Origin of the sequence: Bifidobacterium cuniculi, from assembly GCF_000741575.1 — a bacterium.
Lineage (GTDB): Bacteria > Actinomycetota > Actinomycetes > Actinomycetales > Bifidobacteriaceae > Bifidobacterium > Bifidobacterium cuniculi.
This window is the reverse complement of record NZ_JGYV01000010.1, coordinates 56189-113859: the sequence shown is the minus strand read 5'-3', so window position 1 is coordinate 113859 and position 57671 is coordinate 56189. Positions and strand designations below refer to the sequence as shown.

The following is a 57671-nucleotide window of genomic DNA, read 5'->3' as shown; positions in this document are numbered from 1 at the left end:
CGAGGACGGGCGCCTGCATGAGCGTATGATGCATGCGCGCGTGTTGGACACGGAGTCGGAGGCGCCCGACTGGCAGTCGTTGTATGCGTTGTTCGACCCGGCCGATGGACGCTTGCTGCGTGGCACGATCTGTTACTACATGGGTGTGGACGGGTCCGCGATCCCCGTGGAGGTGCGCATCAGCCAGGATCTGATCTGAATTGTGACGCATCACCGGTGGGCATGAGATTGTTCAACAAACATGATGATGGGGTTGTTACAGCCCACGAACCCGCCTCCACCACCACACCAACTGTGGAACCGGCACATGTAGAGGAACCGGCCGGTATGCCGGTGGAGGCGCATGCGCCGCGCATGGTGTGCATGGCGTTGCGTGAGGACACCGTCACCGGGGACATGATGGCGGCCGAATGGGTGCGGGTGCTGCACGCGCCCGATTTGGCGCCCAACCCGTGGACCATAGGGGTGTTGGACACCGCGTTCTCCGATCCCGCGTTCGTGTACGCCGCCGCGGTGAGCGTCACCCAACCACAGGTGGGCATGGCTGGCATGCTGGACATGGTGCATGGCGCGGGTGACGGATTCGCGTGTTTCACTCCCGGTTGGCGGCCCGGTGTGGATCTGGCCATGTTGGACGGGCAGCTCGCCCGGTTCGACCGGTCCGCGGGCGCCTGGTCGTTGCGCATGTTCCTCGCATGGCTCATGGGGGACATGATGCGTGTGCGCATGTGCCGCATGGTCGTGGACTCCATGCATGGCGGCAATGATCTGACTGGGTTGGTGGACGCGTACTCCGAGCAACACTTGGGGCCGGCCGGCACCCGCCTGCCCATGGAGTAGGGGGAGTGAAACGTTGATGCGGACGCATGATACGCTGGCGCGCCCTATACGTGGGGTGCGTGCCATGAGGCGTATGGGAAAGGAGCGGGCGTCATGGATCGTGTGATGGATGTGAGCGGCTTGTCGGACGCGCAGTTGCGGGCCGCCATCGGTGTGGCCAAGGCGTACAAGGAACGGTGGGACATGGTGGAGCGGGCCTGCAAGGCCGCGCAGGAGGACCGTCTCACCGCCGGCCAGCCCGAGGACATCATGGTAAATGGCCAACGCATAGGGCGCGTGTCGTTGAGCCGTGGCGGCCAACATGGCCGTTACAGTGTGTCGGACACCGTGGCGTTGGGTGAATGGTTGCAGGAGCATGGGCATGTGGATATGACGTTGACGCTGCCGGTGGCCGACCCTGAGCTGGTCACGGACGGCTGGTTGCGTGTGCTGGTGGAAACACAGTTGCATGGCGTGCTGCCGCCGGGCGTGAAATACACCCCGCCACGCAAAGCGCAGGTTGCGGCCAGTTTGGATGAGGACGCGGTTGATGAACTGTTCACCTCCCATGGCGCCATCGGGTTCGCCCAACACCTGTTGGGCATCACCGACACCGACACCTCTGGCGAACCGGGGGAGGAGGGGAGCACACCGGTGCAAGTGGTGGACGCCACCCCAACGGCACCCACACCACCCCCAACGGATCCGGCGGACGCGTTCGCATCAATGGGATGGTGACCTGGTTGGCGGCATCACCACCGGTGCCGCCACACTGTCGGCCGCCACCGGTAAGGGGCGCATTGGTGTGGATTGGGTCAATGGCGGCCAGTAATCCACCGTCCACCGTCCCTCGCTTTGCCCCGTGGGAGGCACCCCGGGCGCGGGTGGTTTGGGCAACGCCGCCAACCGGGCCTGTTCCGCCTCCCATGCCGCTTGCCGTGCGGCCTGTTCAGCCATCATCCGCTGTTTCTTCTCCCGGTCCACGTCGACCAGGAACATGATGGCCCCCACGACGCCGGCCACGACCAGGAACGGCCATATCGCTTTGATGATGCCCCACAGCACCGCCCCGGCCATGAACGCAAGGACCACACCGATCAGCACCAAGGCGAAGAGGAGTTTGCCCAACGCGACGAACGGATTCCACCGCGGTTCTTTCATGACGCCCCTGCCTTTCCATGCCATAAGAGCGGCAGGGGGCGTCCCACCCCCTGCCGTACCCGTAATAATATCGCACACGCCATGCGTCCCGCCCCGGTCAGGTGCACGCGGCCGCCATTACCCGTTGGCGCATGGCATCATCCAAGTGCAGTGTATCCGCCAGCACGTCCAAATCATGGCCTTGCCTAGCGGCCTGTTGGAACACTTTGACCAGATCCACCCCGGTCGTATCCACCCGTCCCGCATCGGTCGCCGGGTCGAACCCGAACGACTCCCGGTCCGCCTCCAGGGAATGCTGGTGCAACTGGGAACGGAAATCAGCGAGGATCCGCTCATAATCGGCACGCCCGTTGAACACCGAACCATCCGGGTTGCGCCGCACCGGTACGGGCAACCCCTGTTCCATGGCCCGGCGCACATGCGCATGCCTAGGGTTCGCGTCCTGGCCGTTGGAATAGTACAGGCCGCCGCCCATGCTCGCCCCTGACGCCATCTTCTCCTCGACATAATCCGCCAACGTCTCATCCCACACCCGGTCACGGATCCGGTCATCGACACGGCCATGCTCCCGTTTGTACGCGTCCAACCGTTCCCGGTACCGGTTGCCTATCCGCGACCGGTGCGCGGACAAACAGTACGGGGGTTTCGCGAGGATCCGTTCGAGTTTGACCGTGCCGGGCGCCAACATGGCACGCACCAACGGTTCCGAATAGCAGCGGGTGGGATCCAACGCGCAGGAACGGCGCAACGCCAACAGGGTGCCATCCACCCAAGTGCGTGCCAGATCCTGCGCTTGGCTGGGGGAGTCGGTCACTGTGAGGAACTTGCGGGCCACCGGACCGGGCCGGCCCTCGGGGCCGATGGCCCGTTCCACCAGTTCCATTTCACGCGCCATGGAACACACCGGTTGGCTTGTCCAATCATGCCCATCGCCGGCCGGTTCGCTCGCCTTGAGGAACTGGTCCATGTACATCCATCCCTGTTGCGCCCGGTCACGGGCCTGGTAATACTCCCGGCGTGCCCGGTGCGATTGGAGCGTGCCCTCATCGGGCACATCCTGCGCCAGATCCGGCAACGTGTCATGCCCATGGGGGAGATGGTCGTATTGGCCGCCCGTACCATTGGGCGCGCCTTTGGGTTTGCGTGGTTGCGTCCTCATGCCCGCCATCTATGCGCCCACCGTGTGACGCATCACAAGCGGGCATGGTGGAATTGCACGCATACCAGAAACAAGCCGTCCTGTTCGCCCTCCAAGCGTTCCATACGCACGGGGGCGCCGGCCTGTTTTTGGACATGGGGTTGGGCAAGACATTGACGACCATCGCCATTTTGGACGTCATGCACCGCCTCCACCCCGACTGGCGGTTCCTGATCGTCGCGCCCAAAACCGTGGCGGTCAACACCTGGCCGACGGAACTGGCCAAATGGCGCCAGGCGCACACGTTGGACTGGGCGGTCGCATGCGGGGTGAAATCCAACGCCAAGCAACGACGTGAAGCATTGGCCCAACAGGCGACGGTGACGATCATCAACCAGGAGAACCTGGGGTGGTTGGACCGGGAACTGGCCCAATGGCCATGGGACGGGATCGTATTGGATGAACTGTCCGGGTACAAGGACCCGTCCTCCAACCGGTTCCGCATCCTCAAACGCCGCCGACAGGACCGCACGCACGCGCCCAAACACCCGGGGCATGGGCGCCCGGTGCAATGGGTGTTGGGGTTGACGGGCACACCGGCTGCGAAAGGGTTGATGGACTTGTGGGCGCAATGCCGCCTGTTGGACACGACTGGCGCGTTGGAGACCACGTTGACCCGGTACCGGGAAACGTATTTCACGCCCGGGCGGCGCAACGGGCATGTGGTGTACGAGTGGCGGGCCCGTCCCGGCGCGTTCGACCGGATCATGCGCCGGATCGAACCGTTCTGTTTGACGATGCTCGCACGCGAACAACTCCAAGGGTTGCCGGACAAACCCCTCATCATCGACCATTGGGTCGAGATGCCCGAACAGACCCGCCGTGAGTACGAACGGTTCAAACACGAACGGTGGCTGGAATTGGCCGGCCGTCAGGTCACCGCCGTCAACGCCGGCGTCCTGGCGGGCAAACTCGTCCAATTCACCTCCGGATGTTTGTACCCGGACGAGGACAGCGTGGACGGGCGTGTCATCCATTACGATGCGGCCAAACTCGACGTGTTCGACAGGATCATGGCGGAGTCGCAAGGCGAACAGATCCTCGTGTTCTACCAGTTGAGGGACGAGTTGGAACGGTTGCGCGCCAAGTACGGAAAACGGGTGCGCACCGTGGACGAGCCCGGCATCGTGGACGCGTGGAACCATGGGGAGGTGCCGGTGTTGGCGGCGCACCCCGCCCAGGCGAAGTTCGGGTTGAACCTCCAGCATGCGGGCCACATCATCGTGTGGCTCAATCTGACGTGGAGTTTGGAGGATTGGGCGCAGGCGAACGCACGGTTGGACCGGCAGGGGCAGACCCGTATCGTGCAGATCCACCGGATCGTCACCCGTGACAGCGTCGACGAACGCAAACTCGATGTGTTGAGCGGACGGGCCGTGTTGGCGGACGCGGTGATGGGCGAACTCAAACACACCACCGCGTCCGCCGACTGACCATCAATGGCATTCGACGGGGTGTGGCGCCGCAGGCTGCGGTTGCGTGGGGTGCGCCACCTTGCGCCGCCCGGTCAACCGGCACATGATCTGGGTGCGCATCTGCACACGGAACCGTTCGACCGTCCGCTGGAACTCCGCGTATCCCGCCGGGCCGGGTGTGGCGCCACGGGGACGGGCCAACGCATTGAGCTGCCCGCACGCCTCACTCCACACATCCACCACGGTTTTGCCGTCCATGGGCAGGCGTTTGGCGCGCAGGGCGGTACGGGCCAAACGCACCGGGAACCCGTAATGGGACAACACCGCATCCGGCTGCAGGGCGCGCCCATGGTAGCCCGCCACCAACCACAGGCACAGCACGGGATCGTCGACCACATCACCCATGCGTTCGGCCGCACGCCGGTGTTTCGCATCCAACGGCGGCAACGGCAGATCCTCCAACCTGCGGGGGGCGGACGCATCAACAGGGCACGCAACAGTGGCGTCGGAGGCGTCCAAGGAGGCCGCAGCGGCACGCAGCTCCTGCGGGTCCAACCCCATGGCCAGCAACCGTTCGTCACTCAACTCGTTGATCATGGAGGAGGTGATGTGATGGTCCGCCAACCATTGACGGTCAATGCCACCGGACCCGTCCACCAGACCGAGGGCCTCATCGGCGACATCGACCCGCATGTCACCGATCTGCAAACCATCATCGATGTTGCGGTGGGGACGGTTGCCGTCCAACGCGGCCGCTTGGGTCAACTCGCGCCACCGGTCCAGACCGCCGCATTTGAGACGGCGGTGCGCGGCCGGGTTCGTGCTCATCCCGTCATGCAACGGGGGCCAACGCATCCATTTGCGTTCCCCGCGTGCGTACGCGGCCATCTGCCGGTCCGCTTCCTCACGGGCGGCGATGTCCCAGATGTCCTCATCCGTCAGTTCCCGGTGGCCGCGCCCGTCACCGCCACGCAGTTTCAAACGCAACGTTTCGTATTTGCTGGCCTGTCGCACCAAGGTGGGCGCCATCCCGTACTGGTCGTTGAGGATCTTCTCAATGCTCACCCGCGAGCACAGATAATGCGCGTACCGGCGCGTGAGCGTTTTGGACGGGTCGCGCAACGCCTCCACGGTCTTCACGGTGATCGCCGTGCGCACCAGTTCGCTGGCGACGTCGGGTTGGTGGATCATCCCGTTGAGCCGCCACGCGGGGGTGCCCGCGATCTTCGGGTTGGACCACCGTGAGACGATCCGGTCGAACTCGAGTTCGCCCACGGGGGTATCATCATTGGTGTCGGTGGGCATGGGGGTGTGCGCGGCCGTGACGGCGCCGCGATCCGTGGTGTAAACGTGCATGGCCCCCCCTATGCGTCCCGGACGCCACCCGCAACGGTCCCAATCGCCAGTAGTGCAAAGGACGCATGCCACGGCCACCTATGACAAGGAGGGTGCAACTATGGATGCAACACAACGGATCCACAACATCGCGTCCCGCAACGACCTGCCAACAGCATTGCCGGGAGCGTTGTCCTTGGTCGGCTACGCCTCGTACTGGCATCAGGACGATGGCAGCACGGACGAGATCACCGGCCCCGCCCTATGCACCAATCTGGACGACGCACGCGCCACAGGCCACCTGTACGGGCAACCGCACACAGCGGGGGAGATGATCATGGCGCGCACCATCGCCATGCACGAACCCCGCATCACCGCCATCTGGCACACCGCCATGTTCCCCAACCTGCCCGGCAACGGGATCCTCCTGGGCCAAGGCGCGGATGGGGTGATGCGCGCCTGGATATGCTCCATTCACGAATGCGACTCGTGCAACCACTGCGTGTTGAACCAAGTCACCGACAACCTGTTCGTCCGTTCCATCCGCAACCATGGCTTCCTACTCGACGAGGGCACCAACAACGCCTATCTCCGCATCGGCGGGTTGGGGGACGCGCGCGTCGCGTTCCACCGGATCATGGGCCAACCCAACCCGTTGCGAGCCATGCCATGGGAGATCGAATGGTTGTACGTGGTGTGCGACCCGCACGGGCACACCAATCCGTTCCCCCCATTGCGCCACGATGCGGACGGGATCGCCATGGTCGACCCGGCCGCGTTGTTGAGGCGGGTGGAACGGACCCATTCCATGGACAAACCCATACCCCAATGGGTCATCTCCATGCTGTCTGGCCCCACCGCCTGACCGGTCCCATTGCCATGCAAGGAAACGCCACACCGTGCTCCGGTGTGGCGTTTTGCATGTTTGACGCATAGATGGGTGGACCGGCCGCAACCGGCCGGCGACGCCACACCAGCGTGGGGCACCGCCATCCGGTTGCGGCCGCGGGGACGGCGCCGGCCCACCCGTGCGTACCGCAGAGAGCGCACACAAAGAGAGGATGCAGACAGGAGGATTGCTTCACACACGCCGGCGCGCGTCCCTTTGCGTACCAAGGACACGAAGAGAGCAAAGGAACACCCATGAACAACCCATGGAAACACACCATGGCCGCCATCACCGGCTACCTGACCGTCATGGCCATTACCGGCGTTGGCACGGCATACGCCGACACCAGCCGCATCCCCGCGGCCGAATTGGCCAAAACCCAACCAATCACCGTGACCGCCACCACCGACATCACCGCCAACACCTTTGATGCGATCCCATTGGCCGCCTACACGTACGCGACCACGGACGGCACGGATATCACCGGATACGACCTGGCCACCAATGCCAGCCTCACCGAGGCGATCGGTGCGGCGTTGACGGCGGCCGGCGCCACCGGATACGACAAGAATGATCCGATGCTGTGGGTCGTGCAGAACCTGTTGGACTCGCAAACCTCCCCATGGTCGGGGCAATTGCGCGCTTTCCTGGACGCGTTGAAGAACGAACAGGCGGTCAAAGACACCGCCGGCACCCGGCTGCATCCCGTGGAGGGCGACACGAACCGCCAATCGGCGCAGGTGACGCCCGGCGTGTATATGGTGTTGGACCGCACCACTACGGGCCGTGCGGCGATCGCCGGGTTGAACGGCACCGGCATCAACGGCAAGACCCGGCTTGCGACTGATGCGGGCACGTTCACACTCGGTGAGGTCGAATACAAGGTCCACGACATCGCCGTAAGCAAACGCATCACGGCCGTCGAGGACGAGGACAAGGGCGATGTGAACACAGACGGGTTGTCAGCGGACACGGAACAGGGGCGCATGGTGTCGATGCGCCTGACCACCACCGTGCCGAACTGGACCGGATACGACAAGTACTATCTCGCGTTGAACGACACGTATTCCCAAGGCCTGTCCTTCGATCCCGCGACCGCGGCCATGACGGTGGGTGTGGACGGCGAACCGTTGGACGCGCAATACTGGCATGTCACCGGCGCCAAGGACGGTGCATTCACACTCAGGTTCGGCACCACGGACGGGGATCTCATCCCCAACAAAACCATGTTCCCTGTGGGCGCTCCCATCACGGTCGAGTACCGGATGATGCTCGACAAGGACGCGGTCGCAGGCACCAAGGACACGAACAGTGTGAACGTGGAGTACTCACACAACCCGAACACCTGGACGGACCATGAAACCAAGCAGGGTGACACGGTGAGCGTGCACACCGGCAAGACCACCGTGTCCAAGACCGACATGAACGGGCAACCGTTGGCGGGCGCCGAATTCCAGCTTTTTGACGGCGACACAGCACGTGAGGTCATCAAAACCGGGGACGGCGCCTACCGTTTGGCCGAACCCGGGGAGAGTGGCACGACCTTGATCTTGGCCACGGACACCAACGGCCATGTAAGCGTCAACGGCACCGATGGTGCGTACGTGTTGAAGGAAACGAAATCCCCCTACAGCAACCCGTTGCTGCCGCAGGCCGGGGTCACTGTGGCCGTGGACGACAAGACCGGCGCCATCACCACCACGGAAGGCGACGGGGATGTGCACCAGATGATCGACGTCACCGATGGGACGGTCGTTGTGCGGAACGCGCGCACCTTGCTGGAGATGCCCAAGACGGGCGCCGCATGGCTCCTGGTCTGGGCGTCGGGGTGTGTGTTGGCCGCGTTGGCGGGTGTGCTGCTGCTCGCCCGTTCCCGCACGGCCCGCCACTGAGGCCGTGGAAAGGATGGTGGCGCATGTGCAAACATGGTGACCAACAAGCACGCGGACGGTGGCGCAGCCTTGTGGCGGGCTGCCTGCTGCTGATCGTCTCCGCCACATGCGCCACCATCCCGTTCGCCTTGCAGCACGCGAACCAAGGTGAGCTCGCCGCCGTCAACGCCGGCCATGCCAACGCCACGGCCATCATGGACACGAAGACCCGTGAGCGGGAACTCACGGACGCTGCCCGCTACAACCGGCGGCTGGCCGGCAGCGGGCAACCCGTGTTGGGCGACAACCCGGACCCGTTCAACGGCGACCAGCCCACGTACGACACAGAGTATCTGCATGAGTTGGATCTGCCAGCCGATGGGATCATGGCGACCGTCACCTATCCACGCTTGGGCATCGACCTGCCCGTGCGCCATGGCACCACACCCGAGGTGTTGGAGCGTGGCGCGGGCCACATGTACGGCACCAGCCTGCCCGTCGGCGGTGAGAACACGCACACAGTGCTATCCGCGCACACGGGGTTGGCGGACACGCTCATGTTCGACAAGCTGCACTCATTGGGCGGCCAGGCCCGCGTGGGGGATGTGTTCTACCTGAACACCCTCAACCAGACGTTGGCGTACAGGGTCGTGGACATCCAGGTGGTGGCACCGGATGGGTTCGATGCATTGCGCATCCAACCACACCGCGATCTGGCCACCCTATTGACCTGCACCCCATACGGCGTGAACAACAAACGCCTCCTCGTCACCGGGGAACGCGCCGCCATGCCCGGACAAGCCCCACTGCCACAGGACGCGCCCGAGGACCACACATGGCTATGGGTATGGGTGCCGATCGCCGTGGTCTGGCTGCTCGTGATCGCGGTCATCACCATCGCGTTGAACCGCCGCAATCCACACACCCGCCGCATGAGGCGCCCGGCGCACGAACCGAAACCCATCACACAGGAAATCCCCATCATCACACTTGAGGGAGAAACGAGCCTGACATGAACCCGAACACCACACCACACCACACCCACCGCATCGGCATCATCCTGCTTGTCATCAGCCTGCTCACCGGGCTGCTAGGCATGGGCGTGACCATGCCCGCACCCGAGGCGCAGGCGGCGAACCTGACGATGAGCGACAATATGATCGACAGCCTTACCGCGACCATCCACCACGCTGACATGGAGGCAGGCCAATTCGAGGATCTGGCGGACGGCGGCACTGTATCCGTGTATGACACGATCCGTTGGCAGTTGGGGTTCAACGTGCCCGCCGGCACATTGAACGAAACAAACCCCACATTGCAAACCTATCTGGAACTGGATGGGAGCCGTGACAATTGGCTGAACCTGCAACCCGGTTTGTATGGCACGTGGATCGGTACGATCATGGTCAATGGCGAACAGGCCGGCGAATACCAGATCCGCATCCTCAACCCAACCCGCGAAGGCAATGATTATGAGGTGAGTTCGGGGTATTATCCGCCGGTGAAGGACAATCTGTACCAGTACCGTATCCGCATCCGGTTCACATTCAACCAAGAGTTCATCAACCGCAACCAGACCATGCCCATCAACGACGGCACCCTCAGGTTCGATCAGGATGCCTACTGGCTTGGTGGAGATGGCGCCACCCCCACCGTAGGTATTGGGGGCCATACCATGCGCCTGACCGTGCAAGGCATGCACGCCACACTGGACAAGGAAGCTGTTGGGGAGCCCGCCTACAATCCCAAGACCGGATTGGTGGAACAACGATGGAAGGTCACCGTTGCCAACGACGGCAGCATGGACCTGCCGGCAGGGTGGAAATTGGCGGACACCATGTACAAGAACGATGCGCCGGCAAGCATCCGCGACAATCGTGGCTCCATAGCATCAGGCGGATTCGCATGCGCCTTATCCACCAAGACAGGGAACACCTGTTCGCAAAGCTACCCCTCTTCCCTTGTGCAACCTGCAATCACGGGGTATAGGCCGGGATCCTATCATGTGCGGATTGGGACACAATATTGGTTCTTCATGGGGTCCAACGGATCCTATGAAGCAACATTGAACAAGCCATATTCCAATAGTTCAGCAATGTCTCTAAACCAGCTGGGCGACTTTTACTATCATTCCGAGATGTGGACGATGGACACCCTCAAAGCGGGTGACACCATCGTGTATGAGTACACGTCGCACAGCCCATGGAGCGACGAGTATGATCACGTCACCAACAGGGTCATCTTCCACCCGAACACGAAATACTATCCGGACATCCTGTCGGACACCGCGCAATACACAATGCCAGACAAAGGTGCCGGCACCCCGTATCTGAAGACCACGAAATCATACGGGTCCACGAAACCCATTGGCGACTGTCTCGAAGGTGAGGACGGGTGCTTGATGCAATCCACATGGAACACCGTCATCGAGAACGCCGGTGATGGCGACCAGCAGCCTCCGTGGCAGGTTGTGGACCAGCTCAACCGCAGTGGCATCAGCGCCAGCCCGTGCTCACCCGACGGGAAGTATTCGTGGTTCCGTGCTGAGGACATTCAGCAGATGATCGACAACCTTAAAGAGCAAGGGTTCGATGCTGAATTGGACGCGGTGGAAACCTGCGCCGTCGAGGCGACGCCCACTCCAGCGAACGGCTGGCATAATGTGACCGACCTGAACGATTTGGACGGATTGTACGCATCCCGTAGTGTGGTGGGTGCGAAACTACGTATCAACACCGTGCTGAAAGCCGGCGGGAAGATCAGCATCGAATACAACTCCACAGCCCAAGGATACGGGTATACCGGTGAACGCCAGTATTACAATGCGGCACAGGCATGCTCATGGACCAACAACAACTGGGTATGCTATCCGGGTACGTACACGTCGAACGTGCGCACCATCCAACAGTTGCGCAAAAGCTGCGGCGGGTATTATGGCGATGGCCAAACTTACAGCACCGGCTCCTATGATGGCAAACGCTGGTGGCTGGGATTGGAAACCGAACAGGACACCAAAACAGCCGAATTGGGCTCATGCGGCATTAAAGCCGATCTTGCACCCGCCGACCGTGGCAAACCAGTCACGTTCCACGAAACCATGACCGCTTACGAGAACAGGTCGAACGACATCCCCAAGGGCTTCACCCTCGTAGGCAGCACGAACCGGTCCTGCACCCCCAACGGCACCAACAACGCCACCTGCTGGGGCGTTGAGGCTCCTACCACCATCGGGCAGCAAGTGTCGAAAACCGTGAACAACGGCAACACCACCATCACCGTCACCAAAACCGGGGAAGGGGAGTGGGACATCACCTTCCACACACCCAACCAAAACGCGAATTATTGGTCGAGCATCCTGTTCTATGTCGTCTACCAAAACAAAGACTTCGACAAAGACGCATGGAAGGATGTGGACCGGAACGGTCGTATCGAACACTCCATCGGCGGACGCAACACCGTACGTGCAGTGGTGGAAAACGGCGTCATGGACCTGACCGCATCCGATTACTGGTATCACTACCATTACGACAACGGGTCTGTCACCGCCGCCAAGACGAAAAACTCCCACACGCCGGAAGGCGCAAGCGGCACGAAAGTCACATATAGTACCGGGTTCAACCCGAACGCCTCCGATCTGAACCCGGACGGCGCCATCGTAAGCCTGACCGACACGGTGACAGGGTTGACGGACAAGGACACCGTGGTCCTCATGCCCGGCAGTGTAGTGGTAAAATACCTGAACGAACCACAACCACAAAGCCTCTATACGCAATCTTCCTATAACGGCACTTGGAAAGCTCCTGGACCGTTGCACCACTCCTACTACAACTCCGGATATGGTTACTGGTACACGTACAGCAACATCCCCTCCACTCCGCCATCGGATGCGAAAACCCTTGATCCGGACATGTACACCGCCGGTTGGGATGCCGCCACCAACACGCTCACCGTGGACGGATTGCCCGACAACGCGCGCATCTGGGTGGAATACGCGCTCGTCTACAACAGCGTCAACACGCAGATCACGAATGCGAGGAGCACGGCCATGCTCACCGTAGACGGCGAACCGGTAGAAGGCGTCAGCACCGCCACCACAACGAACACGTTCCCCATCTACAAAAGCGCCGCGGTCGCGAAGATCCAAGGCGTGTATTTGAAGAAAACAGACAGCACGGACCCGACCCTGCTCCTGCCGGACGCGGTGTTCGACCTGCAACGATGGGATGGCACGCAGTATGTGCACGACCGGACCATCACCACCAGCAGCACGGCGGCGAGTGTGGTGGACAAACTGGAGTGCGGCACCGCGTACCGGCTCACCGAAACGCAAGCACCCGTCGATTACAACCTGGACAGTACGCCATACGAGTTCGCGTTGAAAGCGTGCGAGGCGCCAACCGGTCTCAAACCGGACGGGTGGCATGGGGTGGAGCACATCACCATGGACACCATCACCCGTACCGACCAACGCATCCCCGTCAAACACACCATGCCCACCACAGGGCAAGGCCTGATACTGATCCTCCTGCTCGGCATCTCCCTGACCACCATGATCGGCGGGATCATCATCCTGGCGCGCACCAGCCGCCGGTGAACCAAACAAGACAGCACACCAACCGCCCCACGTTCGGCGACAACGAATGCCGGACCTGGGACGGTTGGTGTGATAATGGACCGTGAGCGACACACCCAACCGATACGGCATAGTTCGTATGACCATGCGAACAGGGGTGCAAACGAAAGGACGATTCATGGACATGACCAACGCGGCATTGTGGGACGAACTGCAACACCACCCGGCCACACAAGGGTACACCACCAGCCGGTTCCTCACCATCGCACCAGCCGCCAACGGCATTGACCATGGCCTGGTCATCAAGAACGGCGACCAGGGAACCATGCCGATGCATACCCGCCACACGTTGATGCATACCAACGGCCGCTACCAGATGTGGCATTACGACACAGACGGCAGCGGCGTGTACGACGAGTTCGACGATGCCAGCCAAGCGGTGGACATCATGGTGGATACGTTGAACGACATGGTGGCGGAACAATACCCATACGACGTGGATTTCGCCGCCGCCATCGAGGACGCGTTGGCGGATATGCAACCCGGTTGGCAAGTAGCTGCGTTCGATGACACCGGAATGGAAACCAGTGAGATCGGCACGGGTGAGTACACGGTGCGGGCCACCCGCAACGGTGCGCCAAGCCCGTGGCAGGTCCGCATCCTTGTGCCCGAAACCACCGGTGTGGATGGCGCACGCCTGAATGTGCAGGCGCGGGACGGTCACAATCATGTCCGTACGGAGGTGTTCGACACCGTGGATGGGGCCGTGCAATGGGTGGCGTCCATGTTCCGTGACGGGTGCTGACCGGGCCTATGGTTCCAACAGGGGCGCAACCCACGGTCAACCCATGGGTTGCGCCCCTGCATATCCCCGTGTTTTTCGCCTTGATTCGTTTCATGCCCTCCCTATGAGCATTCGTCGTATTCGTTGATGGTGTGATGGTGCATGGTTCCTGTTCTTCATTGCCGGCTGTTTGTTGTTTGGTTGTGGTGTTCTTTCTTTTGTTGTGTTGGTTTGGTTGTGCGTGTCTGATGTGGGATTGACAGGGGTGTTTGGTGGCGAATGGGTTTGTTGGGTGGTGGTTTTTCTTTTTGCTTTGGCTTTTTGTTTTTCGTGTTTTCCGGGTTTGGCGTGTGGTTGGGGCTGGCGCCAAGGTGGCGGGCCGCCCGGTGGGGCGGGTGGGGGACGCATTGGTGTGCATGTTCTGTTGGTTGCGGCATGCGAGGTGCAGTGGGTATGGATGGTTTGGCGTGTGGGATGGCGGCGGTGGGCCGTGAGGTGCGTGAACGGATCATGTCGTCTGACCCGGCTGGGTTGGGTGTGGTGGAACGTCGGGTGCGTGCCCGGTTGGATGCGATGAGTGTGCAATGGTGGCATGGGGTGACGATTGTGCGGTATGCACCGATGTGGGGCGCGGTGCGCTATCGCGTGTTCGCCGGGGAGTGGACCGCGGAGCAGATTGTGTTCGATGGCAAGGCGCGTGAGTTGGGTGCGGTGCGTTGCCGTGCGGAACACAACCATCGTGCCGCATGGTATGGGGTGGATGCGTTTGACTGGTCGTTCACCGCGGAGGAGGCGTTGCGCAAACTGTTGTTCACCATCACGGGGCGTTGGGCGCGGATCAGTTGAGGGTGTGGCTGTGCAATGTGGGATGGGGGACCGGTCCGCCTAGCAGTGTGATGAGGGGTGTGGGGTCCACGCGGATCAACTTGGGGTTGGTCCGGTCAAGGGACAACCGTCCCTGCGTTTCCAAGGCATAGATGTGGCTTCTGGTGCAGTGCAGCAACTGGCATGCTTCCCGCAGTGTGGGTTTGTGGTCGAGTGTGATGTGGTCGGCCAATGGTTCGGTCAGGTACCGGTTGAGGCTGTGCGTGGTGATCAACGTCAACCGTTTCGACGGGTGGAGTTTTTTCAACCGCAGGTTGTAGATGTTGCGTTCGCTCATGTTGAGCAGGCGAGCCGCTTCGTTGACTCGATGGGTGCGGGGATACCGATGCGTGATGTGTGCCATGCCTCCACTGATGCGACAAACGGGGCATGAAGATATGACCATGGGTGAGGGCAACGGTGATGTTAGTGTTACCTATGAGCTACTACTCATTTCCTGTCGAATGTTTTTTGTTGCGGTTACAGGGTTTGTGAGGTGTGGGTTTCGATTCCTATATCACCCACCATGGCAGGCATGCATCCATCGGATGCATGCCTTTTCGTTATGCCGCCGACGGTCCCGCCCATCGCACCGGTGCTTCCCTGCACCCGTCTCCTCTGGTATAGTGTGGCAATCCACGCACGTTCCCATGAAGGAGACATACACATGAGCGACAACACGCCGTCCCCCTACGGCACGGACCCATACGGCAACCCCGGGCAAGGACAGCTGCCATACGGGCAGACGGGGGAGCCGCAGTATCCCTTCGGCGCCGCCGAGGACCAGCCGCAGCAGGCCCAGCCCGCTTACGGGCAACAGCCCCGGTATGGGCAGTATGGACAGAATCCCTATACGCAACCCCAGTACGGCCAGCCAGGTGCCACGGGTCCCCAGCAGCCCTACCAATACCAATATCAAGGTACGTCGGGCGGCCAGCAGTACCAGCCGTACCCGAGCCAGAACGACTCCGGCTCGTTCGGCTGGGCGGTCCTGGGTTTCCTGATTCCGATCGTCGGCCTCGTCCTGTTCCTGGTCTGGCACACCACGAAGCCGAAATGCGCCAAGATGGCGGGCATCGGCGCGTTGGTCGGTTTCTGCCTGAACCTCGTCTTCACGGTCTTCGCCTTCGGCAGCGGCGCCTTCCTGCTGTAGCCCGGCGGCATCAGGCCGTCCTGCAGGCGCCACGCCGATGCGTCCGGCAAGGACCGGTGCGACACGCCGGTTTTGCACATTCCGGGGTTTCCGCTATAGTAGTGCCCCGTGCTTCGGGCACGACATGCACCGAAGGACGCCTGTGCGGACATAGCTTAGTTGGTAAAGCGCGACCTTGCCAAGGTCGAGACCGCGGGTTCGAGTCCCGTTGTCCGCTCTAAGGTCCGAGGAGTGCGACGACCTTTACGGTGGGTTAGCCAAGCGGTTAGGCAGCGGCCTGCAAAGCCGTATAGACGAGTTCGACTCTCGTACCCACCTCCACAACTGAAGATCGGGCGGTTGGCGCAGTGGTAGCGCACTTCCCTGACACGGAAGGGGTCACAAGTTCGAATCTTGTATCGCCCACGCAGCCGGCTTGGCCGGCGGATAACCAAAGAACGGGTGATTGGCGCAGCGGCTAGCGCACTTCCTTCACACGGAAGGGGTCATAGGTTCGATTCCTATATCACCCACGGACCGGGGCGTGGCAGACACACCCCGGCATCCTTGCGGACATAGCTTAGTTGGTAAAGCGCGACCTTGCCAAGGTCGAGACCGCGGGTTCGAGTCCCGTTGTCCGCTCTCATGCGTCCTGCCGATACGTTCGGCGCACATCTCATATCATCGACTAACAATCACCATCCCGTCACGGTCGGAGTGCACCCATGAACGTTCCCGTCAGCTATCACTATTGCTCCTTGGATACGGCATGCGCCATCCTGGGGACAGGTTCCCTGCGCCTGAGCGACATCACCAAGTCGAACGACTCGTCGGAGATAGCCTACGGCTATGCGGCGGCCATACGCAGCCTCATACGATGCGGCCTGGTGAGGGAGGAAGGTTCCCGGGTGCATTTCCTCGAGGACTGGATCGGACTGTTGCGACCTGACTACCGCACCATGCTGGCCGACGCCATCACCAACCGTACACAGCCGCCGAACCGTCTCTGCTATGCCATCTGCTTCTCCGAACACCACGACTTGCTGAGCCAATGGCGGGCTTATGGGGACGACGGCAGGGGAGTGGCCCTCGGCTTCGACCTGTCCGCCATGGAATCCATGCCTCCGACGATCGGCATGGGCGACCGGTCCGGTGGTCCCCTCGAACAGCACGCGATGGTACTGTATGAGCCCATCGTGTACGGCAAGGACCGTACTGCCGCCCTCTTCGACGGCCTTGCCGACGATATCCGCGTCCGCGTCGAACGGTTGCGTCACTGCATGGCGGAGGAAGGACCCCTGGCTCGCGACGCCCTGCTGGAAGCCACCCTCCTGTTCGTGACACATACGGCGTTCTGCAAGAAAAGGTTCTTCCGGGAGGAACGCGAATGGCGCCTTGCCCTGTGGGGGCCCCGCTCCCGCGTGACGCCACGCCAGGCTGCCCTGTCCGCATCACTCTGCAAGGAGGGGTCCCCTTGGCTGCGGTCGGCAACGTTCCGGGTGCTTGCAAGAGGCGACCGGCTTGTACCGGTCGTGGACTTGGGCATGGACATGCGTACCATCCTGCGCGAGATCGTGATCGGGCCACGGTGCCGTGCAGATGAGTCCGACCTGGCGCTCCTGCTCGAACCCCTGGGCCTGGAAGGCATACGGATACGGAGGTCGGCGGGCACCTACCAGCGTTGAGAGAGACGGCTGCCGGCGCATGCTGCCCGCCCCCGTCTTTGTCTGCGCTGGCCTCTAAGTTGGCAGTGCAATGTGAAAGTCCCGGCCTGCCCATTAGTAACGCGGGCCCAGATAGCAAAGGACATCGTTATGGCTGACGCAACCATCTCCATCACCGTCGACGGCGAACCCAAGGAGGTGAATGCAGACCAGACTGGTGTCCAGCTCTTCTCGGACGACAAGGACATCATCGCCGTGCGCCTCAACGGCGAACCCCGTGACCTGTACACGCCGCTCCAGGACGGCGACGTGGTCGAATCCATCGCTTTGGACTCCGAGGACGGCATCGCCATCATGCGCCACTCCGCCACCCACGTCATGGCACAGGCGGTGCAGGAGATCAGGCCCGACGCGAAGCTTGGCATCGGACCGGTCATCGAGAACGGCTTCTACTACGACTTCGACGTGGCCGAACCCTTCACCCCGGACGACCTCAAGCAGGTCGAGAAGCACATGCAGCGGATCATCAAGTCCGCCCAGCGCTTCCAGCGCCGCGTCGTCACCGAACAGGAGGCGTTGGAGGAGGAAGCCGACCAGCCCTACAAGCTCGAGCTCATCCGCGACAAGGAAGATGCCTTGGATACCGAGGCATCCGTGGAGATCAGCGACAAAGAGCTGAGTATGTACGACAACGTGGACCGCGACGGCAATGTGGTGTGGACGGACCTGTGCCGCGGGCCGCACCTGCCCAACACCCGCTTCATCAAGGCGTTCAAGCTCGAACGTGCGGCCGCTGCCTACTGGAGGGGCTCCGAGGCGAACCCGATGCTCCAGCGCATCTATGGCGTGGCCTTCCCCACCAAGGACGAGCTCAAGGCGTATCAGGCCAGGCTCGAGGAGGCCGCGAAGCGCGACCACCGCAAGCTCGGCCAGGAGATGGACCTGTTCTCCTTCCCGGACGAGATCGGACCGGGCCTTGCCGTGTTCCATCCCAAGGGCGCGGCCATCATCAACGCCATGGAGGACTACTCGCGCGAGATGCACCGCAAGCACCATTACAGCTTCGTGCAGACCCCGCACATCACCAAGGGCGGCCTGTACGAGACCTCGGGACACCTGCAGTGGTACAAGGACGGCATGTATCCCCCGATGCACCTCGACGAGGAGAAGGACGCGGACGGCAACATCGTCAAGCAGGGATTCGACTACTACCTCAAGCCGATGAACTGCCCCATGCATAACCTCATCTTCAAGTCCCGCCAGCGTTCATACCGCGAGCTGCCGTTGCGCCTGTTCGAGTTCGGCACGGTCTACCGTTACGAGAAGTCGGGCGTCGTGCATGGCCTGACCCGTGTGCGTGGCCTGACCCAGGACGATTCACACATCTATTGCACCCGTGAGCAGATGCGCGACGAGCTCAAGAACCTGCTCAACTTCGTCCTCAACCTCCTCAAGGACTACGGACTGAACGACTTCTACCTGGAGCTCTCCACCAAGGACGAGCATAAGTTCGTCGGCTCCGACGAAATCTGGGAGGAGGCCACCAACACCTTGGCCGAAGTCGCCGAGGAGTCGGGACTCGACCTTGTGGCGGATCCGGGCGGTGCCGCATTCTACGGCCCGAAGATCTCCGTGCAGGCACGCGATGCCATCGGCCGCACCTGGCAGGTGTCGACCATCCAGCTCGATTTCAACCTGCCGGAACGTTTCGGTCTCGAATACATCGCACCCGATGGCACCCACCAGCGTCCGGTGATGATCCACCGCGCGTTGTTCGGTTCCATCGAACGGTTCTTCGCCATCCTGCTCGAGCATTATGCCGGCGCGTTCCCCGCATGGATCGCACCGGTCCAGGCGCTCGGCGTGCCGGTGGCCGACGAGTTCGCCCCGCACCTGCAACGGTTCATGGACTCCCTGGAGGAGGAGCTCGTGCGCGTTGAGATGGACAATTCCGATGACCGCTTCGGCAAGAAGATCCGCAATGCCTCCAAGTCGAAGGTGCCCTTCATCATCATCGTGGGCGAAGAGGACATGAACAACGATGCCGTGAGCTTCCGGTTCAGGGACGGTAGCCAGCTCAATGGCGTACCGGTCGAGGAGGCCAAGCGCGGCATCCTCAAGGCCATCGCCGGACGCGTCCAGGTCAATTCCAAGGACGACTACGAGGCGGCCATCGCCGACTGACCGGGATGCGGCTTGCAGGGGTCGGTCCTGCAAGCCCTCCGGCTTCGCATGCGGCATGCAGGACCGACCCCTGCATGCCGCATCCCATCGCATACGACAATCTTCCAAGGAAAACCAAGCATCATGCTGGAAAAGCTGCGTCCCGCATTCAAGCGTCTCATCAATCCCATCGCCAAGGGTCTGGTCGCATGCGGCCTGAGCGCCAATGCCGTCACCGTGATCGGCGCCGTCGGCACCACCATCGTCGGTATCGTCACCGGCCTGACAGGATGGCTGTTCTGGGGTGCACTGGTCCTGACCGTCCTGGTCGTCTTCGACTCCCTCGACGGTTCAGTGGCGGCCCTGACCAACGGCGGAACCCGTTTCGGGGCCTTCCTGGATTCCACCTTGGATCGGGTCGCCGACTGGGCAGTGCTCCTGGGCGTCGTCATATATTTCTTCGAGCGGATCGTGGACCAGGTGCAGGCCACCGGAAACCAATACGGCAACTGGGTGGCCCAAGTCGGCATGTGGTGTGCGCTCTACGCCGTCATGACCTCCTTCGTGACCTCCTATGCGCGTGCCAGGGCGCAGGCCATGGGAGGGGAGGCCAAGGGCGGCATCGCCACACGGTCGGACCGCCTGACCATCATCCTCGTCGGAATGGCGCTCAGCGGGCTGACCCGCCAGGACGCATGGCTCATGGCAGCCATGGCCATCCTGGCAGTACTGGGGACCATCACCGTCATCCAGCGCCTCCACGAGGCCCACGGGCTGATCGAGGAGGACGACCCCGCGCACGGCAACCGGTAGCCACCGCGCCATGCGCTTCCACCGGGTCCTGCGGGACCCGTTTTTCTTACGACCATCATCTCCGAACCGCCGAAGGACGGCACCATGACCAATGGACTCATGCCCTGGGTGGCGTCCCATGCACATCTCGTTCCGGAACCCCTGGTACGTGCCGGATTCCTTGCCGCAGCGGATGTCGCCTGGCTGCTCCGTGTAGGCAGCGTACGCCAACTTGAACGCAATCTTGCCCACGTACTGGCGTGGCGTGATGCACAATGCACCGGGGGAGAGGCGGATGTCGACGTCATCAGCCGCCGCCGGCTACGTGCGATGTCCCGCCGCGGCATGCGCTCCTATTTCACCTATTTCTCGGAGGCCCTGACCGTGAAGGGACGCACCCGGGAGCAGCTTACGGCACGCATACGCGGCACCGGTGACGGATTGGCATCCCTCAAGGCGCAGACCGGACACGGCAGTGCCCCGGTTGCCATGGGGCACCAAGGCAACTGGGACTACGACGGCTTCTGGGCGCGTCTGGAGGTGGCGCCTGTCACCACTGTGGCGGAACGCCTTGCCGACGAGCGGACCCTGCGCATGTTCGTGGATATCCGGGAATCGCTTGGCATCAACATCCTGCTCACCGGAACGCCGCATCTGACCGAGAGGCTGGAGGAGGCACTTGGCCGTCCGCATACGGTGGTGCCCCTGCTGGCAGACCGCGACCTGGGCCGCAACGGGGAATTCGTCGATGCTTTCGGATCCACCATCCGCGTGGCACGCGGACCGGCGACCTTGGCATATGACACGGGACTGCCCCTCTACGTGGCGAACACCTACCGCGAGCGATTGCACGGCGAGCGCCGCAAACGCGCCGGATCGGCGCATGGGTATGTCTGTCGGATCAGCGGACCGCTGGACATCGACCGGTTCCGTGGCCTGGAACGCGAGGCAGGCATCCATGCCATCACCCAGGCTTGGGTGGACACCTGGGCGCGAGGCATCGCGGATGCGCCGCAGGATTGGCATATGCTGCAGCCCTTGTTCCTCGCGGACCTGGATCTTTCCCGTCTGCACGCCGTCCCTGAGGAAGTGCGCCGCCGCTGGGAGCAGGAGCACGCATGAGGCCATGGCCGGCGGCAAAGTCGAGTGGGTCATGAAAGATTCCATGGTATGGCTTCCCATGTTGTGTCTCCCATTGACCGTCCCTTGCGAATCGGCATCATCTGCCCCTATTCCTTCGAGACCCCAGGCGGTGTGCAGAACCATGTCCGGGACTTCGCCGAGGAACTGATCGCACGCGGGCACCATGTTTCCGTGTTCGCCCCAGGACGACGGACCAAGGACATGCCGCTGTGGGTGCATACCAATGGCTCATCCTTCGCCATCCCATACAACGGTTCATGGGCGCACCTGAGCTACTTCCTTGCCGCCGGCCTGCAGACCCGTCGTTGGGTCAGTCAAGGGCAGTTCGACATCCTGCACCTGCATGAGCCGGAGACGCCATCGGTGAGCCACAAGCCGTTGACCATGCGCGACGCGCCGCCGATGGTCGCCACCTTCCACGCGTCCATCGAGCCATACCCGAAAGCCCTGCGTCTCTTCGGACATTATCTGGAACGCTATCTCGCCCCCTTGCGCGAGGCGATCTTCGTATCGCCGGCAGCGCAGCGCACGGCAGAGCATTACCTTTCCGAACCGTTGCCCCGCCAGGTGATTCCCAACGGCATCAACCGCACGATGTTCGACATGGCGACGCCCAATCCTCACTGGCAGGGGAGCGAGGACGCGCCGACGATCGGGTTCCTGGGACGCATGGCCGAGGAACGCAAGGGATTCGCGGTTTACATCAAGGCCGCCGAGACGATACTGGGACGCTATCCGCATGCCAGGTTCCTGGTGGCCGGCGACGGTGCGGACAATGGGCGCCGCATTGCCTCCGAGGAATGCCGGGACCCGGAAGCCGTGTTGGGACACGTGGAGTTCCTGGGACGCATCAGTGACGAGGAGAAGGCCTCGTTCTATTCCTCGCTGACGGTGTACGTCGCACCCCAGACAGGTGGCGAGAGCTTCGGCATTGTCCTGGCGGAGGCCATGGCCGCAGGCTGCCCCATCGTGGCTTCCGACCTGCCGGCCTTCGACGACGTGACCGAACACGGCACCAGTGCCTGTCTGTTCGCGAACCGTGACGCGGGTGCGTTGGCCCAGGGCGTACTGGGCCTGCTTGATGACGCCGAGGCACGGGAGGCCTTGTGCCATGCGGGAAAGGAACGCTCGCACGACTTCGATTGGTCCACGGTGGTCGACCAGGTGCTGGAGGTATATGCCCGGGCCTTGTCGTAGAAGCGCCATAGAATCGGTAGAGTTGTCAAGTATCCCAAGACTTCCAGGAGCATATTCATGTCCGGACATTCCAAATGGGCGACCACGAAGCACAAGAAGGCCGCCATCGACGCGAAGCGCGGCAAGCTGTTCGCCAAGCTCATCAAGAACATCGAGATCGCGGCCCGTCAGGGCGGCGGCGACCCCGATGGCAATCCCGCGCTCTATGATGCCATTTACAAGGCAAAGAAAGCATCCATGCCCGCCGACAACATCAAGCGCGCGGTCAAGCGTGGCTCCGGTGAGGAAGCAGGCGGCGCCGACTACGAGGACATCGTGTACGAAGGCTACGCCCCGGCCGGTGTCGGCCTGATCATCGAATGCCTGACCGACAACCGCAACCGTGCGGCGGCCGAAGTCCGTTCCACGCTGACCAAGCGCGGCGGTTCCTTGGCCACGTCCGGTTCCGTGAGCTTCAATTTCGAGCGCAAGGGTGCCATCGTGGTGCCTTCCGAGGGCGTCGATTTCGATGACCTGTTCGAGAAGGCCGCCGAAGCAGGTGCCGAGGACGTGACCGACGACGGCGATGCCTATACCGTCATCACGGATCCCTCGGATACGCCGACCGTTCGTCAGGCCCTGCAGGATGCCGGCATCGATTACGACTCGGCGGACATGGTCATGATGCCCAAGTCCGAGGTGGAACTCACCCTCGACGATGCACGCAAGGTCGCTACGCTCATTGATGCACTCGACGACCTGGACGACGTGCAGAACATCTACAGCAACTGGACCGCTTCCGACGAGGTCATGGCCCAGCTCGCCGAGGAGTAGCCCCACGTGATGATCCTCGGCGTCGATCCCGGTCTGACACGGTGCGGGGTCGGCGTAATCGAAGCCGGCGCAAACCGCCGGCTTTCGTTTATCCATGTCGATGTCGTCCGCTCGGATCCGCATATGTCGCAGGACCTGCGCCTATTGGCCATATACAACGGACTGGCGGCCAAAATCGAGGAATTCGCTCCCGACACGGTCTCCATCGAGCGTGTCTTCGCGCAGGAGAACCGCAACACCGTCCTCGGTACCGCGCAGGCGGCCGGCATGGCAATGTTGGCAGCTGCGCAGCGCAACATCCCGGTGGCCCTGCATACACCGACCGAATCCAAGATGGCCATCACCGGCAACGGCAAGGCCGGGAAGATCCAGATGGAACGCATGGTGGCGCGCCTGCTCAACCTCAATACGCTGCCAACTCCGGCCGATGCGGCCGACGCACTGGCCATCGCGATCTGCCATGCACTGCGGCCTGCCGGTGCGCTCGAAGGCGGTGAACGGGAACAGCACTTGACCCCAGCGCAGCGTCAATGGGCCCAGGCTGCCCAACGAGCCAATCATGGGCGTGGCGTCAAGAGAGGCATGTAGACTATCGAACACCTGTTCGAATTCCAAGAGGAGGATTCCGCATGATCGGCACGCTCAATGGCGTCATACGCGCCGTGGACGGCACCATGGCCATCTTCGACGTCCAAGGCGTCGGGTTCGAGGTACGCATGCCTCAGGGGGAACTGTCTACGGTGCACGTCGGCGACGCGCTCCTGGCGCACACCGTGCTCAGCGTTTCCCAGGATGCCATGACCCTGTTCGGATTCAAGTCGCAGCAAGCCAAGCGCATGTTCCTGCAACTGCAGAAGGTCAGCGGCATCGGTCCCAAGGTGGCGCTTTCCCTCCTCTCCACCCTGCCGCCTGACCAGCTGGCCGATGCCATCCGCCATGAGGATGCTTCCGCATTGGCGAAGGCGCCGGGGCTGGGCAAGAAGGGAGCGCAGAAGATCATCCTGGAGCTGAAGGGATCGATCGACCTGTCCGCATCCGCCCCCGACACGGCACCCACGGCAACATCCCGTCCGCCCGAGGACCTCGGCATGCTGCAAGTGATCGAGGGCCTGGTTTCCCTGGGATGGAAGCACCAGGACGCACAGGAGGCCGTGGGTCGGGTCATCGACGAGGGCTCCTTCGCCACGCCCCTGCAGCATGACGATGTCCCCCAGGTGCTTCGTCTGGCACTGGCATCGTTCGATCGGGGGAGGTAGCCCATGGAATGGACGGAATACACGGCATACGAAGGCGGCAATGCAGATGCGAACGAGGAGTCTCTGCGCATGGTTTCCGCGACTCCCATCGGGGGAGAGCCGGTCAGTGACGAGGAGCTCCGCCCCCATGTCCTTGACGGCTTCATAGGACAGCCGCGTCTCAAGGCGCAGCTCCAGCTGTTCCTGGATGCCGCACGCAAACGGGAGGTCCCGCCGGACCATATCCTCCTGGCCGGACCTCCCGGGCTGGGGAAGACCACGTTGGCCATGATCGTGGCCAACGAACTGGGGGTCCCCATCCGCGTCACATCGGGTCCGGCCATCCAGCATGCCGGCGACCTGGCATCCATCCTCAGTTCGCTCGACGCAGGCGAAGTGCTGTTCATCGACGAGATCCATCGTCTCCCGCGAGCTGCCGAGGAACTGCTGTACATCGCCATGGAGGATTTCCGCGTCGATGTCATGGTGGGCAAGGGCCCCGGGGCTTCTTCCATCCCCCTGACACTGCCGCGGTTCACCGTCATCGGCGCCACCACCCGGGAAGGCATGCTGCCCTCGCCCCTGAGGGCACGTTTCGGCTTCACCGCGCACCTCGACTTCTACCCGCACGGTGAACTCGAGAAACTGATCGAACGTTCCGCGGCGGTGCTGGGACTGTCCCTCGACGAGGGGGCAGCCAACCAACTGGCGCGACGTTCACGGGGAACGCCGCGCATCGCCAACCGGCTGCTGCGACGCGTGAGGGATTGGGCAATCGTCCATGACCTTGCCACCGTCAGTCCCGATGACGTCAAGGAGGCCCTGGCACTGTACCAGATCGACACCGAAGGATTGGACCGCCTGGACATGGCCGTCCTGCAGGCCATCACCCGCAACTTCAACGGAGGCCCCGTGGGATTGAACAATCTCTCAGCCATGGTGGGGGAGGAGGCGGAAACCGTGGAAACGGTCTGCGAACCTTATCTGGTGAGGGAAGGCTTCATGATGCGGACCCCGAAAGGACGCGTGGCCACGGCCAAGGCCTGGGAACATCTCGGCCTGGTTTCCCCCGATGCCCAGTCCATGGATGTCAGCAAGCTGCCCTAGACTTTGTAGTTCCACCAGTTCGCGCGTCTTTGCGCCTCTTAATCCAAGGAGCCCCACATTGGAGTACATTCTGCTCATCGTCCTGCTCGTCTTCATGATCATCATGATGTTCACTTCCAGCAAGAAGGCCAAGAAGCAGCAGGAGGAGCGCCGCAATTTCTGGACCAACCTCCAGCCCGGCACCGAGGTCATCACCATCGGCGGCATCATCGGCAAGGTCGTGCAGGTGGACGAAGAGTACGAGGAGATCGTCATCGAGACCGAAGGCACCCCCATGCGCCTGGCGTTCCGCTCCATCAGCAAGGAGTATGTACGCCCCGCCTATGTGCATGACGACGAGGTGGACGAGCAGGGCAATTCGCTCGACCAGGATTCCCCGGCCCGGATTCCTGCCGTAGACCAAGAGGAACCGGTCGACCCGGCGGACCAGACGGCAGCGTCCGAAGACCAGCAGCGCTGAGACACAGGAACGGACCGATCCACCCATGACCGAGCATAACGACATATCCCTGTCCAAGGCGGATCTCATCGATCCCGAGGACGCCCGCTATCTCATCTCACGCATCCGTACCATCGCCGGCTTCCCCGAAAAGGGAATCAATTTCCGGGACATCATGCCGGTGTTCGCCGACCAGCGTGGATTGTCCATCCTCATGGATGCCCTGGTGGCTTCCCTTCCCGTCGCCCCTGACGATTTCGATGCAGTCGCAGGCCTCGAGGCACGGGGCTTCCTTTTCGGCCCCACCTTGGCCAACCGCCTGGACAAGGGATTCATTGCAGTCCGCAAGGCCGGCAAGTTGCCGCCTCCCGTCCGTTCGCAGAGCTATGCGCTCGAATACGGCACGGCGACGGTGGAAATCGAGGAATCGGCCATCCGCGTAGGAGAGCGCGTCCTGGTCGTCGACGACCTCATCGCCACCGGCGGCTCGGCCAGTGCTGCCCGCGATTTGGTCATCGCATGCGGCGGCAAGGTTGCAGGCTTTAGTTTTGTGATGGAACTCGAAGGTCTTGCCGGCATCGCCAAGCTCGGCGGCTATCCGGCGTCCGCCTTGCTCACCATGCCGGCATAGCCCCGGCACGCCTTGGGAGCCTTCGAATACAAGCATTGATGGAGAGGGATTCATGGATCTATACGAGTATCAGGCCCGGGAACTGCTTGAAGAGCAGGGAATCGATACGCCAAGGGCACTGTTCGTGGAGGATGAGGGACAGGTGGCCCAGGCAGCCGAGACCATAGGGATGCCCGTGGTCGTCAAGGCGCAGGTGAAGATCGGCCATCGCGGACAGGCCGGAGGGGTGCGAATCGCCCAGGACCGGAATGCTGCCGTGACCGCGGCGGCGGATATCCTGCCCATGACGATCCACGGCCACCGTGTCAATGGTGTCCTGGTCGCCGAGGCACGCAACATCCTCCATGAGTACTACGTCTCCATTTCCGTGGACAGGGCATCCCGGGACTTCGACGTGCTTGCCACGGCCTCCGGGGGTACCGAGGTCGAGGAAATCGCAAGGGAGCATCCAGAATCCGTCAAGCGCCTGCACATCGGCGCACTCGAGGACTTCGACCTTGAGGCCGCCACCCGAATGGCACGGAGCATCGGCTTCTACCACGCCGACGTCGACCAGGCCGCACAGATCCTGTTGCGCATGTGGCGCTGCTTCAAGGAGAACGATGCGACGCTCGTGGAGATCAATCCGCTGGCCAAGGTCGGCGACCCCGATGATGAGGGATCTAAGTCCCTGTGTGCACTCGATGCGAAGATCTCCCTCGACGACAATGCCGCATACCGACATGATGGGTGGAAAAGGTTCGCGACCGCGCGTGATGCGGATCCCTATGAGGTAAAAGCCCGCGAATTGGGATTGCATTATGTCCACCTCAACGGTCAGGTCGGTGTCATCGGCAATGGTGCAGGACTCGTCATGAGCTCGCTCGACGCAGTCTCCTTTGCCGGCCAGGACCAGGGGACCGGCATCCAGCCAGCCAATTTCCTCGACATCGGCGGTGGTGCCGATGCCGAAGCGATGTGCCGCAGCCTGGAAATCGTGCTGTCCGACCCGCAGGTGGCCTCGGTCTTCATCAATGTGTATGGAGGCATCACCTCCTGCGAGCAGGTGGCATTGGGAATCCTCGAGGCCATGGACGAACTGGGCATCGACAAGCCCATCGTCGTGAGGTTCGACGGCAATGCCGCTCCCGAGGGGCTGCGCATCCTCGAAGAGGCACATCGTTCCAACATCCACATGGCACGGACCATGGAGCAGGCGGCGGCCCAGGCCGCCCGGCTCGCCGCTCAAGATAAGGAGTCGAGCAAGTGAGTGCATTCATCGAGGACGGTGCTCCGGTCATCGTCCAGGGCATGACCGGACACCAGGGCATGACGCATACTGCACGCATGCTCAGGGCAGGCACCAACATCGTAGGCGGCGTCAACCCGCGCAAGGCCGGTACGCAAGTGGCCTTCGAGGTGGATGGCCAGACGGTGGATGTTCCCGTATTCGCGACATGCCAGGACGCAGTGGCGACAACCGGCGCGGTGGCCAGCGTGGTGTTCGTTCCACCGCGCTTCGCGAAGGATGCCGTGGTGGAGGCCGTTGACTCCGGCCTCGGCTTGGTCGTGGTCATCACGGAAGGCATTCCCGTGGCAGACAGCGCCTATTTCGTGGAATTGGCCCAACGACACCACGTGCGCATCGTGGGTCCGAACTGCCCCGGCTTGATGACGTTGCCCGATGAAGGCCATTCCCGCGGCTGCAATCTCGGCATCATCCCCGACGGCATCGTTTCGCGTGGTCCCTTGGGACTGGTCTCGAAGTCGGGTACCCTGACCTATCAGCTCATGGGCGAGCTGGCTGACATCGGCTTCACTGCATGTCTCGGCGCGGGCGGCGATCCCATCGTGGGCACCACCCTGCAGGATGCGTTGGAGGTCTTCGAGGCAGACCCGCACACCAAGGCCGTCATGATGATCGGTGAGATCGGCGGAAGTGCCGAGCAGGACGCTGCCCGTTGGGCCGCCGAGCACATGACCAAGCCCGTCGTGGCCTACATCGCGGGCTTCACGGCGCCCGAAGGCAAGCAGATGGGCCACGCCGGGGCCATCGTCTCGGGAGGCAAGGGAACCGCCCGGGACAAGAAGGAAGCCCTCGAGGCGGTGGGTATCCGCGTCGGAAGAACACCGTCGGAGGCTGCCCGGTTCATGCGTGAGACCTTGTCGACACTGTAGCCGGGATTGCAATGGATCGTCGTCTCATCCTATGGGCCAAGGGAGCCGCGGCCCCTGCGGTCGCGATGTGCATCTTCGCAGTACCCCTCGGTTTGTTCATGGCCTTGGTGCTGCTGGTGGTGGCCATGGAAGAGGGTGGCGCCATATCCACCGGCCTGGCGGTGCCCCTGACCGAGTCCCTGGTGCTCCTGAGTCAAGGGGCCGGGTTCCGGTCAGGTTCGGTCACCGTGACCATTACGCCCCTGTTGCTGACCATGTTGCTCGTCATGCTCATCCGGGCCATTTGCGTAAGGTTCAGGGTACGGGGACGCACCTACCCGCTGGCCGTGTTGGTCTGGGTGGCATTGAATGCCCTGTGTCTGCATGCGAACGGCATGCAGCTGCAAGATGACACCCATGTCGTCCTGATCAAGGCTGCAGCGGTCTTTACGCTGGGCTTCCTGTGGGCGACGGTCCGCCACGCATCATGGTACGACGAAGCGGTGGAATACCTTCATCATCACGTATCGGTCCCTGTCTTCCATGCCTGCACCTGCGGCGTGCGCATGGCGATGTGGCTGGCGGCCGTCCTGTCGTGCTGCGGTCTGGGGGCGGTCATCTCGTGGGTGATTGCGAACCATCGGCAGGTCGCTGACATGTGTGCCACGCTGCACATGCAACACGGATCGGTCGCCGTCATGGTCATCATATCCCTGGCATGGTTGCCGAACCTTGTCCTGTGGGGCATGGCATGGCTTTTCGGAGGCACCTTCCACATAGGGCAGGCAGCCTCCTATTCCCTCGTGGCGGTGCAGCGCCATGCGCTTCCGTCCCTTCCCATCCTGGAGGTGTTCCCGCACGACACCGTCGACGTGCGAATCGCCTCCATGCTCATGGTCATTCCCTTCGCGATGGGTCTCCTGACCGGCATGGTCTCATTGTTGCGCAAACGAGGCTTCGGACTGCGACCTTGGGATACTGACACCTTGAGCTGGCGCACCCTTCTCCTGAAATTCACCTACCCTGCCGGCGCGTTCTGCATCGCATCGGCGGTGTTGTCCGTCATCATGACCCTGCTCTTCCTCTGCTCGGACGGCGACCTGGGGCAGGGGCGCCTTGCATCCGTGGGCGTCGATGTCGCCGCCGCATCCAACGTCGTATCACGGCCAAGCGCACTGGGATTGTGCGTCGCCTGGGGCATCGTGCTGGTGCTTGCCGTGGCCATCTATGCCATACGGCAGGCCACGCACCGCCATGCCCAAGAGTCGTCCGCATCCGCCATCCATACGGATGCGAACCAGGAAGAGAAGCAGGGGTTCACCCCACGAACGGTGAATTCCACCCCACAACCAAAGGAGAAGCAAGGTGACGACGAATCGACCCATACGACGGGCCTTGGTGTCCGTCTTCCATAAAGAAGGCATCGAAACCCTCGCTGATGCATTCATCGCTGCCGGTACCGAAGTGGTGTCCACCGGTTCGACGGCTGCCAGGCTGGCGAAACTCGGTGTCAAAGTCACGGAAGTATCCCAAGTGACTGGCTTCCCGGAATGCCTCGATGGCCGTGTCAAGACGCTCGACCCGCACATCCATGCCGGAATCCTCGCCGATATGGCCAATCCCGACCATGCACGTCAGCTCAAGGAGTTTGGCATCGAACCCTTCGACCTGGTGGTCGTGAACCTGTATCCCTTCGCCGACACGGTGCGTTCGGGGGCCGACGAGGATGCAGTGATCGAGAAGATCGACATCGGGGGACCCTCCATGGTGCGTGGCGCCGCCAAGAACAGCTCCACCGTCGCCGTCATCACCGACCCCGACGACTATGCCCTGGTTGCACGGCGCATCGAAGACGGCACGGGATTCTCGCTCGAGGAACGCCGCTGGCTTGCCGGCAAGGCCTTTGCCCACACCGCAGCCTACGACGCCACCATCGGCGAATGGACGGCGGCACACTGGGCCAGACCGGACTCCATCGCCCGGGACGCCGGGGACGCTCCTGGGACGGCATTCCCGAACGTTCTCACCCGTACCTGGAACCGTGGCAACGTACTGCGTTACGGCGAGAACCCCCATCAGGACGCCGCGCTCTACGTCGACCCGTTGGACGCCTATGGATTCGCCAATGCGGAGCAGCTGGGCGGCAAGCCGATGAGCTACAACAACTATGTCGATGCGGATGCCGCATGGCGCGCGGTCTGGGATTTCGCCCCGCAGATTGCGGTGGCCGTCGTCAAGCACAACAATCCCTGCGGCCTTGCGGTCGGGGCCACCGTGGCCGAAGCCCACCGCAAGGCACATGCCTGCGACCCGGTCAGTGCGTACGGTGGTGTCATCGCCTCTAACGACACCGTGACCCTCGAACTGGCGCAGAACATCCATCACATCTTCACGGAAGTCATCGTGGCGCCCGACTATGAGCCGGAAGCCGTGGACTTTCTCAAGGCACACAAGAAGAACCTGCGTATCCTCAAGGTGAACGAACCGCCCCACAGCAGGATGCAACTGCGCCAGATCAATGGAGGCTTGCTGGTACAGTCCACTGACCTGATCGATGCACCGGGGGATAGTCCGTCTGCGTGGCAGCTCGTGGCAGGCGAGGCCGCCGATGAGGACACGCTCAGGGAATTGGAGTTCGCCTGGCGTGCCATCCGTTGCGTGAAATCCAATGCCATCCTCCTGGCACGCGACATGGCGACTGTCGGCATCGGCATGGGGCAGGTCAATCGCGTAGACTCCGCGAACCTTGCAGTGGAGCGGGCCAACACGCTCGATGACTGCAGGAACCGCACCGAAGGTGCCGTGGCTGCCTCCGACGCCTTCTTCCCCTTCGCGGATGGCGCGGAAATCCTGATTGATGCCGGGGTGAAGGCCATCGTCCAGCCCGGCGGTTCCATCCGTGACGAGGAAGTGTTCGAGGCAGCCCGCAAGGCCAACGTCACCATGTACGTGACCGGCACACGCCATTTCTTCCACTGAGTCCTTTTCCCAGCATAGGACGGGGGCTCCCTCCCGCCAACCATATGATATGGTTGGCGGGAGGGAGCCCCCGTCCTATGCTGGGAAAAGGACTCAGTGGGATTCGCCTGCTGACCATGCCGAACCAAGGAGCAGCCATGTCGAACCGTCACCCATTCGTGTCCGAGCGTCGGGAGGGAAGACCTTGGTTCGAGTGGACCGTTGCGGCCGTCACCGCCGCCAGTGCGCTCATCGCCTTCCTTGGATGCACGATGGCCGCCACGGTCATGTTGGCTGTGGCGGCCATCGGCAGCGGGGCAATCCGGATTGTCCTGAAGGACGCAAGCCCCTGGAAGGTCAGGTCGTGCGCATTCGATGCCGCATGCGGCATCGGAATCGGCGTCCTACTCCTGATGCTCTACGTCGGCATCCTCCTGCTCGACCACTGAGTGCGAGGAACCATCGCTGTATTCCACGGCCATCAGGGTCTCATTGCCATCCGGGACGTCCCGGCCGTCCATGCCGTCTTCCAGCATGGCGGCCTCGGCCACATCGCTCGTCTCGCCCTCGTCCTTGTTGGAGGCGAGCAGCTGTGCCACGATGATCACCAAGGCGACCAGTGCAGCAGCCAGGATGGAGCTCACCCAGAACACCCAGAGCTGGGCGAGCGGCTCGACCTCCAGCCCCTTGCCCTGGGCGAAGATCGCAATGCCGGTCGCACGGATAGGGTTGACCGCACCATTGGTCACCGGGAAGGCCATGGCCGTGGCGGCCGCATAGGCAAGGCCCATGGTCACCGTATGTGAACGGGTGGGGGACCCGTCTCCCTTCATCGACTGCAGTGCCGCAGCGACCACGATCGCGGAGGCGATGAGCTCGATGATGATGGCCATGGCGATGCCATAGGTCATGCCGTACTGGTTGAGGTACATGTACGACAGGGAGCCCTGATCGAAGCCATTGACGGCGAGCATGTACCATTGGCTGGAAGGCACCGCGTCAGCGGTCGGCAACATGAAGGACAGCAGGCCGCCGGCGCAGATCGCGCCAAGCACCTGGGCCACGATGTAGCCAAAGCCCTCCAGCACCTTGGTCTTGGAAGTGAGCATGGCGGCCACGGTCACGGCCGGGTTGAACTGTCCGCCCGAGATCTTGCCGAAGATGGCCGTCACGGCCGCGTACACCACACCTGCGCCCAGCGCAAGATAGGCGAGGTTCACGGAAAAGAAGAGCGTTCCGAAGGTGCTCATGATGTAGATGGCGAAGCAGATGAACAGGCTTCCCACGAATTCGGCCCCCAGGCGCGCCCACAAGCCGTGCGCCGGCTTGGTGGACGGCGTTGCGTTGGTCTCAACAGCAGTCATGTTTTTCCTTTGACTTGTCCTCGTATTCCCACGGGTCACCCCATGGAGGACCGCATGTTCGACGGTCACGCTGTACAATACTAGGAAGTGGTCACATGCCCGTGCCACTGCCAGGCGGCAGCGGCACGGGCATGTGTCCCCGTTTTGGATACATCACTACGGCCACGTTGGGAGAACGATGCCACACGCATACAGCCAAGCCAAGAAGACGCACGAGACGTCTGACGAAGGAATCCGCCTGCAGAAACTGCTGGCGCAGGCGGGATTCGGTTCCCGCCGCAAATGCGAGGAAATGATCACGGACGGCCGTGTGGAGGTCAATGGCGAATTGGTCACCACCCTCGGCACACGAGTCGATCCCAAGACCCAGGAGGTGCGTGTGGACGGTTCGCGCATCCGCCTGAACCCGAACCATGTCACGTTGGCACTCAACAAGCCCCGCAAGGTGCTCTCCGCCATGGAGGATCCCAAGGGGAGGTTCACCCTCCGGGACATCGTCGGCGACAAGTACGAGCGCATCTTCCACATGGGGCGACTCGACTATGAATCGGAGGGCCTGATCCTCATGACCAATGACGGGGAGCTCTCACAGCACGTCATGCATCCGAGGTACGAAGTGGAGAAGACCTACATCGTCACCTTGCAAGGCAAGATGAGCGGAACAGTGTGCCGGCGCCTGATCCGTACCGGCGTACAGCTCGACGACGGATGGATCAAGCTCGACCACTGCTCGATCATCGATTCCAACCGGGACACCACCATCGTCAAGGTCACCCTGCATTCCGGCAAGAACCGCATCGTGCGCCGCATCTTCGGCGCCATCGGGTTCCCGGTGAAGCGCCTGGTCCGTACGCAGATCGGCCCCATCAAGCTGGGGGACATCAAGCCGGGGTCCTACCGCGTGCTTTCCCAGGCCGAGGTCCGTTCCCTGTCGAAGGCGGTGGGACTGTGATTCGCATCGCCATCGACGGCCCCGCCGGCGTGGGCAAGTCCTCCACGGCCAAGGCACTGGCCCGGTATTATGAACTGGCATACCTCGACACCGGCGCGATGTACCGTGCCGCGACCTGGTGGTGCATGCACCGCGGCATCGACCTGGATGCCGGACAACCCGACGAAAGGCTCATCACTGAGACCGTGGCCGAGTTGTTCACGCAGGGGCATTTCGACATCAACACCGATCCGGGCGCCCCGGACAGCGAGCGCGTGTTCTGCGACAACGAGAACATCAGTGAGGCGATCCGTTCGAGTGAGGTGAGTTCGCACGTGTCGGTGGTCTCATCAATCATCCCGGTACGGCACCTGTTGATTGCCGCGCAGCGTGCATATATCGCCGAGGAGTGCGCCGAGCATTCCTTCTCCGAAGGCAGGGGCATCGTGGCGGAGGGGCGTGACATCACGGACGTGGTCGCCCCGAATGCCGAGGTGCGCATCCTGCTGACCGCCCGTGACGATGTGCGCCAGGCACGCCGTGAGCGTCAGGCGAAGGCAGGCAGGGCCGGCGCGGAGGATGTCTCCGCGCGGGATGCCTTGGATGCGAAGGTCACCAATTTCATGGTTGCTCCTGACGGTGTGGCCACGATCGACAACTCGGAGCTCACGTTCGAGCAGACGCTCGACGTGATGATCGGATTGGTGGACGACGCCATCGAGGAAAAAGAATATGCCGAATATGCCGCGAATCTCGAGGGCTATGAACTGGACGAGGCCGATGAGGCCCTGATCGACGGCTCCTCTTTCCAGGATGCCGAGCGTCTGTCCGGTCCCAAGCAGGTCGGCGTCCTGGCCGTGGTGGGACGACCGAACGTGGGCAAGTCGACTCTGGTGAACCGTATCTTGGGACGCCGTGCAGCCGTGGTGGAGGACACTCCAGGCGTCACCCGCGACCGGGTGAGCTACGATGCTGAATGGGCAGGCGTGGATTTCAAGCTGGTCGATACCGGGGGTTGGGAGGCAGACGTCGAAGGCATCGACTCGGCCATCGCCTCGCAGGCCCAGATAGCGGTGCAGCTGGCGGATGGGGTGGTGTTCGTGGTGGATGGGCAGGTAGGCCTGACCGCCACTGACGAACGCATCGTACGCATGCTGCGTTCCGCCGGCAAACCGGTGGTCCTGGCGGTGAACAAGTCGGATGACCAGGCTGGCGAGTACATGGCTTCCGAATTCTGGAAACTGGGGCTGGGGGAGCCGTACCCGATTTCGGCTCTCCATGGCAGGGGCGTGGGGGATCTGCTCGACGCGGCCGTGGACGCCTTGGAGCATGCGGAGCACACCTCGGGGTTCATGACGCCGGATGGCTTGCGTCGTGTGGCCTTGGTGGGCCGTCCGAACGTGGGCAAGTCCTCGCTGCTCAATCAACTGGCGCATGCGGAGCGTGCAGTGGTCAATGACCTGGCCGGCACGACGCGTGATCCCGTCGACGAAATCGTGGACATCGATGGCCAGGATTACCTGTTCATCGATACCGCAGGCATCAAACGTCGGCAGCACAAGCTGTCAGGTGCGGAATACTATTCGTCCCTGCGCACGCAGGCAGCCATCGAACGCGCCGAACTGGCCCTGGTGCTGTTCGATGCGTCGGTACCGATTTCGGATCAGGATCTCAAGGTGATGAGCACGGCCGTGGATGCAGGACGTGCCGTGGTACTGGTGTTCAACAAGTGGGACCTGATGGATGAGTTCGATCGCCAACGCATGGAACGGCTGTGGAAGACCGAGTTCGATCGGGTGACCTGGGCCCAGCGGGTGAACCTGTCGGCCAAGACCGGCTGGCACACGAACCGCCTTGCCAAGGCGATGGAGACTGCCTTGCAGTCGTGGGACACGCGTATCCCGACCGGCAAGCTCAACGCCTTCCTGGGCAAGATCCAGGCCGCGCACCCGCACCCCTTGCGTGGCGGCAAGCAACCGCGGATCCTCTTCGCGACCCAGGCATCGAGCCGGCCACCGCGATTCGTCATCTTCGCGACCGGCTTCCTGGAGCATGGGTACAGGCGCTTCCTGGAGCGTTCCCTGCGCGAGGAGTTCGGTTTCGAAGGTTCTCCGATCCAGATCTCGGTGAATGTTCGGGAGAAGAAAAAGCGGAAGTGATTCATTGGCATAATGAATCGGGCTTCCCCGCCTTGGCGGGGAAGCCCGATTTCCCTGTGGTCGGACCAGCGGGATTTGAACCCGCGACCCCTTGACCCCCAGTCAAGTGCGCTACCAAACTGCGCTATGGTCCGAACGGTGTTTTCACACCGAGAAAAGAATATAGCAGATGGCCGGGAAAAATGCATCCTCTCGTCGTGTCGCGCCGAAAATCGGTATGTTTCCGCCATTTCTCGTCCCTCATCCAGGGGCGTGGCGACGCAACCGACCCACGATGGGGGACTTGCCGGTCCCGTTTGCGCACTGCCATGCCCCGGGACGGCGTACACTGGGTTACGGCATGAAGCCTCATATGAGAAAGGGACACATCCGCATGGCTGACGAATTTGAGCGTTCCGCGCACAAGATGCGCGACGCCGGCATGAGCGACACCGCCATTGCGCAATTCAGGCATCTGTACGACGTGTGGCGCAACGAGGACGACACGAGCTGGGTCCGTGAGGAGGACGTGGAGCCCATCACCGACATCCCCAGTTTCCACGATGTCTACGAAACCATCAACCACGACAAGGCCGTGGACGCCTTCTCCAAGACCGCCTTCCTCAAGCTCAACGGGGGCCTGGGCACCTCCATGGGCCTCGACTGCGCCAAGTCGTTGCTGCCGGTACGGCGCCACAAGGCCAAGCCGATGCGTTTCATCGACATCATCCTCGGCCAGGTCATCACCACACGGGAAAGGCTCGGGGTCGCGCTTCCCCTGACCCTCATGAATTCCTTCCGCACAGCGCAGGACACCATGGCCGTGCTGGCCAAGAACCGTCATTTCATTCAGGATGACATCCCCGTCGAGATCATCCAGCATGTCGAACCCAAGATTGACGAGGCCACCGGAGAACCGGTCAGCTGGCCGCAGGACCCGTCCCTCGAATGGTGTCCGCCGGGCCATGGCGACCTGTATTCCACGTTGTACGAATCGGGACTGCTTGACATCCTGGAGGAGCATGGGTTCAAGTATCTGTTCATCTCCAATTCGGACAATCTCGGTGCGCGTCCTTCGCGCACCTTGGCGCAACATTTCGAGAACACCGGCGCCCCGTTCATGATCGAAGTGGCCCAACGCACCGAGGCTGACCGCAAGGGCGGCCATATCGTCCGCGACAAGTCCACCGGGCGCCTCATGCTGCGTGAGATGACGCAGGTCCATCCCAACGACCGGGCGGCGGCCATGGACATCCATGCACACCCGTATTTCAACACCAACAACATCTGGGTGCGCATCGACGCATTGCGCAGGAAACTCGAGGATTTCCACGGGGTCCTGCCCTTGCCGGTGATCCGCAACCACAAGACGGTCGACCCGACCGACCCGGCCTCGACGCCGGTCCTGCAACTGGAGACCGCCATGGGTTCCGCCGTGAGCCTGTTCAACGGTGCCATCTGCGTGGAGGTCGACCGCATGAGGTTCCTGCCGGTGAAAACCACCGACGACCTGTTCATCATGCGTTCGGATCGTTTCCACCTGACCGATTCCTACGAGATGGAGGACGGTGACTACCATTTCCCGACAGTTACCCTGGATGAGCGTTTCTACAAGAACATCCACGACTTCGACGAGCGGTTCCCCTATGGCGTCCCTTCGATTGCGGCAGCCGCTTCCTTCACCGTGGCCGGGGACTGGACCTTCGGACGCAATGTCTCACTGTTCGGCCACGCCGTCCTGGAGGACACCGGAAAGCCGAATTACGTGCCGAACGGAGAGTACGTGGGACCACAAGGCATCGAGCCTGACGAGTGGATGTAGGTTGTTCGCGGTTCAGGGAAAATCAGATTTTTTTTGATTTTTGGCAATGTACCGCGCAAAAACCATCTATCATGGAACAATGAACTGTGCAGGGAGAGCCTCCATGCACACCTAGGACCAACGATATTGAACCGTGAGGACTAATGGCAGAGGGTAGTAACGGAAGGCGCCGCTTTTCGGACAAGTGGGGCAAGCATGAACTCGATGTGCTGGCAGTATTGTCGTCCGCTTTTCCGCAATGGCTCACATCGCGACAGATCGCCCAACGTGTCAAGGCGTACGCCGACTCGTACGGGGAGCTTGCAGACCAGGCGGCCAAGGCCGCTTTCGCGAAGCAATTCCAGCGTGACCGCGCCAAGCTCGCCGCCATGGGCATTGCCATCGAATCCCGCCAGCCCGAGTATTCCTCGAAATCAGAGGGACAGGACTTCGCTTCCTATCGTCTGCAGCTCGGTGACGAGCCTCGCATCCGTCTGAGGTTCCGCCCCGAGGACATGCCCGTACTGGCGGCGGCGAACTACCTGGCCCGCTCCATGTCGATTTCCTCGGCCCCCGCCCAGCCCCAGCACATCTCACGCACTGCGCCGAGGGTCCCCCAGACGCCCATCCCGGGCCTAGGGCTTGACTCGATTGCCCCGGGACTGGGAACGCAGCACATCCCCGAGAACCTGGTCAGGGAAGTGGATTCGCGCCGTTTCGCTGCGACCGTCGCAGTGGATGATGGCGAACACATCAATGTCGCCTACAGCGATGCCGACGACCTGGCCATGTTCGTCCTGGAGCACCCGAACTCCTCCATCGTCAGTCCGCCGGAAGCCGTCGACGCATTCCGCAGGCGCCTCCATGCCGCGACGCAGTTCCAGCTGGCCGACGATTCACTCAATCCGATGACCGCGAAGGTCGCTGCCACCTCGCTTGAGTCCGATGACGAGGAAGATGAGGAGATGTCCGGCAAGGGGCACCAGAAGAAAAGCTCCTTCCAGACAGGCAGCGAGGTGGATCGCCGCCTGCGACTCATGCTGTTCCTCTCTGCACATCTCGGTGAGGAGTATTCGTTGCCTGAATTGGCGACCCGTTTCATCGGCAAGCCGAAGAACGATGATGAGATGAAGAAGCATGTCTCCACCATCCACAAGGACATCAACACCCTCACCACCGTCTCCGATGACGGGGAAATGGCAGGAAGCCAATTCTTCGACATTGACTGGTCACTGCTCGACGCCGAAGGGATCGTGTCCGCCACGAACTCGCTCGGCTTGGAGCGCTTGGCCGGCATCTCGCCGCAATACATGAGCATGCTGACCGCATCGGTGAACTACCTGGCCCACGCCTCGATTCTGCCGTTGGAGCAGCGTATGCAGGCACAGGACCTGTACCAGCGTCTGGTGAAGCATGTGGCACCGGGGGAGACCCCATGGGTGAGCTTGACTGGATACGAGCTTGAACCGCACTCCATGCCTACCGTCAAGAAGGCCATCAGCGACCATGCGTTGCTCAACATGGAGTACCGGGATGGTTCCGGACGTGTGCTCCACCGGTTGGTCGCACCGTCCAAGATCTATGCGGACGAAGGTGTGTATTATGCCGCCATGTGGACGGACGTCGCAGAGTATGCCCCCGAGGAGCTGCAGGAATTCGTGCACAAGGATACCACGCTCAACAAGGCGACCGGCGAGCCGCGCATCTGGCAGAACATCCGTATCGCCCGCATCGAGAAGGCCGACATCGTCAGTCCCGTGAAGCCATTGGACATTCCCGACGTGTCTGTCAGCGAACTGCGCAAGTGGGTCATCGACACCGCCACGCCCGCCGTGTTCATCACGGACCAGCCTCACCTGCAGTTCATCCGCACGCTGCCCGACGCGGACGTCGAACCCTGTGGCGAGGGGGAGAAGGTGCACCTGTACGTACAGTCCGACTCGTGGTTCGTTGCCTTCTGCATCGCCCATGCGCGGCATATCCTGGCAGTGGCTCCCGAGACCCTGCGGAGCATGGTGGTGGCCCGTGCGGAACGTGAACTGAGTGTTTCCGAGCTGACGGTCGGCCGCGAGGAACCGCAGGACTGATCCTGCGCCAAGAAAGGGAGTGATTCCATGCCCTGGTGGGTTTGGCTGGTTTTGGCATTGTTCATGCTTGCCATGTTCGTTGCCGGCGTTGTCTATGCCGTCCTGCACGGCATCCGTGCCATGAAGACCGTCTCTCCGGTCGGGCGCCGGATATCCGAGCGGCTCGATGCCATGTCCCACAGTGACTATCCGACGGATTCGGACACGCAACGGGCCATCTTCACCGAGCCCCTGCGTGTCGCCGCCGACCGCTATGCGGATGCACACGCCGTGGTGGTGGAACGGAGGGAACGCCGCCAGGACCGGTATGCGCGACAATGGGCGCACTGGTCGCACTTCAACGAGTAAACGCGAAAGTGGTTGGCCCGGACGGGGCCAACCACTTTCCATATCAGCGGCGGCAAGCCGCAGGAACAAGGTAGAAACCAACATGACACGACATCGCAAGCATGCCCCGAAGACTGCGGGGGAGGAGAACGAGCAGCGTTCCCCCGCGCAGCGCTATGCCGATTTCGAACGCCTCAAGCGGAGGCGTTCCTCCATCGCGGCCAAGTTCGCCCAGACGCTTCCCTTCGAACTCGATACATTCCAGCAAGAGGCCAACGAGGCACTGGAGTCCGGGTCCAACGTACTCGTTGCCGCGCCGACCGGCGCCGGCAAGACCGTCGTGGCGGACTTCGCGGTCTATCTGGCGCAACAGCAGGATGCAAAGGCCTTCTACACCACGCCGATCAAGGCGCTGAGCAACCAGAAATACCATGACTTGGTGGAATTGTATGGCCCCGACAAGGTAGGGCTGCTCACCGGCGATACCTCCATCAACTCCGAAGCCGATATCGTGGTCATGACCACCGAGGTGCTGCGCAACATGCTTTATGAGCATTCAAGCACCCTGGAGGCCCTGCGTTACGTGGTCCTCGACGAGGTGCATTACCTGGCTGACCGTTTTCGTGGGCCGGTCTGGGAGGAGGTCATCATCCACCTGCCGAAGACCGTGAAGATCGTCGGATTGTCTGCAACCGTATCGAACGTGGAGGATTTCGCCGAATGGATCGGCTCGGTGCGAGGCGACACACGGCTGGTCGTGTCGGAACATCGTCCCGTGCCGCTGGAACAGTACGTCATGGTGCAGAAGGACCCGCGGACCGAACCCGAACTCTTCGAGCTGTACCGCCATGACGACTATGGCCAGGCCACCGGCAAACCCAACGCCCGCCTCGGCGCACGCCTCGAGGAATTCGACCATGCGGCGATGCGCCGATCCGGCAAACGTCACCAAGGTCATGGACGTGGCCGCCAGCCAGACAGGGGAGCGCGCCGTGTGGAACGATACCTGCCCAAGCGCTGGGCGGTGGTCGACGAGCTCAACTTCCTGCACATGCTTCCCGCCATCTATTTCATCTTCTCCCGGACTGGCTGTGATGACGCGGTCGACCAATGCCTGGATGCCGGACTGAGGCTTACCACGGAGGACGAAGCCCTGCGCGTCCGCCAGATCGTGGACGACATGGTCGCGGGACAACTGACGCACGATGACCTGCACACCTTGCGCTTCACCCAGTTCCGCCACGCACTCGAGGAAGGATTCGCGGCCCACCACGCCGGCATGATCGCCCTCTTCAAGCAAATCGTGGAACGACTGTTCGAAGAGGGGTTGGTCAAGGTGGTCTTTGCCACGGAGACCCTGGCCTTGGGCATCAACATGCCGGCACGCAGCGTGGTCATCGAGAAGCTCGAGAAATACGACGGTACCGGCATAGTGCCGCTGACGCCGGGGGAGTACACCCAATTGACCGGCAGGGCCGGCCGACGCGGCATCGACACCATCGGCAATGCCATCGTCGTGGACCATCGGGGATTCAAGCCGACCACGGCAGTCGCCCTTTCCAGCAGACGTGTCTACCCATTGCATTCCAGCTTCAAGCCGACCTTCAACATGGCCGTCAACTTGTTGAGCACCAGCGACTACGAGGTGGCACGCACCACGCTTGACCATTCGTTCGCCCAATGGGAGGCGAACGAATCCATGTGGCAGATCGAGGCGCGTATCCAATCGCTGCAGAAGGCCATTGCAGGCTATGAGGAGGCCATGGACTGCGAGTATGGCGATTTCACGGAGCTGTTGCGCATCCGCATGGAATTGTCCGATTTGCAGAAGAATGAGCGAAGGCGCCTCAAGCATGAGAATTTCGCTTCCAATGAGGACAAGTCACGGGCATTCCGCCGACTCGATGCCCGTATCGCCAAGCTCAAGGCCTTGGAGCACGACCATCCTGCCAAGTCCTGTCCGGATTATGCGCAGCACATGAAGTGGGGACATCGCTGGATCCGGGAGACCAAGGAGCTCCAACGCCTGCGTGAGCGTGTGGATTCAAGGACCGGTTCGGTTGCACGCCAGTTCGACCGCATCTGCGGCGTGCTCGAACGGCTGGATTACCTGGTCAGGGATGACACCCACGGCATGCTCGATTATCGTCTGACCGAGCACGGCCAGCTCCTGCGCCGGCTGTACAGCGAACGTGACCTGGTGCTGGCCCAGGCAATCACCATGGGCATTCTCGACGATCTCGACGCCGCACAGCTCGCAGCCTTGATCTCATCGTTGCTCTATGAGGCACGACGCGGCGAGGGGGGTTCCCCCCGGCGCTATCCCGGCGGCCCGCACGGCATACTGGCGCAACGGGCCCGGGAGATGCAGGAGCTGGACGAGGACATCCGTGCGCTGTGTGAATCCTCTGGCATCACCAGCCTGCTGCAGCCCCTCGATTTCGGCATCGTCGACGTCATCCATGACTGGACAAATGGCGATTCACTGGCCGAAGTGCTCGAACATAGCGACATGACGGGCGGCGACTTCGTCCGCAACGCCAAGCGTCTCGCCGATGTCCTCCAGCAGATCGCAGTCGCCGAACCCTATCTGGGAGCTGGACATGACAGCCTGGCGGCGCGGGCCCATGAGGCCTTCCTCAGCGTGAACCGCGGCATCGTGGCGTATTCGGGAGTCGACTGACCGATCCGCACGGAATAAACGTCACGTCCGAACTGTTTTGTAGCTTGGAAGAGTTCTTGTTTTAAGGGAGGCATACACCATGGCCGAACGTAGCCTGCGCGGCATGAGCATTGGCGCAAAATCTCTGGAATCCGACAACAATGTCGATCTTGCGGCACGCACGGAAGTCGCCTACATCTGTCCGAAGAACCACCGCACCATCCTGCCTTTCGCGGAAGGGGCGGAGATCCCGAACGAGTGGGAATGCCGCTGTGGCGCCACCGCACATCGGGAGAACGACGCCGAGGGCGGCACTGACGAGATCACCAAGCCGACACGCACCCATTGGGACATGCTCATGGAACGCCGCACGGAGGATGAGCTCAAAACGCTGCTGGACAAGCGTCTGCAGATGCATCGTGACGGCTGGTTCCCGGACTACGAGTGATTTGAACGATCCGACGATAGGGAAGAGGATCCCATGACTTTGGAACATCCCCAACGCGTGATGCTACTGGACCTTGACGGCACGTTGACCAAGTCCGATCCGGGCATCATCGCGTGTGTCATCAAGGCATTCGAGGCCGTCGGCGTGCCGGTACCGGACGACGCGGCGCTCCAGCGCTTCATCGGGCCCGCCATCTTCGAGTCCATGCGGCTCAACCATATTCCGGAGGACAAGCTCGAGGAAGCGGTACACGTATACCGCCATTACTACGGGGACGCCGCGGTGTTCGACGACCCGAACAATCCGGGCCAGAAGGTTCCCGGACGCCTGTACAACACGCTGTATGCCGGCATTCCCGAACAATTGGGAGAACTCCGCAAGCAGGGATATTACCTGGCAGTGGCCACGTGCAAGCCTGAATACCAGGCCAAGCCGGTATGCGACCATTTCCATCTGACGGAACTGGTGGATGGCGTGTACGGTGCCAGTGAGGACAACTCCCGGGTGGACAAGGAATCGGTCATCCGGTACGCCTTCGATCGCATCGGCTTCGACCCGGAGCAAGGCGACCGAGCGCTCATGGTCGGTGATCGTTGGACGGATGTCGACGGCGCCAAGGCCTGCGGGCTGGATTGCCTTGGGTGCGGCTGGGGCTATGCCGAGCCGAACGAATTGGTGGAGCATGGCGCCTATCGTGTCATCGACCACGTCGGCGAATTGGATGCCGCAGTAAACGAATACTTCGCTGCATGAGCCACCGAGGACCATGTTGGAGAGGACCCGGAAACCTTGGCTTCCGGGTCCTCTCCAACAATGATGCCCCTGTACACTATAATCCGATAATGTACGTTATGTCAGATTTGACGCTGCGGACACTCCCCAGGTGTCTTTGGGCCCGTCACTTGTCGCCCGTGGATTCATCGGCAACGGCATCCTGGTGCCCACGGTGCTCCTGCGCCGTCATGGCGCGGCGTGCCTGCATGTACATCAGTGCCAGTTCTCCCAGGATCAGCACGACCGCGATGATGGCCGACGGCCAGCCCAGGCGCTCGTACAGGGCGCGTGAATGTGCACTGATGGCATCCTTGTTGGCCAGGTAGATCGGGTATGGCAGCGCCACCATGACCAAAGTGACGAAATGGGCACCGATCATGGACCATGCCACTGGGCGGACCTGGCCGGCATGACCGTCGAAATAATGGCTTTGCCACAGTGTGATGCCGCACACCATCAGTGCGCCGGCCACCCCGATGACCCAGAGAATCGCCGGAAGTGCGTTCATTCATCCGCTCCTTGGTATTCGTTGCCGATCATGGCAGGTTGCATGGCGCCTTCCTCGTGGCCGGCCTCCTGCATCCCACGGCCAAGGCGGCTCATCCTCGGCGCCGGTCTCCTGCGTCCCACGGCCGGGCCGTCCGGAGAATGTCCCCGGACGCCGATTCCATCGGTGAGCTCCACATGGTCCTCGTGGCTGCACCGCACGGCCAGAGCATCCCATATGGCAGCAACCGACACCGCAAAAACCGCGTCTCCCTCGCTGAGCATCCTTGCCATCTCCTCCCCCACGTTTCCTTCATGGATTTCCTGGCCATCATAGACGATGGTCATGTGGGACAGTCGGTGGTCCGGCTGCGCCATGAGGTATTCCACCGCGTTGGTCACGTGCTGCAGATGGACCCCGATATCGAGGAGCTTCTTGGACACGGCAAGGGTGACGATATCCCTGAAGGAATACAGCCGGCGGGAACCCGACCCGTTGGACGGCTTGATGGAAGGCACCACGATGCGTTTGCGCGCCCAATAGTCAAGCTGACGATAGGTGATCCCCGCCACACGGCACGCCACGGTGCCCCGATAGCCGCGCACCGGCTCCACGATGTCAGTCAGGGGAAAGAGCTCCCCCTGTACCATGGTGTCGTCACCGGCAATCAGGGGAACGTCGACATAGCCATACATGGCCGGGACTTCCCCATTGTCACGCCGATTGCGGGCCGTCGTCCTCATTGGGCACGGATGGCTGACTTCGTGAAGTAGACGAGGCGGAACTTGCCGATCATGATCTCGTCGCCATTGTTGAGCACTGCCTGGTCCACCCGCTGCCGGTTGACATAGGTTCCATTGAGGCTGCCGGCATCCACCACTTCATAGCGACCGTTGACCCGGCGGAACACGGCATGGGCACGCGAGACGGTGGAATCATCCAGGAGGATGTCCGAACGTGGGTCGCGACCCACCGTGACCTGGTCCTCGTCAAGCAGGTATCGCGATCCGGACAGGGCGCCGCGGGTGGAGATGAGCAGTGCGGTGTTGTCGGAAAGACGGGTGATGGTCTCCAGGTCTTCCTGGGTCAGCGGACGATCCCCTGCCGACGTCACGGGGAACTGGATGGCGGGAAGGCCGATGATGGTGGTCTCCCCTGCACTTGGAATTGGTTCAGTCATGCTTGTCATTCTACAATCTTTGCGTACTTGTATTCCTGCACCGCCTTGGTCTGGGTGATCCGGACCTCGTCGGAAACATCTACGGTCACTTTAGCACCAAATTTCACCTTCAGTCGCGAGCCTACACCACCGGCCATATTCACTGCATTCTGCAGGTTGGTCGGGTCGCCTATGGCACGCACCACATAAGGCGGCTCCATGATCTGCCCGTCACAGACCAACCCGTTCGAAGAGTCGCTCACGTAGGTGGAGGTGACCACGCGCACATCATTGATGGCCATGACCTCGGCTCCCCCATTGCGTAGCTCCTCGATGAGGTTGAACATGGTGGAGGCATTCACTGGCTCCTTGCTGCCCTTGGAAATGCGCACGATGATTCCTTTGCCCTCGGCAGGCAGACGGCCCGACAGGATGCCGCTGGTCTCCTCGTTCTCCTTGGCGATGTTCTCGGCTTCCTTCTCCTTGTCCGCTGCAGCCTCCAGGGACCGCAGCTGGCGGTCGAGCTCGGCCTTGCGCTGTTCAAGGCGATCCGCCTGGTTGCTTGTCTCGCTGATCAGGCGTGTCAGCTCCGTCTCCGTAAGGGTCTCGTACGTCAGGTCCTTGTTGTTGATCTGGATGACATACCCATAGGAAAGCATGGCGCACAGTACGGCGACCAGCGTTCCCGTGGCGAGTCGCCGCTTGAGCGAGGATGTTCGCCTGGAAGAGATGGCTTTCGCCGGCTTGCGCTTGCGCACCACCGGGAAGGCGCCGGTGGTGGTGTCATCGTTGATCCTGTCCTTACGGTCCCGTGAGACGATGCGCTTGAGCAGGTCGGATTGTTCGCTGCCGTCGCCCTGCGTCCCTTCGTGTTCCGGATCGACCATGGCTCACCCCTGGAAGATGAAGCGGCGTATCGCCGAGACGTTGGAGAAGATACGGATGCCGAGCACCACGATGACGGCGGTCGACAGTTGCGATCCGACGCCCAGCTGGTTTCCCAGGAGGACCAGCAAGGTGGCGGTGACGACATTGGACAGGAAGGAGATGACGAAGACCTTGTCGGAGAAGCTGCGTTCGAAATAGGAACGTGCGGCGCCGAGCAGCGCATCCAGTGCGGCCACCACCATGATCGGCAGGTAGGGCTGCAGGAAGACGGGGATGTCCGGTCGCACGAACAACCCCACGACCACGCCGACAATAAGTCCCAATACCGCTGCCATCAGCTGATCCTCCTTGCATAGGTGACCTGGCCCGCCGTGGCGGCCTCCAGGCGTAGGGAACGTTCCTCGCTTATCTTCGGATGCATGCCGGCCTTCTGGAAGTCGGCATACAAGGTGGGCAATGCATCCTTGCCCATGGCCTTCGCCAATTCGGTCCGGTTGCCGATGGCCTGGATGACGTAGGGGCTTTCGATGGCGGCCGTGCCGATGAGTATGTTGTTGCCCGCCATGCGAATCGAGGTCTGCACGCCAAGCCGGTTGCCGTTGACGGCGATTGCCTCGGCACCATGCTGCCACATGAGGCACACCAGCTCCTGCAGGTCGTAGTCGGTCACCACACGCAGCTTGCTGCCGGCGGATTCCCTCGGCACGGATCCGTTGGCCTCGTCGGTGGAGGCTGCCAGCGGATCGGCAATGGTCATGACGATCCCCTCCCCTTCCATGGCCGTCATGCCGGCGGCTGCATCGTTCTGCCGGACCAGCCGTTCGATGGGCGACTGCTGTATCGACTCGGATTGCTCGTCGATGCTCTTGCGCAGGTCGGCGATATCCTGCTCCAGCGTGGCCACGTGATCGTCGTTCTCGACCAGTTGGCTGGCCAACTGCTCCCTGACCTGCTTGCGGGGATCGGTGTTGAGCTGCCGCACGAACTGGCTTCCCTCGAAACCGACGGCGATGCAGATGAGGAACACCACGATGCGTGTCGCCCAATATGCCATCTTGGAGTCGGGTTTGCTCACCAACCGTGAGTCGTTGTACATCTGGTCGAGCGGCCGGTTGATCAGGTCGTCGATGAGCTGCAGCGAGCCGTTGGAGCCATGGCGCCGACGGTCGGTCCTGGACCCTGAGGGGGGATCCGCGTGGTGCGACGAGATACCGGCATATGAGCATGAGAAGACCGCCCGGCGCCGCAGCGGGGCCGTATCACCGGACACCGGGTATACCGGTGGAATCTGCCTCTCGTTATCCAATGCCTATGTCATTCCTTCCGCAACAACCCGATGCCCTGCCGCAGGTACAGCACGCCGGCCAACCAGTACAGGCCGATTCCCCAGATCGCGCAAGCGACGGCTGCGAGATGCAGCCACTGGGAGGCCGCCATGGCCGGCCTGATGTCCGCGACCATGAGACCCACGATGGAGAGCAGGAGGATTGCCGTGCCCGTCTTTCCGACGAAATGGACGGGAAGCGGACCGTAGTCATGCTGGGCGAGCATCAGGGTCAGGATCGCCATGACCACGTCACGCAGCGCCACGAGCACCAGCATCCACCAAGGCAGTACGCCGCTGACGGCAAGGGCCAGGATGCTGCAGAAAATCAGCAGACGGTCCGCGATGGGATCGAGCAACTGGCCGATCTTGCTCACCTGGTTGAACCTGCGGGCAATGAGTCCGTCAAGTCCGTCGGAAGCCGAGGAAACCGCCAGGACCAACAATGCCCAGATCATATCATGGCGCGCAATGAGCCATGCGATGAACGGTATCGAGATGATGCGCAACACGCTGATGATGTTCGGCACCGTGAAGACGAGGTCGCGTGCCTCGGGACTATACTTGTCATCCACTGCCATAGGAGCATCGGCCCCCTCACATGCGGGATGCCTGAATGGCGGTGACGATGATGCCCCGCGCGCCCACCTCGTAAAGTTGGTCCATCAGCTGGTTGACCTTGGCCTTGGGCACCATGACGCGCACTGCCGACCATTGCTTGTCGTGCAAAGGCGAGATGGTGGGACTTTCGAAGCCCGGGGTGACCTGAACGGCCGTCGACACCTTCTCCACCGGGATGTCGAAATCCATGAGCACGTACCGCTTGGCGGTCAGGACGCCCTGGAGGCGGCGCGTCAGGCGTGTCAGGCGTTCGTCATCCTTCCCCAGGCGCGGAGAACGGATGAGCACCGCCTCGGAATGCACGATGGGGTCACCGAAGATGCGCAGGCCGGCGTTGCGCAACGTAGTGCCGGTGGACACCACGTCCGCGATCAGGTCGGCAACCCCGAGCTGCACGGAGGACTCCACGGCTCCGTCGAGGTGGATGGTCTCGGCATGGATGCCCTGTTCGACCAAGTAGTCATGCACCAGCTTGTCGAAGGAGGTGGCCACGCGCTTGCCTTCGATGTCCTGCAGGCTGGTGATGGGGGAATCCTGCGGGGCCGCGAAACGGAAGGTGGACGCACCGAATCCCAGGTCCATGACTTCTTGCGCGTCCGTCCCCGAATTGAGCAGCAGGTCATGGCCGGTGATGCCGACGTCGATGGTGCCCCTCCCCACATACACCGCTATGTCGAGCGGCCGCAGGTAGAACAGTTCCACGTCGTTGTCGGGGTCTTCCACCACCAACTGTCGCGGATTGCTCCTCAGCTGGTAGCCGGCTTCGGCCAGCATGTTCCACGCCGGTTCGGAAAGCATGCCTTTGTTGGGTACCGCGATGCGCAGCATTCATCCTCCAGAAAGATTGTCGGTCTGTCGTGATCGGACTGTTCCCGGGTAAGGCCCGGGGAACCCGTTCACAGGTAACGGTAGACGTCCTCAAGGGTCAACCCGCGGTCGATCATCATGACCTGCAGGTGGTAGATCAGCTGGCTCATCTCTTCGGCGGTGCGGTCCGCGCCTTCGTATTCGGCGGCAATCCAGGTCTCCCCCGCTTCCTCGACGATCTTCTTGCCGATGAAGTGCGTACCCTTGTCGAGCTCCTCGACGGTCAGCGACCCCTCGGGACGCGCGGCAGCCTTGTCCGTGAGTTCCGCGAACAGCGATTCGAAGGTCTTCATGGTGTGGTGTGTCCTCTCGGTGGTGTGGTCAGTCGCGGTATGCGGCAGCGGCCGCGTCGCGGATTTCATTGATGGCCTTGGCCGGATCGGCGGCCCCGTACACGGCCGAACCGGCCACGAGGATGTTGGCGCCGGCCTGTGCCACGGTGGCCGCAGTCGAGGGGCTGACGCCGCCGTCGACCTGGATGTTCGTCTTGAGTCCGCGGCGCGTAATCTCGTCACGCAGGCGACGCACCTTCGGCATCTGGTTGGCCAGGAACTTCTGTCCGCCGAAACCGGGTTCGACGGTCATGATGAGAATCGTGTCGAACTCCTCGAGGATATCGTAGAGCGGCTCCACGGGTTCGGCGGGACGCAGCGCGAACCATGCTTCGCAGCCCATGTCGTGCAGCTGGCGTGCCAGGCGCACGGGTGCATGCGTCGCACCGGCGTGGAAGGTGACGGAATGCGCACCGAGCTCGGCGTACCCGGGGGCCCACCGGTCCGGGTCCTCGATCATGAGATGCACGTCGACCGGCAGGTCGGTGACCTCGCAGATGCGCTTGACCACCGGCTCGCCGATGGTCAGGTTGGGCACGAAGTGATGGTCCATGACATCGACGTGTACCATGTCGGCGTTGGCGATACGGTCAAGATCCCGCTCGAGGTTGCAGAAGTCGGCGGAAAGGATGCTCGGTGCGATTTGAATCTCCATGGTTGCCCATTCTAGGTAGGACAAGCGACGAACCGTCCATCGTTCACTTCGTCCGCTTCGCCCGTTCCTCCCGTTCGCGTTCGGTGCGTGCCTCCAGTTCCGTAAGCGTGCGCAGCTTCTCCGCAAGCAATGCCGTAGGCTTGCCTGCCTTCTGGATGATGATGAACGCCACTGCCGCAGCCACGAACACGCAGATCGACACCCAGACGTTGACACGCAATCCGAGGATGGTATGCGAGAAATCGATGCGCAGCATCTCGATCCAGGTCCGGCCGAGCGTATACCACATGACATACAGCGCGAAGAGCGAACCCGCCTTGAGCTTGCGGGCCAGGTGGTGCCCAATCCAGACCAGCAGTGCCGCCCCGACGAGATTCCAAATCATCTCGTAGAGGAAGGTGGGATGGAACAGGGTGCCCGTCGGGCAGCTCGCCCCGTCGTAGCACTGTTCGACATTGCCGATGGCCGTGCCGGTATCGTTGAGCTTCAGGCCCCAAGGCAGCGTGGTCGGCTTGCCGTAGAGTTCCTGGTTGAACCAGTTGCCCAGCCGCCCGATGGCCTGGGCGACCAGCAGGGCCGGTGCGATGGCATCGGCCAGCAATGCCATCGGGTAATGCTTGTGGCGCATCCACGCCCATGCGCCGAGCGCTCCGAGCAGTATGGCACCCCAGATGCCCAGGCCCCCGTTCCAGATGCGGAATATCTCCACCCAGTCACCGGAAGGACCGAAGAACCGTTCGGGAGTGGTGACGACGTGGTAGAGGCGTGCACCGACGATGCCGCAGGGAACGGCGACCAGCGCAGTGTCGAGCACCTGGTCGAAGGTACCGCCGTAACGCTTCCAGCGGACCGACGTGATCCACACGGCTGCCACGATGCCGAGCAACATGGTGATGGCATAGAAATGGATGGTCAACGGCCCGATCTGGAAAGTGGAGATCGACGGCGATGGGATGTACGCGAGATTCATGGTGTCGATGGTAGCCGATTGAAGCGATATGTCACGCGCGCTAGGCCTCGGCGAATTGCGTGGATTGCGGCAGCATGCCGAGGATGTCCGCCTGTTCCTCCCACTCACGGGTCCATCCGTCCACGTAGGAGCGGCGGACGGCTTCCCATCCGCCGGTACCCTGTGCATATTCGGTCAGGGCGTCGGTGAGGTCATCCTGCCATTTCGAGTCGGGCAGCGTGAAGCTGCGCACTTCGGGCACGCCGTGGGCGGTGTAGGCGCGGGCTCGCGCAATGAGGGGTTGTCCGGCTGGTAGTCGTCGTCGAACGTGGTGAAGGGGACGGCGAAGCCCATGTCCTTGGAAAGGATCGTCCTCGCCTGGTCATCCGTGACGAGCCAGGAGATGAAGGCAAGGGTAGCTTCCTTGTCCTTGGTGGAAGCATTGCGATTGACGGCCCAGCTGGCGTCGTAGATTCCAGCAGGGCCATAGTGTTCCTCCCCCTCGATGCCCATGTAGTAGGGCAGCATCATGAGGTCATCGTCCTTGACGGCATCGTCCTTGATCTGGGTGTAGGACCAGACGCCATTGGGGTAGCAGACGGCCTTGCCGCGGGCAAATTCCGCGGTGACCTGCTCGTAGTTGCGTCCGGCGACCATGCTGGGGACCGTGGCGCAATGGTGCAGCTCAAATCGAACATGGTCCGGTAGACGTCCAGGTACTTGCCGTCGATGCGCGGGCTGAGGGTGGTGTTGCGGTCGCGGTATTCGTAGAACAGCGGCAGTCGCGACATGTGCGAGGTGAAGCGGTAGTGTCGGAGGATTCGAGGCCGGGGTGCTGAAGGCAGCGTCGACGCCGAGGTCCTCCCGGTGTTCGTCGATGGATTGGGTGACACGTTCGAGCGTGTCGTAATCCGTGATGTCGTCGGGAGAGTCGATGACGGCATAGTCCTTGGCCACATAGCGTTCGAGTATGGCACGGTTGGCGATGATGCCATACCATTCGGCTGCATAGGGCAGCGTATAGACGTTGCCGTCAAGCTGGTAGGCATTGCGCTTGCCGTCGTCGTCGAGCCTCTTGTAGGCATCGGTGTCCTGAAGGGTTCGAGGTGCTTGCGGAAGGCGGCAAAGGTGTCGTATCCGGTGATGGCGAACATGTCGGGGGCGCGGCTTTTCCCCAGTTCCGATCGCAGGGTCGTGTTGTAGTCGCCGGATGTGGCGGTGAGGACGTCGACCGTGATGCCGGTACGTTCGGCATAGAGGGTGGCCAGCCGGTCAAGCTGGCTGACGACTTCGGGTTTGCTGTTGAGGTAGTAGATGTGGCCCTATGTTCCGGAGGTACCGCATGCGGCAAGCGGCACCAGGCACATCGTACAGGCAAGTGCGGTGGTGGCGATGCGGTGGCGCAGGGCGCGCCCGCGCACAGGGATGATGGTCAACGGATCGCTGTCATGGTTCAGGACGGTCATGGTGTGTTCCTCCCCGGGCACGCCATCCCGCCTGTCGGCATATGCTTCGTGTGGGTACGTGTTGGCTTGCCGTCTGCGTAGGCAGCGTGGCAATGGCTCGGCGTGTCAGTCGTTCGTGTTGCAGGTGCGGTACCGCTGCGTTGCGGGTCGCATATGTCCTTCATGCCCCATGGTACCGCTTGCGTCACTTGGTCCGGAGACATTGCCGCCCAAGGCGCATCCCCTGCATGCAGATGCATCGTATTCGTCATGTTTTTCACATGGCCTTGCCGTGGCCGTCTGGACGATGCGGCCTACGTACGGCAAGGCGCCGCCCCGTCGCTTGGTTGACAGGGCGGCGCCTTGGATGTGACGGCAAGGACGGGCTTCAGCGCCTGCAGCCGTGGATGGCGTCGGCCAGGGCGGACGTGGTGTTGGCGAGCGCTCCCATCCCTTGGACTGGATCCTTGACGTCGCCGTCGGTATCCAGCAGGGTGTGCACCAAGGCTGATCCGACGATGACGCCGTCGGCGTACTTGCCCACGGTGGCGCCTTGCTCGGGTGTGGAGACGCCGATGCCGACGCATACGTTCTCCGCGTCGGCCGCGCGAGTGCGTTCCACCAGTCGTTGCGGACTTGCGTTGATGGTGGCCCGTTCGCCGGTGACGCCCATGCGCGATGCCGCGTAGACGAATCCGCGGGCATTGCGGGCCACGATGCGCAGGCGCTCGTCGGTGGAGTCGGGTGACACCAGGAATATGCGGTCGAGCCCGTGGCGGTCGGAGGCCTCGATCCATTCACCTGCCTCGTCGGGAATGAGATCGGGGGTGATGAGCCCCGCTCCCCCGGCGTTGGCGAAGTCGGCTGCGAAACGCTCGACCCCGTAGTGGAAGATGAGGTTCCAATAGCTCATGATGAGCGGGACGCCGCCGGCTTCGGCCACTGTCTCGACCGCCTTGAACACGTCATGGATGCGTTCGCCGTTGCGCAGCGCGATCTGGCTGGCTGCCTGGATGACGGGACCGTCCATGACGGGATCGGAGTATGGCAGGCCGATTTCCACGATGTCGCATCCGTTGTCGACCATTGTGCGGAAGGCTTCGAGGCTGAGGTCCATGGTCGGGAATCCGAAGGGCAGGTAGCCGATGAAGGCGGGCTTGTCCTGTGCCTTGAAGCGGTCGAACAAGGTGCGGCATGGACTCGGGGCGTGTGCGATGCCCAGCGGCTGTCCGGTTGGTGTCCCGTTGGCGGGTACGGTGTCGACGTCCATGATTGGTTCCTCCTGCTGTTCACGCATTGTTGCCTTGTGCTCCATTCGCCTCGAGTGCCTTGCTTTGTTCGTCGGTGAGGTACCCGAACCACTTGCCGGCGGTGTTCATGTCCTTGTCGCCGCGACCGGAGATGTTCACGATCATCACCGGATGCTCAACGCCTCGCTCCTTGAGGTCAAGGGCGGCCTTGTAGGCGCCTGCGACCGCATGGGAGCTTTCGATGGCCGGGATGATGCCCTCGGTTTCGCACAGGTCCTTGAAGGCTGCCATGGCCTCGCCGTCGGTAGCCCAGGAATAGCGCACGCGTCCGATGTCCTTGAGCCATGCATGTTCGGGTCCTACGGATGCGTAATCGAGGCCGGCGGAGATGGAGTAGGTGTCCAGGGTCTGGCCTTCGGAATTCTCCAACAGGTAGCTCTTGGCTCCTTGGAACATGCCCAGCTCGCCTGTGCCTGGTGCGAAACGGATGGCGTGGCGGCCCGACTCGGGGCCGTCACCGCCGGCCTCGTAGCCATAGAGGTTCACGCGCTCGTCGTCGAGGAATGCATTCATGACGCCGATGGCGTTGGAACCGCCGCCCACGCAGGCCACGACCGCATCCGGATGGTCGATGCCGTACCAGTCGTTGAGCTGCTGCTTGGCTTCCTCGCCGATGATCTTCTGGAAATCGCGTACCATGGCGGGGAAGGGATGTGGACCGGCGACGGTGCCGAGGAGGTAGTGGGTGTCCTCCACGTTGGTCACCCAGTCGCGCAGTGCCTCGTTGATGGCATCCTTGAGGATGCGGTCGCCGAGGGTGACCTCGACCACTTCGGCGCCGAGCATGCGCATGCGTGCCACGTTGAGGGCCTGGCGCCGGGCATCGACCTGTCCCATGTAGATGCGGCACTTGAGCCCCATCATGGCGCATACCGTGGCAGTGGCGACGCCGTGCTGGCCCGCACCGGTCTCCGCGATGACGCGCGTCTTGCCCATGCGCTTGACCAGCAATGCCTGTCCGATGGCGTTGTTGATTTTGTGTGCCCCGGTATGGTTGAGGTCCTCGCGCTTGAGGAAGACGCGTGCCTCGACCCCTGTCTTCTCCTTGAGGCGCGCGGCGAACCGCGGTGCCTCGGTCAGTGGTGAAGGCCGTCCAACATACTGCTGGTTGAGACGTGCCAGCTCCCGGTGGAACTCCGGGTCGCGCTTCGCGTCCTCATAGACGCGTTCGAGTTCGTCGAGCGCGCTGACGAGGGCCTCGGGAACGAAACGTCCGCCGTACTGTCCGAAATACGGTCCCTCATGTTCGCTCAATGGTGTCTGTTCGGATGCCTTCACTGTTGCTCCTGCCTTCACGAGTCGTTGCACGGCCAGGACGTGGTCGTCCGCGGTGGCGACGCCCTCGCCCACCAGTACCGCGTCGGCACCGGCCCGTGCATAGTCTTCCAGTTCCACGCTGCCGAACACGCCGGATTCGGCGACCTTGACCACGTCGTCCGGCAGCCCGTCCGCCAGCTCGCGGTACTTGCCGACGTCCACGCGCAGGTCCTTGAGGTTGCGCGCATTGATGCCGATGACCTTGGCGCCGGCAGCCCGTGCGCGGTCGATCTCCTCGACGGTGTGGGTCTCCACCAACGCCGTCATGCCCAGGTCATGGGTAAGGTCGAGCAGCCGTCGCAGGTCGTCGTCGGCGAGCGCGGCGACGATGAGGAGTATGAGGTCGGCTCCGTGTGCGCGTGCTTCCCAGACTTGGTAGTCGGTGGTGATAAAGTCCTTGCGCAGTACCGGGATGTCGACGTTGGCGCGTACTGCGTCCAGGTCGTCGAGTGATCCGTGGAAGCGCTGTTCTTCGGTGAGTACGGAGATTGCGCTGGCTCCTCCTGCGGCGTATTGGGCGGCGAGTGCGCCTGGGTCGGGGATGTCGGCGAGGTGGCCTTTGGAGGGGGATGCGCGTTTGATTTCGGCGATGACGGGGATGGCGTCTGGGCGCTTGAGCCATCGTGTCGCGTCCAGTGGGGCAGGCATGGTGGCTGCCTGTTCCTTGAGTTGTGCGAGTGTGGTGGCTTGTTCGCGGGCGCGTTGGTCGTGTTGTGCGCCGGCTACCAGTTCGTCCAGTACCGACATGGTCCTCCTTGTGTTGGTGGCGTTTGTGGTCGCCATGGCTCACTGTAGGGGATGGTGTGCGTGAGGGTCGAGCATTGTTTCATGTTGTGGGCGGATTGTGGTCATGGGAGGCGTGGGTGGTCTTGTTCAGTGGGTGCCGGTGAGGTGGAGGATGGTTGCGGCTGCCATGGCGAGCATGAGGAGCGCGAGGAATGGGCTGATGGCGAGTCGTTTGATGGGGTGTTTCGGCTTGTCGGCGAATCGTGGTGGCGGCGTTGGCGGCCATGGTCTAATGGGAGGGTAAATTCCCTTCGTGAAAGGAGCCGATGATGGCTGATATCAAGGAAACGTTCGACGAGCTCAAGGACAAGGTCGAGGCGAAGATCGATGAGGTCAAGGCCGACCATGAGGAGCGCAAGGCCGAGCGTCAGGACGACAAGATGGAGAAGGCCGCGTCGAAGGCGCAGGCGATTCGCGACGAGGCGTCGGCCAGGCTCAACGAGGCCACTGCGGCTGCCGCCAAGAAGGCCGACGAGATCAAGGACAAGGCGCAGGACAAGGTCAAGGAGGCGCAGGACAAGGCGCAGGAGACCATTCAGAAGGCTCAGGACAAGCTGGATGATCTCAAGAAGTGACGTTTCCTTCCTGTCGGTGCGGGAGGCGTGACCGGCCGGTTGGCTTGGTCCGCCTCCCCTTTTATTTTCCTGACGGAGAAAGAGCTGCACATGCCGTGTCCTGCC

The 57671-nt window shown here is 62.2% G+C and carries 56 protein-coding genes, 6 tRNA genes and 2 pseudogenes (1 of these 64 cut by a window edge); 42 read left to right on the top strand and 22 right to left on the bottom strand.

Features of this window, described 5'->3' with window-relative positions:
- The 3 genes from BCUN_RS06825 to BCUN_RS06815 all read left to right on the top strand — a co-directional run.
- Nucleotides 1–199, top strand: the 3' end of a protein-coding gene (locus BCUN_RS06825) for an ATP-binding protein (protein WP_033515665.1). Its footprint begins 2396 nt before the window's first position; 199 of the gene's 2595 nt are visible here — the last part of the coding sequence; its start codon lies beyond the left edge, outside the window; the stop codon is at nt 197–199.
- 128 nt (nt 200–327) lie between these two features.
- A complete protein-coding gene (locus tag BCUN_RS06820; protein ID WP_033515667.1) occupies nt 328–840 on the top strand; it encodes a hypothetical protein in 513 nt (170 codons plus the stop codon).
- Nucleotides 841–933: 93 nt separating this feature from the next.
- Nucleotides 934–1557, top strand: coding sequence for a hypothetical protein (locus BCUN_RS06815; RefSeq protein ID WP_033515669.1), 624 nt, complete (start codon nt 934–936; stop codon nt 1555–1557).
- Here BCUN_RS06815 and BCUN_RS06810 read toward each other — a convergent pair.
- Nucleotides 1543–1980 carry a hypothetical protein gene (locus tag BCUN_RS06810; protein WP_033515671.1) on the bottom strand — a complete coding sequence of 146 codons (438 nt, stop codon included), beginning with the start codon at nt 1978–1980 and terminating at the stop codon, nt 1543–1545. The genes BCUN_RS06815 and BCUN_RS06810 overlap by 15 nt on opposite strands.
- Before the next feature lie 97 nt (nt 1981–2077).
- Nucleotides 2078–3139: a hypothetical protein gene (locus tag BCUN_RS06805; protein ID WP_051920893.1), complete on the bottom strand. Its 1062-nt coding sequence runs from the start codon at nt 3137–3139 to the stop codon at nt 2078–2080.
- Between the two features lie 44 nt (nt 3140–3183).
- Between BCUN_RS06805 and BCUN_RS06795 the strand changes: the two genes are divergently transcribed.
- A complete protein-coding gene (locus BCUN_RS06795; protein ID WP_238552346.1) occupies nt 3184–4611 on the top strand; it encodes an SNF2-related protein in 1428 nt (475 codons plus the stop codon).
- A 3-nt stretch (nt 4612–4614) separates the two neighbouring features.
- Here the strand turns inward: BCUN_RS06795 and BCUN_RS06790 are convergent, their stop codons facing one another.
- Nucleotides 4615–5949, bottom strand: coding sequence for a hypothetical protein (locus tag BCUN_RS06790; RefSeq protein ID WP_033517319.1), 1335 nt, complete (start codon nt 5947–5949; stop codon nt 4615–4617).
- Between the two features lie 100 nt (nt 5950–6049).
- Between BCUN_RS06790 and BCUN_RS06785 the strand changes: the two genes are divergently transcribed.
- The 6 genes from BCUN_RS06785 to BCUN_RS06760 all read left to right on the top strand — a co-directional run bounded on the left by BCUN_RS06785 (nt 6050) and on the right by BCUN_RS06760 (nt 14891).
- Nucleotides 6050–6793: a hypothetical protein gene (locus BCUN_RS06785; RefSeq protein ID WP_033517321.1), complete on the top strand. Its 744-nt coding sequence runs from the start codon at nt 6050–6052 to the stop codon at nt 6791–6793.
- A 278-nt stretch (nt 6794–7071) separates the two neighbouring features.
- On the top strand, nt 7072–8709 hold the full coding sequence (locus BCUN_RS06780) for an isopeptide-forming domain-containing fimbrial protein (protein WP_033517323.1): 1638 nt from the start codon (nt 7072–7074) through the stop codon (nt 8707–8709).
- Between the two features lie 23 nt (nt 8710–8732).
- Nucleotides 8733–9704, top strand: a complete 972-nt coding sequence (locus tag BCUN_RS11460) for a class C sortase (RefSeq protein WP_051920891.1) — start codon at nt 8733–8735, stop codon at nt 9702–9704.
- Entirely contained in the window at nt 9701–13282 is a 3582-nt protein-coding gene (locus BCUN_RS06770; protein WP_033517325.1) for an MSCRAMM family protein, read from the top strand. Before BCUN_RS11460 ends, BCUN_RS06770 begins: the two co-directional genes overlap by 4 nt.
- Before the next feature lie 157 nt (nt 13283–13439).
- Nucleotides 13440–14066: a hypothetical protein gene (locus tag BCUN_RS06765; RefSeq protein WP_033517327.1), complete on the top strand. Its 627-nt coding sequence runs from the start codon at nt 13440–13442 to the stop codon at nt 14064–14066.
- A gap of 432 nt (nt 14067–14498) precedes the next feature.
- Nucleotides 14499–14891, top strand: coding sequence for a hypothetical protein (locus BCUN_RS06760; RefSeq protein ID WP_152598165.1), 393 nt, complete (start codon nt 14499–14501; stop codon nt 14889–14891).
- Here BCUN_RS06760 and BCUN_RS06755 read toward each other — a convergent pair.
- Nucleotides 14884–15273: a MerR family transcriptional regulator gene (locus tag BCUN_RS06755; protein WP_152598166.1), complete on the bottom strand. Its 390-nt coding sequence runs from the start codon at nt 15271–15273 to the stop codon at nt 14884–14886. The two genes, BCUN_RS06760 and BCUN_RS06755, sit on opposite strands and share 8 nt — an antisense overlap.
- Before the next feature lie 303 nt (nt 15274–15576).
- On the opposite strand from BCUN_RS06755, the gene BCUN_RS12790 reads away from it, so the two are divergent.
- From BCUN_RS12790 to BCUN_RS06645, 22 genes are all read left to right on the top strand, one after another.
- The gene (locus BCUN_RS12790) at nt 15577–16062 is read left to right on the top strand and encodes a hypothetical protein (protein ID WP_051920890.1); all 486 of its coding nucleotides are present in this window, start codon (nt 15577–15579) and stop codon (nt 16060–16062) included.
- Between the two features lie 144 nt (nt 16063–16206).
- Nucleotides 16207–16279: transfer RNA gene (locus BCUN_RS06745), tRNA-Gly, on the top strand.
- A gap of 30 nt (nt 16280–16309) precedes the next feature.
- Nucleotides 16310–16383, top strand: a tRNA-Cys gene (locus BCUN_RS06740).
- 12 nt (nt 16384–16395) lie between these two features.
- Nucleotides 16396–16467: transfer RNA gene (locus BCUN_RS06735), tRNA-Val, on the top strand.
- Between the two features lie 34 nt (nt 16468–16501).
- Nucleotides 16502–16574: transfer RNA gene (locus BCUN_RS06730), tRNA-Val, on the top strand.
- Between the two features lie 36 nt (nt 16575–16610).
- Nucleotides 16611–16683, top strand: a tRNA-Gly gene (locus BCUN_RS06725).
- A gap of 83 nt (nt 16684–16766) precedes the next feature.
- Nucleotides 16767–17726, top strand: coding sequence for a DUF2971 domain-containing protein (locus tag BCUN_RS06720; RefSeq protein WP_081895595.1), 960 nt, complete (start codon nt 16767–16769; stop codon nt 17724–17726).
- A 129-nt stretch (nt 17727–17855) separates the two neighbouring features.
- Nucleotides 17856–19889, top strand: coding sequence for a threonine--tRNA ligase (thrS, locus tag BCUN_RS06715; protein ID WP_033515952.1), 2034 nt, complete (start codon nt 17856–17858; stop codon nt 19887–19889).
- Nucleotides 19890–20012: 123 nt separating this feature from the next.
- Nucleotides 20013–20681, top strand: coding sequence for a phosphatidylinositol phosphate synthase (gene pgsA, locus BCUN_RS06710; RefSeq protein WP_051920889.1), 669 nt, complete (start codon nt 20013–20015; stop codon nt 20679–20681).
- A gap of 84 nt (nt 20682–20765) precedes the next feature.
- Complete coding sequence (locus BCUN_RS06705) at nt 20766–21782, top strand: phosphatidylinositol mannoside acyltransferase (RefSeq protein WP_033515950.1); 1017 nt, start codon at nt 20766–20768, stop codon at nt 21780–21782.
- 48 nt (nt 21783–21830) lie between these two features.
- The gene (locus BCUN_RS06700) at nt 21831–23000 is read left to right on the top strand and encodes a glycosyltransferase family 4 protein (protein ID WP_033515948.1); all 1170 of its coding nucleotides are present in this window, start codon (nt 21831–21833) and stop codon (nt 22998–23000) included.
- Between the two features lie 57 nt (nt 23001–23057).
- Nucleotides 23058–23813 carry a YebC/PmpR family DNA-binding transcriptional regulator gene (locus BCUN_RS06695; protein ID WP_033515946.1) on the top strand — a complete coding sequence of 252 codons (756 nt, stop codon included), beginning with the start codon at nt 23058–23060 and terminating at the stop codon, nt 23811–23813.
- 6 nt (nt 23814–23819) lie between these two features.
- Nucleotides 23820–24401, top strand: coding sequence for a crossover junction endodeoxyribonuclease RuvC (gene ruvC, locus BCUN_RS06690; protein WP_033515944.1), 582 nt, complete (start codon nt 23820–23822; stop codon nt 24399–24401).
- Nucleotides 24402–24442: 41 nt separating this feature from the next.
- On the top strand, nt 24443–25069 hold the full coding sequence (ruvA, locus tag BCUN_RS12305; protein ID WP_033515942.1) for a Holliday junction branch migration protein RuvA: 627 nt from the start codon (nt 24443–24445) through the stop codon (nt 25067–25069).
- Nucleotides 25070–25072: 3 nt separating this feature from the next.
- Complete coding sequence (gene ruvB, locus BCUN_RS12300; protein ID WP_033515941.1) at nt 25073–26155, top strand: Holliday junction branch migration DNA helicase RuvB; 1083 nt, start codon at nt 25073–25075, stop codon at nt 26153–26155.
- 58 nt (nt 26156–26213) lie between these two features.
- The gene (yajC, locus tag BCUN_RS06675) at nt 26214–26615 is read left to right on the top strand and encodes a preprotein translocase subunit YajC (protein ID WP_033515940.1); all 402 of its coding nucleotides are present in this window, start codon (nt 26214–26216) and stop codon (nt 26613–26615) included.
- Nucleotides 26616–26640: 25 nt separating this feature from the next.
- The gene (locus BCUN_RS06670; RefSeq protein WP_033515939.1) at nt 26641–27225 is read left to right on the top strand and encodes an adenine phosphoribosyltransferase; all 585 of its coding nucleotides are present in this window, start codon (nt 26641–26643) and stop codon (nt 27223–27225) included.
- A gap of 52 nt (nt 27226–27277) precedes the next feature.
- Nucleotides 27278–28474 (top strand): ADP-forming succinate--CoA ligase subunit beta, encoded by a 1197-nt coding sequence (gene sucC, locus BCUN_RS06665; protein ID WP_033515937.1) that lies wholly within the window; start codon nt 27278–27280, stop codon nt 28472–28474.
- Entirely contained in the window at nt 28471–29382 is a 912-nt protein-coding gene (gene sucD, locus BCUN_RS06660; RefSeq protein ID WP_033515935.1) for a succinate--CoA ligase subunit alpha, read from the top strand. The genes sucC and sucD overlap by 4 nt, the downstream gene beginning before the upstream one ends.
- An 11-nt stretch (nt 29383–29393) precedes the next feature.
- On the top strand, nt 29394–30776 hold the full coding sequence (locus tag BCUN_RS06655; protein ID WP_033515933.1) for a cell division protein PerM: 1383 nt from the start codon (nt 29394–29396) through the stop codon (nt 30774–30776).
- Nucleotides 30727–32340, top strand: a complete 1614-nt coding sequence (gene purH / locus BCUN_RS06650; RefSeq protein WP_033515931.1) for a bifunctional phosphoribosylaminoimidazolecarboxamide formyltransferase/IMP cyclohydrolase — start codon at nt 30727–30729, stop codon at nt 32338–32340. The genes BCUN_RS06655 and purH overlap by 50 nt, the downstream gene beginning before the upstream one ends.
- Before the next feature lie 137 nt (nt 32341–32477).
- Entirely contained in the window at nt 32478–32768 is a 291-nt protein-coding gene (locus BCUN_RS06645) for a hypothetical protein (protein WP_033515929.1), read from the top strand.
- Here the strand turns inward: BCUN_RS06645 and BCUN_RS06640 are convergent.
- Nucleotides 32724–33683 (bottom strand): MIP/aquaporin family protein, encoded by a 960-nt coding sequence (locus tag BCUN_RS06640; protein ID WP_051920887.1) that lies wholly within the window; start codon nt 33681–33683, stop codon nt 32724–32726. The genes BCUN_RS06645 and BCUN_RS06640 overlap by 45 nt on opposite strands.
- Before the next feature lie 178 nt (nt 33684–33861).
- Here BCUN_RS06640 and BCUN_RS06635 point away from each other — a divergent pair, with 178 nt between their 5' ends.
- Together BCUN_RS06635 and der are read left to right on the top strand one after the other, a co-directional pair.
- Nucleotides 33862–34635, top strand: a complete 774-nt coding sequence (locus tag BCUN_RS06635) for a pseudouridine synthase (RefSeq protein ID WP_033515927.1) — start codon at nt 33862–33864, stop codon at nt 34633–34635.
- Nucleotides 34632–36773 carry a bifunctional cytidylate kinase/GTPase Der gene (gene der / locus BCUN_RS06630; RefSeq protein WP_033515925.1) on the top strand — a complete coding sequence of 714 codons (2142 nt, stop codon included), beginning with the start codon at nt 34632–34634 and terminating at the stop codon, nt 36771–36773. The genes BCUN_RS06635 and der overlap by 4 nt, the downstream gene beginning before the upstream one ends.
- 57 nt (nt 36774–36830) lie before the next feature.
- On the opposite strand, the gene BCUN_RS06625 is transcribed toward der, so the two are convergent.
- Nucleotides 36831–36907: transfer RNA gene (locus BCUN_RS06625), tRNA-Pro, on the bottom strand.
- A 239-nt stretch (nt 36908–37146) separates the two neighbouring features.
- Between BCUN_RS06625 and BCUN_RS06620 the strand changes: the two genes are divergently transcribed.
- The 7 genes and pseudogenes from BCUN_RS06620 to BCUN_RS06595 all read left to right on the top strand — a co-directional run bounded on the left by BCUN_RS06620 (nt 37147) and on the right by BCUN_RS06595 (nt 44830).
- A complete protein-coding gene (locus BCUN_RS06620; RefSeq protein WP_033515923.1) occupies nt 37147–38574 on the top strand; it encodes a UTP--glucose-1-phosphate uridylyltransferase in 1428 nt (475 codons plus the stop codon).
- Between the two features lie 143 nt (nt 38575–38717).
- Nucleotides 38718–39456 (top strand): annotated as a pseudogene (locus BCUN_RS13040) (helix-turn-helix transcriptional regulator); the annotation flags it as partial.
- A pseudogene (locus BCUN_RS13035) lies at nt 39456–40640 on the top strand (helix-turn-helix transcriptional regulator); the annotation flags it as partial. The pseudogenes BCUN_RS13040 and BCUN_RS13035, both read left to right, overlap by 1 nt.
- 27 nt (nt 40641–40667) lie before the next feature.
- Complete coding sequence (locus BCUN_RS06610) at nt 40668–40988, top strand: hypothetical protein (protein ID WP_033515918.1); 321 nt, start codon at nt 40668–40670, stop codon at nt 40986–40988.
- An 82-nt stretch (nt 40989–41070) separates the two neighbouring features.
- Nucleotides 41071–43650 carry a DEAD/DEAH box helicase gene (locus BCUN_RS06605; RefSeq protein ID WP_033515916.1) on the top strand — a complete coding sequence of 860 codons (2580 nt, stop codon included), beginning with the start codon at nt 41071–41073 and terminating at the stop codon, nt 43648–43650.
- Nucleotides 43651–43729: 79 nt separating this feature from the next.
- Complete coding sequence (locus BCUN_RS06600; RefSeq protein WP_033515913.1) at nt 43730–44077, top strand: RNA polymerase-binding protein RbpA; 348 nt, start codon at nt 43730–43732, stop codon at nt 44075–44077.
- A gap of 33 nt (nt 44078–44110) precedes the next feature.
- A complete protein-coding gene (locus BCUN_RS06595; protein ID WP_033515911.1) occupies nt 44111–44830 on the top strand; it encodes an HAD hydrolase-like protein in 720 nt (239 codons plus the stop codon).
- A 145-nt stretch (nt 44831–44975) separates the two neighbouring features.
- Here the strand turns inward: BCUN_RS06595 and BCUN_RS06590 are convergent, their stop codons facing one another.
- From BCUN_RS06590 to BCUN_RS06525, 16 genes are all read right to left on the bottom strand, one after another.
- The gene (locus tag BCUN_RS06590; protein WP_033515909.1) at nt 44976–45359 is read right to left on the bottom strand and encodes a hypothetical protein; all 384 of its coding nucleotides are present in this window, start codon (nt 45357–45359) and stop codon (nt 44976–44978) included.
- Nucleotides 45356–46033 (bottom strand): MerR family transcriptional regulator, encoded by a 678-nt coding sequence (locus tag BCUN_RS06585; RefSeq protein WP_051920886.1) that lies wholly within the window; start codon nt 46031–46033, stop codon nt 45356–45358. The genes BCUN_RS06590 and BCUN_RS06585 overlap by 4 nt, the downstream gene beginning before the upstream one ends.
- Before the next feature lie 44 nt (nt 46034–46077).
- A complete protein-coding gene (locus BCUN_RS06580; RefSeq protein WP_033515907.1) occupies nt 46078–46518 on the bottom strand; it encodes an FHA domain-containing protein in 441 nt (146 codons plus the stop codon).
- Nucleotides 46519–46523: 5 nt separating this feature from the next.
- Nucleotides 46524–47384: a DUF881 domain-containing protein gene (locus BCUN_RS06575; protein ID WP_051920885.1), complete on the bottom strand. Its 861-nt coding sequence runs from the start codon at nt 47382–47384 to the stop codon at nt 46524–46526.
- A 3-nt stretch (nt 47385–47387) separates the two neighbouring features.
- Complete coding sequence (locus BCUN_RS06570; protein ID WP_033515905.1) at nt 47388–47720, bottom strand: small basic family protein; 333 nt, start codon at nt 47718–47720, stop codon at nt 47388–47390.
- Complete coding sequence (locus tag BCUN_RS06565; protein WP_033515903.1) at nt 47720–48691, bottom strand: DUF881 domain-containing protein; 972 nt, start codon at nt 48689–48691, stop codon at nt 47720–47722. Before BCUN_RS06565 ends, BCUN_RS06570 begins: the two co-directional genes overlap by 1 nt.
- Nucleotides 48692–48699: 8 nt before the next feature.
- Nucleotides 48700–49290 carry a CDP-alcohol phosphatidyltransferase family protein gene (locus tag BCUN_RS06560; RefSeq protein ID WP_033515901.1) on the bottom strand — a complete coding sequence of 197 codons (591 nt, stop codon included), beginning with the start codon at nt 49288–49290 and terminating at the stop codon, nt 48700–48702.
- A gap of 16 nt (nt 49291–49306) precedes the next feature.
- Nucleotides 49307–50158, bottom strand: coding sequence for an ATP phosphoribosyltransferase (gene hisG / locus BCUN_RS06555; RefSeq protein ID WP_033515899.1), 852 nt, complete (start codon nt 50156–50158; stop codon nt 49307–49309).
- Between the two features lie 68 nt (nt 50159–50226).
- Nucleotides 50227–50490: a phosphoribosyl-ATP diphosphatase gene (locus tag BCUN_RS06550; protein ID WP_033515897.1), complete on the bottom strand. Its 264-nt coding sequence runs from the start codon at nt 50488–50490 to the stop codon at nt 50227–50229.
- A 28-nt stretch (nt 50491–50518) separates the two neighbouring features.
- The gene (rpe, locus tag BCUN_RS06545) at nt 50519–51184 is read right to left on the bottom strand and encodes a ribulose-phosphate 3-epimerase (protein ID WP_033515895.1); all 666 of its coding nucleotides are present in this window, start codon (nt 51182–51184) and stop codon (nt 50519–50521) included.
- Nucleotides 51185–51227: 43 nt separating this feature from the next.
- The gene (lgt, locus tag BCUN_RS06540; protein WP_033515893.1) at nt 51228–52154 is read right to left on the bottom strand and encodes a prolipoprotein diacylglyceryl transferase; all 927 of its coding nucleotides are present in this window, start codon (nt 52152–52154) and stop codon (nt 51228–51230) included.
- Nucleotides 52155–52194: 40 nt separating this feature from the next.
- A complete protein-coding gene (locus BCUN_RS12785; RefSeq protein ID WP_238552345.1) occupies nt 52195–52386 on the bottom strand; it encodes a hypothetical protein in 192 nt (63 codons plus the stop codon).
- Nucleotides 52329–53270 carry an ABC transporter substrate-binding protein gene (locus BCUN_RS06535; protein WP_238552347.1) on the bottom strand — a complete coding sequence of 314 codons (942 nt, stop codon included), beginning with the start codon at nt 53268–53270 and terminating at the stop codon, nt 52329–52331. Before BCUN_RS06535 ends, BCUN_RS12785 begins: the two co-directional genes overlap by 58 nt.
- A 185-nt stretch (nt 53271–53455) precedes the next feature.
- A complete protein-coding gene (locus tag BCUN_RS12780) occupies nt 53456–53599 on the bottom strand; it encodes a hypothetical protein (RefSeq protein WP_238552344.1) in 144 nt (47 codons plus the stop codon).
- Nucleotides 53600–53966: 367 nt separating this feature from the next.
- Complete coding sequence (trpA, locus tag BCUN_RS06530) at nt 53967–54875, bottom strand: tryptophan synthase subunit alpha (protein WP_051920884.1); 909 nt, start codon at nt 54873–54875, stop codon at nt 53967–53969.
- A complete protein-coding gene (locus BCUN_RS06525) occupies nt 54868–56952 on the bottom strand; it encodes a bifunctional indole-3-glycerol phosphate synthase/tryptophan synthase subunit beta (RefSeq protein WP_033515891.1) in 2085 nt (694 codons plus the stop codon). The genes trpA and BCUN_RS06525 overlap by 8 nt, the downstream gene beginning before the upstream one ends.
- A gap of 308 nt (nt 56953–57260) precedes the next feature.
- Here BCUN_RS06525 and BCUN_RS06520 point away from each other — a divergent pair, with 308 nt between their 5' ends.
- Entirely contained in the window at nt 57261–57566 is a 306-nt protein-coding gene (locus BCUN_RS06520; protein WP_152598075.1) for a hypothetical protein, read from the top strand.
- The last annotated feature ends 105 nt before the right edge of the window (nt 57567–57671 follow it).

Coding starts and splice junctions, on each gene's coding strand:
- BCUN_RS06605 (WP_033515916.1), top strand. CDS start 41,071: ATGACACGACATCGCAAGCATGCCCCGAAGACTGCGGGGGAGGAGAAC.
- thrS (WP_033515952.1), top strand. CDS start 17,856: ATGGCTGACGCAACCATCTCCATCACCGTCGACGGCGAACCCAAGGAG.
- BCUN_RS06570 (WP_033515905.1), bottom strand. CDS start 47,720: ATGGCAGCGGTATTGGGACTTATTGTCGGCGTGGTCGTGGGGTTGTTC.
- BCUN_RS06805 (WP_051920893.1), bottom strand. CDS start 3,139: ATGAGGACGCAACCACGCAAACCCAAAGGCGCGCCCAATGGTACGGGC.
- BCUN_RS06765 (WP_033517327.1), top strand. CDS start 13,440: ATGGACATGACCAACGCGGCATTGTGGGACGAACTGCAACACCACCCG.
- BCUN_RS06670 (WP_033515939.1), top strand. CDS start 26,641: ATGACCGAGCATAACGACATATCCCTGTCCAAGGCGGATCTCATCGAT.
- BCUN_RS06645 (WP_033515929.1), top strand. CDS start 32,478: ATGTCGAACCGTCACCCATTCGTGTCCGAGCGTCGGGAGGGAAGACCT.
- BCUN_RS06700 (WP_033515948.1), top strand. CDS start 21,831: ATGGCTTCCCATGTTGTGTCTCCCATTGACCGTCCCTTGCGAATCGGC.
- BCUN_RS06585 (WP_051920886.1), bottom strand. CDS start 46,033: ATGTATGGCTATGTCGACGTTCCCCTGATTGCCGGTGACGACACCATG.
- BCUN_RS06695 (WP_033515946.1), top strand. CDS start 23,058: ATGTCCGGACATTCCAAATGGGCGACCACGAAGCACAAGAAGGCCGCC.
- BCUN_RS06720 (WP_081895595.1), top strand. CDS start 16,767: ATGAACGTTCCCGTCAGCTATCACTATTGCTCCTTGGATACGGCATGC.
- BCUN_RS06525 (WP_033515891.1), bottom strand. CDS start 56,952: ATGTCGGTACTGGACGAACTGGTAGCCGGCGCACAACACGACCAACGC.
- BCUN_RS12780 (WP_238552344.1), bottom strand. CDS start 53,599: ATGACCGTCCTGAACCATGACAGCGATCCGTTGACCATCATCCCTGTG.
- BCUN_RS06590 (WP_033515909.1), bottom strand. CDS start 45,359: ATGAACGCACTTCCGGCGATTCTCTGGGTCATCGGGGTGGCCGGCGCA.
- trpA (WP_051920884.1), bottom strand. CDS start 54,875: ATGCGTGAACAGCAGGAGGAACCAATCATGGACGTCGACACCGTACCC.
- BCUN_RS06520 (WP_152598075.1), top strand. CDS start 57,261: ATGGCTGATATCAAGGAAACGTTCGACGAGCTCAAGGACAAGGTCGAG.
- hisG (WP_033515899.1), bottom strand. CDS start 50,158: ATGCTGCGCATCGCGGTACCCAACAAAGGCATGCTTTCCGAACCGGCG.
- BCUN_RS06820 (WP_033515667.1), top strand. CDS start 328: ATGCCGGTGGAGGCGCATGCGCCGCGCATGGTGTGCATGGCGTTGCGT.
- BCUN_RS06635 (WP_033515927.1), top strand. CDS start 33,862: ATGCCACACGCATACAGCCAAGCCAAGAAGACGCACGAGACGTCTGAC.
- BCUN_RS06770 (WP_033517325.1), top strand. CDS start 9,701: ATGAACCCGAACACCACACCACACCACACCCACCGCATCGGCATCATC.
- BCUN_RS06810 (WP_033515671.1), bottom strand. CDS start 1,980: ATGAAAGAACCGCGGTGGAATCCGTTCGTCGCGTTGGGCAAACTCCTC.
- BCUN_RS06795 (WP_238552346.1), top strand. CDS start 3,184: ATGGTGGAATTGCACGCATACCAGAAACAAGCCGTCCTGTTCGCCCTC.
- BCUN_RS06705 (WP_033515950.1), top strand. CDS start 20,766: ATGACCAATGGACTCATGCCCTGGGTGGCGTCCCATGCACATCTCGTT.
- BCUN_RS06655 (WP_033515933.1), top strand. CDS start 29,394: ATGGATCGTCGTCTCATCCTATGGGCCAAGGGAGCCGCGGCCCCTGCG.
- BCUN_RS06560 (WP_033515901.1), bottom strand. CDS start 49,290: ATGGCAGTGGATGACAAGTATAGTCCCGAGGCACGCGACCTCGTCTTC.
- BCUN_RS06575 (WP_051920885.1), bottom strand. CDS start 47,384: ATGGTCGATCCGGAACACGAAGGGACGCAGGGCGACGGCAGCGAACAA.
- ruvB (WP_033515941.1), top strand. CDS start 25,073: ATGGAATGGACGGAATACACGGCATACGAAGGCGGCAATGCAGATGCG.
- BCUN_RS06815 (WP_033515669.1), top strand. CDS start 934: ATGGATCGTGTGATGGATGTGAGCGGCTTGTCGGACGCGCAGTTGCGG.
- rpe (WP_033515895.1), bottom strand. CDS start 51,184: ATGGAGATTCAAATCGCACCGAGCATCCTTTCCGCCGACTTCTGCAAC.
- BCUN_RS06780 (WP_033517323.1), top strand. CDS start 7,072: ATGAACAACCCATGGAAACACACCATGGCCGCCATCACCGGCTACCTG.
- BCUN_RS06620 (WP_033515923.1), top strand. CDS start 37,147: ATGGCTGACGAATTTGAGCGTTCCGCGCACAAGATGCGCGACGCCGGC.
- BCUN_RS12790 (WP_051920890.1), top strand. CDS start 15,577: ATGAGCGACAACACGCCGTCCCCCTACGGCACGGACCCATACGGCAAC.
- BCUN_RS06755 (WP_152598166.1), bottom strand. CDS start 15,273: ATGGCACACATCACGCATCGGTATCCCCGCACCCATCGAGTCAACGAA.
- pgsA (WP_051920889.1), top strand. CDS start 20,013: ATGCTGGAAAAGCTGCGTCCCGCATTCAAGCGTCTCATCAATCCCATC.
- BCUN_RS06595 (WP_033515911.1), top strand. CDS start 44,111: ATGACTTTGGAACATCCCCAACGCGTGATGCTACTGGACCTTGACGGC.
- BCUN_RS06580 (WP_033515907.1), bottom strand. CDS start 46,518: ATGACTGAACCAATTCCAAGTGCAGGGGAGACCACCATCATCGGCCTT.
- BCUN_RS06610 (WP_033515918.1), top strand. CDS start 40,668: ATGCCCTGGTGGGTTTGGCTGGTTTTGGCATTGTTCATGCTTGCCATG.
- BCUN_RS06790 (WP_033517319.1), bottom strand. CDS start 5,949: ATGCACGTTTACACCACGGATCGCGGCGCCGTCACGGCCGCGCACACC.
- BCUN_RS06600 (WP_033515913.1), top strand. CDS start 43,730: ATGGCCGAACGTAGCCTGCGCGGCATGAGCATTGGCGCAAAATCTCTG.
- lgt (WP_033515893.1), bottom strand. CDS start 52,154: ATGAATCTCGCGTACATCCCATCGCCGTCGATCTCCACTTTCCAGATC.
- BCUN_RS06785 (WP_033517321.1), top strand. CDS start 6,050: ATGGATGCAACACAACGGATCCACAACATCGCGTCCCGCAACGACCTG.
- ruvA (WP_033515942.1), top strand. CDS start 24,443: ATGATCGGCACGCTCAATGGCGTCATACGCGCCGTGGACGGCACCATG.
- sucC (WP_033515937.1), top strand. CDS start 27,278: ATGGATCTATACGAGTATCAGGCCCGGGAACTGCTTGAAGAGCAGGGA.
- BCUN_RS06760 (WP_152598165.1), top strand. CDS start 14,499: ATGGATGGTTTGGCGTGTGGGATGGCGGCGGTGGGCCGTGAGGTGCGT.
- BCUN_RS06550 (WP_033515897.1), bottom strand. CDS start 50,490: ATGAAGACCTTCGAATCGCTGTTCGCGGAACTCACGGACAAGGCTGCC.
- BCUN_RS06640 (WP_051920887.1), bottom strand. CDS start 33,683: ATGACTGCTGTTGAGACCAACGCAACGCCGTCCACCAAGCCGGCGCAC.
- BCUN_RS11460 (WP_051920891.1), top strand. CDS start 8,733: ATGTGCAAACATGGTGACCAACAAGCACGCGGACGGTGGCGCAGCCTT.